The following is a 57,671-nucleotide window of genomic DNA, read 5'->3' on the forward strand; positions in this document are numbered from 1 at the left end:
AACGTCAGGCTATTCTTTATTCCCGGCGGGTATACCGTTTGGTAAGGTGGTAAGCCTGCACACCAAAAGCGGTGGCTTTTTCCTGAACATGGAGGTTGCCCTTTCGGTTGATTTTAGTAAGCTGCAATATGTTAACGTAGTCATAAATAAATTCGCACAAGAACAAGCGGGACTGGAGGCGCAGAAAAAGAAAGATGAGTAGAACGATCCTGATCAATTTTGCCCGCTTTGTGGTACTGATATTTGTACAGGTTTTCCTGCTCAAAAATATCACGCTGTACAACCTGTCTATCCCCTACCTGTACATCCTGTTTATCCTGTTGCTACCTTTCGAAATTCCGAATATACTGCTGTTCCTGCTGGCTTTTTTAACCGGGCTGATCATCGATGCGTTTTACGATACACCAGGCCTGCATGCAGCGGCATGTGTACTGCTGGCATTTGTACGTGTACTATTCATCAGTATAACCGTACAAAAAGATGGCTTTGATAACGACCCTGAACCAACCCTCAGCATTATGGGCTTCAGGTGGTTTTTAACTTATGCTACTATCTTAACTTTATTCCATCATTTCTTCCTCTTCAACCTGGAAGTTTTTAACCTGTCCGAAATACAATATACCTTATCGCGTTTCTTATTAAGTTCAATTTTTACAGTATTTTTAATGCTGGTTACAGGTTTATTATTTTTCAGGAGAAAAGAACGTAAATGAACAGTTTTTTTGCGCGGCGCTACGTTATTACAGGTATTTTTATTACGATTGCCCTGGTACTGCTGGCAAGGCTTTTCTATATCCAGATTATTGACGACCGCTATTACCTGTTTGCCAAAAACAACGTATTAAGGCGCGAGATCCAGTACCCCGCCCGCGGACCAATTTTAGACCGCAATGGCAAGGTAATGGTTGAGAACCAGCCTGTTTATGATGTAATGATTACCCCTAAAGAGGTAAAACCATTTGACACGGTAGAATTTTGTAAACTGATAGGCATCGATAAACCCACTTTTGATAAACACTACCAAAAGGCTGTAAGCTATTCGCGCTACCGCCAATCTTTATTTGAAGGGCAGTTACCCACCACGGTAGCCGCTACTTTGCAGGAAAGGTTGTTCGAGTTCCCCGGCTTCGAGATCGTATTACGTACCATCCGCCGTTACCCGGATTCTATTGCCGCTCACTTTTTAGGATATATCGGCGCGGTGAACGATGCAAAAATCAAAAAATCAGGCGGTTATTATCAACAGGGCGACTACATCGGCATCAGCGGTGTGGAAAGCGCCTACGAAACCGAATTGCGCGGCATCCGTGGCGTACAAAACCTGATGGTAGATTCACGTAATGTACAAAAAGGTCACTTTGCCAACGGGGCATACGATACCGCCGCGGTAGCCGGCGAACGGTTAACCTCATCGCTGGATAGCCGCATCCAAAAGCTGGGTGAACGGTTAATGGCCAATAAGGTGGGCAGTATAGTAGCTATTGAGCCATCAACCGGCGAGATATTATGCTTTGTGAGCAGCCCTACTTATAACCCCAACCAATTGGTAGGCCGCCAACGGTCTGAAAACTATTCGAAGTTAAACCAGGACCCTTATAAGCCTTTCCTTATCCGCCCTATACAGGCCCGTTATCAGCCGGGGTCATCCTTTAAACCGCTGGATGCACTTATCGCCATTCAGGAGGGGGTTATTACGCCACAAACCACCTACAATTGCCCCGGATACTATATTGCGGGTAACCGCCGAATACAATGTTTCCATGGAGAAGTGCACGGTACAGTTAACCTGGCCAGTGCCGTGGCCCACTCATGCAACGGTTACTTTTTTATGGTGTTTGAAAAACTGATCAATCAAAAAGGCCCTAAGTATACCGATACTTCATTTACAATATGGCGGGATAAGGTACTTAAGTTTGGTATAGCCACTAAACTTAAAATTGATTTGCCCGGCGAAAACAGCGGCTTTTTAGCTACAGCGGCTTTTTATAATAAATGGTATAAGCGTGGCGGCTGGCGCTCCAGCACAATTATATCTTTAGGCATTGGCCAAAGTGAAATATTGGCCACCCCTTTGCAACTGGCCAATATTGAAGCCACCATTGCCAATCGCGGTTTTTTTTATAAACCTCACTTAATAAAAAGCATAGGGGATAAGCAGATCATCAAAAAAGAATATACCGAAAGAAATTATGTGGGAATAGATTCGGGCTACTTTGCCCCGGTTATTGATGGTATGCAAGCGGTTGTTGAGCGCGGCACCGCGGTAGGATCGCGGATACCGGGTATCATCATGTGCGGCAAAACCGGTACAGCGCAAACCGGCCATGGCGAGGATAACTCGGTATTTGTAGCATTTGCCCCGCGCGATAACCCTAAAATAGCCATAGCGGTGGTGGTAGAAAACGGCGGACAAGGCGCCACATGGGCCGCGCCAATTGCCAGTTTTATTGTGGAGAAATATTTGCGCGATAGTATCAGCAGCCGCCCATCCGGAATAGCGCCCGATTATTATATGAATAAAAACTTGTTGCCCGCAATTGTTGCCAAAACCCCGCCGGGTAAAAAGCCATCGGCCGATAGCTTAAAGAAGGCAGCGGCGTTAGACTCACTGAAGCGATTAAAACAAAAGTCGGCAGCAAATGCTAATAAAAAGGCCGCACTTTTAAAGCAGGCGGCCATGCTATATAAACATAAGGGAAATGAATAACCAGCGCAGCTTTTTCTTTAATGTAGATTGGATAACCGTGTTTATCTACCTGGCGCTATGCGTAATTGGCTGGTTTAATATCCGTGCCGCCGTGTTCGATCCGGAGCATGCCAGTTTTATAGATACCCACACCCGCTATGGCAGCCAGTTTATATTTATGATGATAGCCTTTGTGGTAGCCATTGTGATATTACTGCTGGAAAGCCGTTTTTTAAGCGCGCTTGCCCCGGCATTTTATGTAATAACGGTGTTGTTGCTGATAGTAGTGCTATTACCAGGAATTGGTCGAAACGTAGGTGGTAACCAGGCCTGGATTGATCTGGGCTTTATGCGCCTGCAACCATCCGAGTTTGCTAAATATACCACCTGCCTTTTATTAGCCAGGTACCTGAGCGGCACCAATATTAAGGTGACGGAAATTAAATCATTCCTGGTAGCGGGCGGTATTATTTTGCTGCCTATGCTATTAATAAAAATGCAGCCTGATGATGGCTCTACCCTGGTATTTTGTTCGCTGATATTTGTGCTATACCGCGAGGGCTTATCGCCCTGGTTCCTCATTGTAACAGGCCTGGTTATCGCACTTTTTGTGCTGTCGCTCATCATCCCTAATCAATGGTATTTGATCAGCGCGCTCATCGCTTTAAGTATATTGCTGATCTACATTTACAGGCGTAACCGGCAAATGATGCTGGGCTTACTAATAGGCACCATACTTTGCATCGGCTTTGTTTATGCCATCAGGCCTATTTATCAGCATAGCTTAAAATCGCATCAGCGCGAGCGGATTGATGTGGTGCTGGGTATTACCAACGATACCAAGCATGTGGGCTATAACCAAAATCAATCAAAAATAGCTATTGGCTCGGGCCGGATGTGGGGCAAGGGTTATTTGCAGGGTACGCAAACCAAATACTCGTTTGTGCCCGAGCAAAGCACCGATTTCATCTTTTGCACCGTTGGCGAAGAATGGGGTTTTGCCGGCTCGGTAGTGGTAGTTGGCCTGTACGTTTTCCTGCTGATCCGCATTGTTGCGATAGCCGAACGGCAGCGGTCGCCTTTTTCGCGCATCTATGGTTATGGTGTGGCCTCGGTTATCTTCTTCCACTTCTTCATCAACATCAGCATGACCATTGGTTTTATGCCGGTAATAGGTATCCCGCTTCCGCTGATCAGTTACGGCGGTTCATCTTTATTAAGCTTTACCATTTTGATCTTTACCCTCATCAAGCTGGATTCGAATAGGATGGGGATAGTGTAGCCCCCCGACCCCCTAAAGGGGGAGGATTCCTTTACTGTTCCCCCTTTAGGGGGTTAGGGGGTATACCTCCGCTGCAGCAAGGCGTAAAACTTATCTACAGTGGGCTGCTTATCTGCCCAGTTATTTTTGGTAGCGTAGCTGCCTTTTAAAAAGGTCTCGGCTTCTTCAAAGCTTTTTGCACGGTTCAGAATATCTATCGCTTCGCTGTAGGCCAGGCTATAACCGTTAAACAATTCTTTAACATAAAGCATTTTATCGTTGAGAGTAATAGCGCTTTTCAAATCGCTGATCGGTTGGCCATGTAACTGATCGGACATGCGGCTGGCCGCCATTTGCGCCGACATGCGCTGGTTAAGCGTTATTACCTGATCTTCCTCAACCATTATCTTAGTATGCGTTGTCGGCGGGGCTACAGGTGCAGGCACCGGCTCGGCTTTAACTTCGGGTTTTGCTGCCACGGTTTCAGGCTCTGGTTCGGGCTCAATAATGCCGGGGATAACTTCCGCTTTAACCGGTTCGGGTTCCAGATCAATATCTTCCACTTCGTCATCCTCATCCCAGTCTTCGCCAATATCTTCCAGCGTCAATTCGTGGCGAATGGTTGGTTCAGGTTCGGCAGCAACCGGCTCTTCTCCAGGCTCGGGCAATTCTGCTTGAGGTTCTGCCCTGTTGCCAATCTCAAATTCAACGGTATGGGTATCTTCCTTAGCCGGGCCTGTTTCAGTCGCAGGTTCCTCTTCCTCTGCTTCCTGCTCCATTTCAGGCACAAAGTAGCGGGGCTCGGCGGGTTTATCTTCGGCAACAGGCGGGGCTGCAACAGGCTGTGGTGTAACTGGTTTATCTTCGGCTATAACCTGGGGCTTAGCTGCCGTCTGTGCTTTTTCGGCATGCGAGGTAATCTTTCTTAAAATCTCTATATGGTCGGATAAAAAGTGGGCGTTAGCCGCCAACAACTCCAGTTCAAGCTCGTTAAATACCTCATCTGCCGATTGCAGGTATTCATATTGTTCATTTATTTCCCTGATGATACCACCTATCTTTTTAAATACTTCCTGTTGCTTCATGGATATAAATTGGTAAAAATGACACTCAAAAATAACATTAAATTCTGATATTAGCCGCCGTAAGATAATTGTAGATGCTGTTTAACGAAGAGGTTTTTAAAAGGCGAAGCGAGCTTGGCGGTAGTATTGAAGTGATATGCGGATCGATGTTTTCGGGGAAGACCGAAGAACTGATCCGCCGTATGCGGCGCGCGCAGATAGCCCGGTTAAACGTAGAAATATTTAAGCCCAGAACCGATACCCGCTACCACGAAACCGACGTAGTATCGCACAACCACAATACCATACCATCAACCCCGGTAGATAGTTCGTCGGCTATATTGCTGTTGGGCAGCCATGTGCAGGTGGTGGGGATTGACGAGGCCCAGTTTTTTGACGACGAGTTGCCTTATGTTTGCAATAGCCTGGCTAACAGAGGTGTAAGGGTAATTATTGCCGGACTGGATATGGATTTCCAGGGGCGCCCCTTCGGGCCTATGCCCGCGCTGATGGCTATTGCCGAATCGGTTACCAAGGTACATGCGGTATGTGTTAAATGCGGTAATGAGGCACTATTCTCGTACCGGTTGGTACCTAACGATGCCAAAATATTGTTAGGCGAAATGGAAAGCTATGAACCGAGATGCAGGAATTGCTTTGGGATTGTAGATTAAAATTATTCTAATATTCGTTTTCACGGATTTCAAAATAAATTCTGTACCCCGTAGGGCAATGTCATTACTTAGGGATTTTGGAACCTCGGAGAGGTTCAAGCTTTGTAGAAAAACAGCAAAAAACGAGCAACGCCGTCAGGTGTTGAACCCCATTTGTTGAATACCTACGGCATATTGACGGTTAGTCTCAAGTCGAAAGTCTTAAGTTCTAAGTAAAAAAGAGCGAAATCCGACTTAGGACTTACGACTAAAGACTGTTGACTTGACAGCAGCCGCACATTCTAAACCTGATTGCAATGAAAACCCCGGAGCGCACGCAGACTGTTAGCAGGGCCTGGCGAGGAGTTGTAATGAAAAGCAGGACTATCTGAACCGAAGCATCACTACCGTTCATTTTCAAAACATCCTGTACACAAAAAACAAAGTATTGCGCCCGCGTCTGAATAGCTTCAAATCACAGCATTTTCATCTCTTTTTCATAAAAAACGCTGTTTACTAAAACAAAAGGCCTATATGCTGTTGTTTATAGTGTACCGGGATTGTTGGGTGACGGCCCTGTACACCCGGTAGTATGCATCTTTTATTTATTTCGTTTGTATAAGGCCATGGCTAAAAAAATACTGGTAATTGAGGATGATAAAGACATAAGGGAGACGATAACCTACGCCCTGGAAGATAGCCAGTTTGAGGTAGTTGCATCGGAAGATGCCAAGATATTAAAGCAGCTTGATACCATTAAGCCTGATTTGATATTGCTGGATAACTGGCTAACCGACTGGAAAAGCGATGCAAACGGACAACAGATAAGCAAAGAACTAAAAAACGACCCCAAAACCAGGCATATCCCCGTTATTATCGTATCGGCGGTAAGCAATATCAAAGAAATTGCCGAGGCCGGCCAGGCCGACGGCTACCTCAAAAAACCTTTCGACCTAAGCGAACTGGTGGCGACGGTGGAGCGCTTTGTATTATAGCTTAGTGTATCGGGATTTGCTATTCTTTGTAAAAAACATATGTACATTAGGCCCTTTTAGCGTTTTGATACTTTATTTTTAATTAATTTTATCAAAACATTTAAAAGGCATTAATGAAGGCGCAATTACTTAAGGTTTTTAACGGGCTTTCGCATTCCTTTACCATACGCGAGGATATTGGGCTGCAGGCAAATAAAAACTGGCACTATCACCCCGAGATAGAGTTTATTGAGATAAAGCAGGGCGAGGGTACGCATTTTATTGGCGATAGCATTAAACGTTTTAAAGCCGGCGATATCTTTTTAATTGGTAGTAACCTGCCGCACTTTTTCAGGTTTGATGATGTTTACTTTCACGAGGAAAACAACCTGCTGGCCAATGTTTACGTAGCCCAGTTTAGCGAAAACTTTTGGGGCGACCGCTTTTTATTACTGCCCGAAAATACTATCCTGCGTACTTTATTAGACAAAGCCAAACGGGGCATCGCCATTTCTAAAGAAGTGCGCGAAGCGATATCGCCCAAATTAAATAAGCTTTTACATACCGAAGGGCCCGAACGCATTATCATGCTGCTGGAGATATTAACCACCGCCGCCGGATCACGGGAGATCCAGCAGTTATCGTCCATCGGTTTTAAAAATGAATACGCCGGGCAGGAGAATGACCGCATTAATGTAGTATACGATTACTCGTTCACCAATTTTAAACGGAAGATTGAACTGGATGAGATAGCCGCCATAGCCGGTATCAGCCCCAACTCGTTTTGCCGTTATTTTAAGGCCCGCACACAAAAAACATACTCGCAGTTTATTATTGAAATTAAGGTAGGTTACGCCTGTAAGCTATTGATAGATAATAAATACAGCGTAAAACAGATCTGTTACGAAAGCGGCTTTAACAATTTTGCCAGCTTCCATAAATACTTCAAGCTCATTACCAATAAAAGTCCGCTGGATTATAAGAAAGAGTTTATTACGGCGTAGGGCTTGCGGTTGGTCATTGAGTCATTACGCTGCGCTGTCATTGAGTCATTAGGTCATTATTTTTCAATCTTGCGCTCGTCTGTGACGAGTGCTTCATACTGTATAGCGATTGTATCGCAAAAAGGCGTCACAGACGCCAGACCACTTTAAGCACTCGTCACAGACGAGCGCAAGATAGTGCGAAGCATAATGACCAAATCCATTCCCTACTAAATTCATATACATTTTACCCTTATTTTTGCTAATTTTGCGCTTTATTTCGCGCGACAATTACTATGGACTATCAATTTAAGGATATAGAACAAAAATGGCAACAGTTTTGGGCAGCCAATCAAACTTTTAAAGCTGATAACCAATCGGCTAAGCCCAAATACTACGTATTGGATATGTTCCCCTACCCATCAGGCGCAGGGCTGCACGTGGGCCATCCGCTGGGCTATATCGCTTCCGATATCTTCGCGCGTTATAAAAGGCTGAAAGGTTTTAACGTTTTGCACCCCATGGGCTACGATTCGTTTGGCTTACCGGCCGAGCAGTATGCTATACAAACCGGTCAGCACCCGGCCGTAACTACCGAAGCTAATATCGCCACCTACCGCCGTCAGTTAGACCAGATCGGTTTCTCGTTCGATTGGAGCCGCGAGGTGCGCACCAGTTCGCCCGATTATTATAAATGGACGCAGTGGATCTTTATGCAGCTATTCAACAGCTGGTATAATAAGGATGCCGACAAGGCCGAATCGATCAGCAAACTGGCCGACCATTTCGCGCAGAATGGATCGGCAGGCGTGAATGCCGTGTGCGATGAAGAAGTAAGCAGCTTTACCGCCGGTGAGTGGAAAGCCAAAACCACCGAAGAACAACAGGAAGAATTATTAAAATACCGCCTCACCTACCTGCGCGAAAGCACCGTAAACTGGTGCCCGGCCTTAGGTACCGTATTGGCTAACGACGAAGTTAAAGACGGCTTTAGCGAGCGCGGCGGCTACCCGGTTGAGCAAAAGAAAATGCGCCAGTGGAGCATGCGCATCACGGCCTACGCCGAGCGTTTATTGCAAGGCCTGGATACCATAGACTGGCCCGAGCCGCTAAAAGAAATGCAGCGCAACTGGATTGGCAAAAGTACCGGTGCATCGGTACGCTTTCCTATTCAGACTTCAGACTCCAAACTTCAGACTCAAGACTATATAGAAGTTTTTACTACCCGTGTGGATACCATCTTCGGGGTAACCTTTGTAGTGCTTGCCCCTGAGCATGAGTTAGTATCCGGGTTAACCACCGCCGACCAAAAATTGAGCGTGGAAACCTATATTGCCCAAACCAAAAAGAAAAGCGAGCTGGACCGCATGGCCGATACCAAAACTGTATCGGGCGCGTTTACCGGCAGCTATGTGACTAACCCGCTGAACGGGCAACCCATTCCTATCTGGATTGCAGATTACGTATTGGCAGGCTATGGCACCGGCGCGGTAATGGCCGTCCCATCGGGCGATCAGCGCGACTATTTGTTCGCTAAACATTTCAATTTGCCGATAGTGCCTATTATCGATATCCAAAACATCGAAACCGAAGCCGACCCGACCAAGGAAGGAAAATATATCAACTCGGATTTTATTAACGGGCTGGATTATAAAAATGCCACCGCATTAGTTGTGGCCGAGCTGGAAAAAATTGGCGCAGGCAAAGCAAAAATCAACTACCGCATGCGCGATGCCATCTTCGGTCGCCAGCGTTATTGGGGCGAACCGGTGCCGGTATATTTTAAAGGCGACTTGCCCTACTTGATCAGCGAAAAAGAGTTGCCTTTAATATTGCCCGAAATTGATAAATACCTGCCGACTGAAACCGGCGAACCGCCTTTAGCACGTGCGGCAGATTATAAACATCCCGAAGGTGAATACGAATTAAGCACCATGCCTGGCTGGGCCGGCAGTAGCTGGTACTGGTACCGTTATATGGATGCGCAAAATGATCAGGAGTTTGCATCTAAAGAAGCTATCGCTTACTGGAAAGATGTGGACTTATACATTGGCGGCAGCGAGCATGCTACCGGTCACTTACTATACAGCCGTTTTTGGAATAAGTTTATGAAAGACCTTGACCTGGTGATTGAGGAAGAGCCTTTCAAAAAGCTGATTAACCAGGGGATGATACAGGGGCGCAGTAATTTTGTTTATCGGGTGATAATTGAATACAAAGACGATACTAAGTCAATATATTATTTATCAAAAGGAATATTCGACGAATTTAATTCAAGAACAATAGGAAAAAATTTGAGTTTACCGGCGATTGCTGATGTTATAAGAACGTTAGCCCCCGCTATTAATATCAAGGGGTCTTTATCGTCTGTATCAGTTCATGGTTTCCATGTTGATGTAAACATAGTTGATAATGATATTCTGAATATCGCTAAGTTTAAAGAATGGCGTCCAGAATATGCCGATGCCGAATTCATCTTAGATAACGGCAAATACGTTTGCGGTGTTGAAGTTGAAAAAATGTCCAAATCAAAATTCAACGTGGTTAACCCCGATGATTTGATGGGGCGTTACGGTGCCGATACCCTGCGCATGTACGAGATGTTCCTTGGTCCGCTGGAGCAAAGCAAGCCGTGGAATACTAACGGTATTGAAGGTGTGTTTAAATTCCTGCGTAAGTTTTGGCGTTTGTTCCACACGGCCGACTGGACCTTTAACGTATCGGATGCCGAACCAAGCAAAGCCGAATTAAAATCGTTGCATAAAATCATCCGCAAGGTTGAGGAAGATGTGGAACGTTTCTCGTTCAACACTTCGGTATCCAGCTTTATGATAGCCGTTAACGAGTTAACCGATCTGAAGTGCAACAAACGTGCCATCCTGCAGGATTTGGTGGTGGTATTATCGCCCTACGCCCCGCACATTTGCGAAGAATTGTGGACACTGTTAGGCAATCCCGCAGGTACTTTATCCTACACCGCCTATCCAAAATACAATTCGGCTTATATGGTTGAGGATGAGTTTTCGTACCCGATATCTATCAACGGGAAAACCAAAACTAATATCAACATCTCCTTAAGCATGGACCAGGCCGCTGTTGAGGCCTACATCCGCGAACATGAAGATGTGAAGAAATACCTGGCCGGCGCCACTATTAAAAAAGTAATTGTAGTAAAAGGCCGGATTGTAAATATTGTGGTATAAGGCTTGCTGCCCGTAATACGTCATTACAGAATACTGTTTAAACTATTTAAACAGCTCGTTCGGGAAAGTATTTAGGAGATCAATATGAAAGCAATAGTTCTTGAATCGAAAGAAAACCCGGTGGTATACAAAGATGTACCCAAACCCACCTTGCAGGCGGGCGAAGTATTGGTACAAATAAAAGCCGCCGCGCTAAACCGCCGCGATTACTGGATCACCATTAACAAATATGCCGGCATTAAGTACCCAACTATATTAGGTGCGGATGGATCGGGCGTGGTAACCGAAGTGGGCAGCGATACCGACAAGCACTGGATCGGCAAGGAAGTGATCATTAATCCATCCAACAACTGGGGCGATTCGCCGGATTTCCAGGGCAAGGATTTTAAAATATTAGGCCTGCCCGATGATGGCACCTTTGCCGAGTACGTAAAAACCGAAACACAATACCTGCGCGCCAAACCGGCCCACTTAAACTGGGAGCAGGCCGCGGCATTGCCATTAGCGGGTTTAACGGCTTTCCGCGCATTGTTTGTCAAGGGAAGGGCTAAAAAGGGCGACAAGGTATTGATAGTTGGCGTAGGCAGCGGTACGGGCACCTCTGTGCTGCAATATGCCGTAGCGGCGGGCTGCCAGGTTTTTGTAACATCGGGCACGGGCGAAAAGATAGAGCAAGCCCGTTTATTAGGCGCCAGCGCGGGTGTAAACTATAAAGCGCAGGACTGGGCCGAACAACTGCATCAGTTAGCTGGTGGCTTTGACGTGGTGATTGACAGCGTATTGGGCGAAAGCTTTGGCAAGATCCCCGATCTGTGTAACCCCGGCGCGCGGATTGTTACTTTTGGCGCTACCATGGGCGATACCCCGCCTTTAAATGGCCGCAAAATATTTTGGAAGCAGTTGCAGCTGATAGGCACCACTATGGGTACCCAGGAAGATTTTACCGCCATGCTGGCTTTTATAGCCGAACATCAGATCGTCCCGGTAATTGACGAAGTTTTTGCCCTGGCAGATGCTAAGCAGGCTATCGACAAAATGGGCAGTTCATCGCAGTTTGGTAAACTGGTGTTGCGGGCGTAACTAATTTGGTGATTTACCGGGATGCCGGCAAGGTACTATCAGTAAAGCAAGGCAAACCTCGGAGAGGTTAAAGCTTTGTAGAAAACAAGCAAGAAACGGACCTGCTCCGTAGGTGCAGCACATGAAGTTGCGCACCTGCGGAGCGCGAAAAGATGAATTAGACATTTCCTACAAAGCTTATACTCCTATCGGAGTAAACAAATTTGTCGAATGGCTCATTACAACAAAAAGGCTTCCCGGTATCCCGCGAAGCCTTTTCTATATATAATTGGTCGGATTTATGATTTAAACGCCTTTATCCAGTATTTCTTTTTTCTCTATACGGTAAGAAAGTACCAGGCCAGCGCCGCCAAATATGGCAATTAATGAGAAGTAGATAGCCGGGTTGTCTTCGCCAACATTGTTAAACAGCGTCCGGTCCAGCAGAAAGGCTAAAAATAAGCCCAGGCCCGCGCCAATGAGTAATAAACCCCATTTTAAATTCTTGTAGGGAGCGGGTTGTATCTTATAAGCCCGTGGGTCCATACCGCGCTCAATCATAGCCATTCTTTCCCTGTTGTGTAAATAAACGATGCCAAAAATCATGGCAAACAATCCCAGTGATACGAAAATAGGGATTAACATTTCTGCGTGTTCCATTGTATTAATTTTTTAATTGGTTAATTTTTATATTCAATTGTTATGTTATATCAGCTATGACCACATGATTTTTAATCAGGTTACACCCCGTTGCACTTTTTTGTAAATAATATTTAATGGAGGTCGGACAGATACCAGAATGTCGTTTCGAACAAACCGGGGAGGGCCTGTATGATAGCGTGAGGAGAAAACTTATATGTGCGATAAGCATCGCGTAAGACTTTTGCTCCCTGCATACCAAAGACCGCACGTATAACAAAAAAAGCCCCCGCAAATGCGGGGGCCCCTGGTAATATAATTTTTAAACCTTAACGGCCGCCGCCGCTATTGCCACCATTATTTTGGTCGCCTTGTTTTAAGTCGTCGTTCAGGCCGTTCTTTTTAGGGGCCAGTGGGTTATCCTGTTTAAAGGTAACCTTACCAAAGTTGTAGCTAAACGTTAAACCAACCGAGCGGAATGGGAACGCGGTATGGCTGGTTTGTACAAAATGCCTGCTGGTGATCTGCTGGTCAAAGTCGATAGCGTTTTTAAACGGCGATAAGGTATTAAGACCGATAGACGCTTTCTTTTTCATGATCTCTTTACGCACACCAAAGCCGATAAAGCCAAACGAGGGATTTTTACCTTGTATGGTACGTGTAGGCGAATTCAGGATAGCAAAAGTTTCGGCAGTAAAACCACCGCTTAAAGTTAATGCGCCACTGCCAAAAACATTGTATTGTAAATAGCTGCCACTGCTTGATTGTACCGATGCAAAAGCCGAGTTGGCACTACCGTTATAGGTATAAACGTTTGCACTGGCGCGGAAAGTTAATGGCTTAATAGGTGTTACCGACCCAAAGAAGCTGGCGCCTACCGAGTTATTAGTCCCGATATTAGCGTAGGTAGTGGTATTAACCTGTCCGGATGATACAATACTTTCAATAATATTATTGGTGCGTTTGTAGTATACAGAAGCATTAATAACCGATGAGCCAATATAAGTTGAATAATTCAGTTCGACAGTTTGTGCAGTTTCAGGCGATAAGTTAGGGTTACCCTTTGTTATGTTTTGCGGGTTGCTTTGATTAACAAACGGGTTTAAAAACTGCAGGCTTGGGCGTTGGATCCTTTTGCTGTAGCTTAATTTAAAGGTTTGTGTACCGCCAAACTGTTTTGATAAAGCAAAGCTGGGTACAAAAGTAGTATAGCTGTTATCAAACGGCTGCAAGCCCAGGTTGGTATTGGCTGATTTACCATCTATCTGCGTATTCTCTACACGTACACCTGTTTGCATACTCCAGCTTTTAGGCAGGGTAAAGCTAAATACGCTATAGCCGGCATAAACGTGTTGGTTATAATCGTATACGTTTGATATAGCCGGGTTATATACATACTCCGTCTGCGAGGCGGTTTTGGTAGAGAAATCAGAATTACTGCTGATGATCCTGGATATGGTTTTAGCACCCGACTCCATTTTTACTTTTTTGCTGATAGGCAGGGTATAATCAATCTGGGCGGTGTACTCGTTATTTAAGCCACCGTTTTTAGCTAACTGGCTGGCGTTTACAGCCGAAAAAACGTTGTTATAATCTACATCTGTTTTGCTGTGGCTCCATTCGCCGCTAAAAACCAGCTCATGGCCTTCCTGCTTAAATTTGTGGGTATAATCAGCAATCCAGTCAAAACCGCCAAATACTGTTTTGGTATTGTTAATGGCGCTGTAGGCTAAGTTTTGTGTTGGGGTAATTGTGCTGTAATTGGTTGTACCATCTGTTTTAAAACCACCCTGGTTAAACCTGATGGATGAATGGATGGCGTTATAATTATTAAAATCATAGTTAACCTCGCCCGAGCCGGTATAAGCATAACGCTTGATCCTGCGCGACGAAGTTTGATCATTAGTGATCAGTAACGAATCGTTATAGCTATGGAAGATGGTTGGTGTTACCTGTGGCCAGGTAAAATTGCCGCCAAAATTGCCGGTAACGCTTAAACGGTTTTGCTTGATATTTAAGTTGGCGTTACCATTGTTTTGACGGGTACCGATACCGCCGCTGATAGCGCCGCTAACACCCGAAATGTTTTTGCTTTTGGTAATAATGTTTATGATACCGGCAGTACCTTCCGCATCGTATTTAGCCGATGGCGAAGTAATTACCTCGATGCTTTTGATCTGATCGGCAGGGAACGAACGCAGCACATCGGCCAGGTTGTTTGACATGGCTCCCGATGGTTTACCATTGATCAGCACTTTCACATTCTGATCGCCGCGCAGGGATACGCCGCCGTTAATATCAACAGCAACCAGCGGTACTTTACGCAATACGTCGGTAGCGTTGCCGCCTTGCGCGGTCAGGTCTTTTTCGGCATTATAAACGATCTTGTCAATTTTGGTTTCGATGATCGCTTTCTCGCCCACTACATTAACCTGGCTTAACGATTTTGCACTGGGTGCCAGGATAATGGTACCCATGTTGTTATCGGGTTTTGATAAGGTAGTTTCAACTGGGTCGAAGGTTTTTGACGGGTAGCCAATAAAGGTTACCGTAATTTTGTACTTACCGGGAGGCATGTTATTTAATTTAAAACTGCCTTTTTCGTCGGTCAATACACCGTTAATAGGGGCTTTGCCGCCACTGCGGAAAATGCTTACTGTGGCATAATCAAGCGGTTTTTTTGAAATGGAATCTACCACCGTACCCGATATTTTACCGGTAATGGTTGAGCCGCCGCCGCCGAATTGCGCCTTGGCTGATAGTACAGAGCAGAATATTGCTAAAAGTAAAATTATACGTTTCATTTGTGATTAATTTGGTAATAAGAGTATGTTTTTGCTGAAATGTTACAGGCCTTTTAAGTTTTTTACCTTAAATATGATGTAAAAATAGGGCGCACTAAGTGATGCAACAACAGATTTTAGCTGAATGGTATGATATGTAAGATGAATGGTTAAAATGGCCATAAATATTGTGGCGGCCCTAACATGACGGGTGTTATGATCTAACCACGAAACGCCTGGCTATGCCAGGCGTTTCGTATGATAAATCGATGAAATCACCATTTAACCGGTGAAATCCTGGCAATATTAAATATGTATAGGCCTTTTATCCGTAGCCGCTAAACAAGCTTCCCTCATCGCTTCTGTATACGTAGGGTGGGCATGGCTGGCACGGGTTACATCCTCGGCACTGGCACGGAATTCCATCGCTATAACCGCCTCGGCAATCATATCGGCCGCGCGCGGACCGATCATGTGTACGCCTAAAATTTCATCGGTGGTGGTATCAGCTAAAACTTTTACAAAGCCATCCAAATCGCCGCTGGCACGGGCACGGCCGCTGGCTTTAAACGGGAATTGGCCCGCTTTGTAGCTAATGCCCGCTGCTTTCAGTTGTTCTTCGGTTTGGCCTACGCTGGCAACTTCGGGCCAGGTATAAACTACGCCCGGTATCAGGTTATAGTTAATATGTGGTTTTTGCCCGGCAATTTGCTCGGCCACTAAAGTACCTTCGTCTTCGGCTTTGTGGGCCAGCATGGCACCTTTAATTACATCGCCGATGGCATAAACGCCTTTAACGCTGGTTTCCAGGTGATCATTAACAGTAATTTTGCGGCCGCGTTCTTCAACGGTTAGGCCAATGTTCTCTAAACCTAAACCATCGGTATAAGCAATCCGGCCAACAGCTACCAGGCAGTAATCGCCTTTCAGTTCGCCTTTTTCACCTTTAGGGGTATCAAAAGTAACGGTCACTTCTTTACCTTTTACGGTAGCGCCGGTTACTTTGTGGCCCAGGTAAAAGTCCATGCCCAACTTGGTCAGTACCTTTTGCAGCTCCTTGCCCAAACCTTTATCCATAGTAGGGATAATACCGTCCATATATTCAATAACCGATACCTTAGCACCTAAACGCGCGTAAACCGAGCCTAATTCAAGGCCGATAACGCCACCGCCAATCAGTACCAAATGCTTAGGTACTTCGGTTAAGGTTAAAGCTTCGGTTGAAGTAATGATGCGTTTTTTGTCGATTTTCAGGAACGGCAGGCTCGATGGCTTTGAGCCGGTAGCAATGATCACGTTGGTAGCCGTAATCTCGGCCGATGTGCCATCCGCTTTTCTAACTACAATGGTATTTTTATCTGTAAACGAACCCACGCCTGTGTGTACGTCAATTTTGTTTTTCTTCATCAGGTAGGTAATGCCGCTGGTATTGGCATCAACCACTTCCTGCTTGCGTTTGATCATCCGGCCGAAATCAAATTTCAGGTCTTTCAGTTTAATGCCATGGTCTTCAAAGGCATGGGCGGCGTTATGGTAATGTTCGGACGAATCTAACAAAGCCTTGCTTGGGATACAGCCCACATTTAAGCAGGTACCACCCAGGGTATTGTATTTTTCAACAATGGCAGTTTTTAAACCCAACTGGGCGCAACGTATAGCGGCTACATATCCACCCGGACCAGAACCTATAACGATAACATCATATTGCATAGCAGAAGTATTTTTTAATTTGCCAAAGTTAACATTCTAATAAATAAAGCGGGACACAATATCATCTGTTATGGGTAAAATTTTAATGAGTTTATTTTACTGATGATCAGGGATTAACAAATTAATCTTATTTTAGAGCATCACAATAAACCAACACTGCCCGTGACTGCAACCAACACCCTGACCCAACCCTGGTCGCCGGCCCAAAAATGGGGCTTCCGTTTTTCGCTGTTATTTTTTGTATTCTTTATACTTTGCAACCCCAACGGCGCGGTGCCGCTGCTCAGCAATTATGAATCCGTTTATCTTATACCGGTACAAAAGCTGGTGGTATGGGGCGGGGCGCATATCCTGCACCTGGCGCAACCCATCACCGCGTTTACCAATGGCAGCGGCGATACTACTTATAACTGGGTAGTGATATTGCTGATAACTGTCATATCCCTCGTTGGTGCCACTATATGGTCGTTAGTAAACACCAAACCCATGAGTTACGATAGGTTGTACTATTGGCTGCTGGTAGTATTGCGCTTTTATGTAGGCTTTACAATGATTGGTTATGGTGCATACAAGGTAATCAAGCTGCAATTCCCGTTGCCCGGGCCTGGGCGGTTGTTGGAAGCTTATGGTGATTCATCGCCCATGGGTTTGGCCTGGACGTTTATGGGATACTCCAAAGCCTATAATTACTTTACCGGCATTGCCGAACTGGCTTGTGGTGTATTGTTGTTATTCCGCAAAACTACACTCATCGGCGCTGTGATAGGATTTACCGTGATAGCTAATATTGTAGCCATAAACTATTGTTTTGACGTGCCGGTGAAGATTGTATCAAGCAGTTTGTTGCTGATGGTGATCTTTATTTTACTGAAAGACCTAAACCGGATCATCAAATTCTTTTTCCTGAATCAAACTGCCGAACCAGCTATTCTTACCCCGCGGCGTTTTCAAAAACGATGGAAAAACATTACGCTGATCGCCACCAAATACCTGCTGATTGCCTATGTGGTATTGAGTACAGGCAGTAGCGTAATGGCAAGCATGCAATATGGCGACGATGCCAAACGCCCAGTATTGTATGGCTTATTTAACACCAAAACTTTTGTGCAAGGCAAGGACACTTTACCACTGCTGTTGACCGATACTACCCGCTGGCGCAGGATCATTATTAATGGCTTTGGCTCGGTAAAAATAACCACCATGAACGACAGTACCCGCAGCTACAGCTTTAAAACCGATACGGTTAAAAAGCAGATTACCATCGGTTCGTTTAAGGATACTACCCGCAAATATGTTTTTAACTACAACCTATCTAAGGATAGTATATTGCAAATGACCGGCAAAGGCCCTAATGGCGATATGAGCGCCACACTAAAACGTTATAACGAAAAGAAATTTTTGCTCATGCGCCGCGGTTTCCATTGGGTAAATGAGTTTCCGTTTAACCGGTAAATAACCATTTAACAGCCCGGACCGGCACCAAAAACACGCCGGCCCGGGTACTGAAAATGTTTTACTTAATCGTATAGCTGGTCAGTTCGGATATAGAAAGATCGCCTGCGGGGGTAGTGCTGTAAATGGCTATCATACCAATACCTTTAGCTACGTAAAATTTAAAGGTAAAGCCGGTTTGAAATACATTATTAACCTTATACTGCACCTCAACCTGGCTGCGTGCCACATTATTATAGGTTTTACCTTGTATAGTTTTGCTGATGCCTACCTCCAGTATAGTGGTTTTTAATTGGATTTGCATAGAGCTGCCGGTAGTATTCACCGGGGTTATCCAATTAGTGCCGGCTGCAGCTCCATCTTTTAAATATGGGATATCCAGGTCAATGCCGGTTTCTTCGTCGGTTTGGCGGATGCTGTAAATTTTATCGTTCAGGCCGTAAAATACGTTGATTTGCTCGGTGCCGGTAACAGATTTTGCCTGGTGATAAGTTTTATTATCCATTTGGTAAAGCATCTGCGTCATGGTAATCACACTGTTTTCCACTTCGGTTTGGTTGGTGCCGGGTATTTCTACTTCGGTACGGTATTCCCATTTCGAGTCGCGGGTGAAAGGTTGATAAGTTGCATTGTTTTTGCCGCCGTCAATCGGGATAATAGAAACATCGTTTTTACACGCGGCTAATGATAAAGTACTAATTGCGATTAAGGTTAAAAATTTGTTTTTCATTGTGTTAAAGAATTAAGACGGCATCCCGCCGTTTTTTTTGAATAAAATAGTGTATCAATTGCCGATAACGGGCGGGGGTACCACCGCCGTTTTCAGCAAATTAAAATCATAGACGAAAAATGTAATGGAAACGTTACAAGCAGGGTGCTTTTTTGTGAAGATAGGGCTGCTTTGGTGATTATCGCTTATTTATCCGTATCAAAACGCAGGCGATAAGCCATGCCTAATTTAAAGTAATAATTATTTTGCATACCCAGGTTTATGGCATTGCCACCGATTTGCCCGACCCGTATTTTGCGGGAAACGGTGTGGCCTATCTCGGCATTAAATATCAGGCTTTTTGCGATGTAAAAGTCGCCGAAAAGGCCCGGCTCATATTCATTTATCCTAAGATAGGAATTACCGGGTTGGCGATACGAACTGGTAAACGAAGCGAAAACCAAACCATAATAAAATTTAGGGTTAACTTTATGCTCGTAGGTCAGGTTTCCGGGCAATACGCCAAATAACTTATTACGCGGACTGATGCGCCAGTCGATCCCAACCAGCGGCACAAAAAAGTTGCCGAAAAACTCTTTATTATAATACAAGCCCAGTTTATAGGCTAATAATGGCTTAGCCTGGTAGGTGGCTAAAGCCGCGCCACCTAACTGCGCAATGCCCCCCGAGTTGATATTTTGATAATTTACCCGCGGTATAAACGAATAAAGCATTTTAAATTTTGGAGTATAAGCATGAACAAAGCTTAAGGGCAAAGCCATAGACGAGTAATGTGTATCCGGCACACCGCTTTGGTCGTAACTGAAGCTCCATTGTTCAAAAAATGGGCTGGCAATAAATACGTTCTTTAAATTGGCCGAGCGGACGGGCAGGTTAACGCCCGCTGTAAAATAGGTCATGGAATAGTTAGGCGCACCGGGCGTATTGATCTTGCCGCCCGGGCTGCTATAGTATTTTACATTGGCCAAATCAAGATAGGGTTGTGCTTTTACTACTAATATAGAAACTGCGAATAAAGAAACAAGCACCAGTTTTTTCATTTCGTAAAATACTGATAATTAATCAATTATTCGCGTTGCCACTTATCGCATCCCAGTGGTATAAACCGGCAGGAAAATTAGCCGTTAAAGTGGTACAGAAACACTACTTCGCCGGTATAGGCGGGTTTTTTCTCGCCGTCAATTTCCATAGTTACGCCAATGGTTGCTTTGGTAATGCCCCGTAAATTAACAATGGCATTTAGTTTAGCAATAAGCCTCACCTGGCTGTTAACCGGCACGGCCTGCGCAAAACGGATGTTTTCGATACTGTAATTGATCTGCATTTTTAAATTCTGCACATCGGCTATCTGGTGCCAAAAATAAGGCAGCAGCGAAACCGTTAAATAACCATGCGCAATGGTTGCCTTAAAAGGGCTTTCGATTGCGCATCTTTCAGGGTCGGTGTGGATCCATTGATGGTCGATAGTAGCCTCGGCAAACTGATCAATCTGCTGCTGGGTAATGGTATGCCAGCCGGATGTGCCGATCTCCTTACCCAGGTAAGCCTCAAATTCGGTGTGGTTTTTAACGGTTATCATAAATGTATAACAGGTAGGGTTTATATTTGTGAGGTAAAAATAATAAACCTTAGCACATTTCATAGCGCCGGCAATCATTAGCGGATATGATTATTAATAATGGGGCGCTTTACCATTAAATTACCGGCTGCCCGGCCTGTTAACCCGGCGCTTTGTACCCGGCAATCACATATTGGTTAAACAAACTCGCCAAAATTCCCTATTTTTGCACCTTTTAATAATATACCCACAACAACAATGAGTATTGCCCTATCCGAACAGGAAATTATCCGTCGCGAATCGTTACAGGCTTTGCGTGCCTTAGGCATCAACCCCTACCCGGCCGAAGAATTTAAGGTAACTAACCTAACCCAGGACATTAAGGATAACTTCGAAAGCAAACCCGACGAATATAAAGAGGTAGTAATTGCCGGCCGTATTATGGGCCGCCGGATTATGGGCAGCGCCTCATTTTTTGAATTGCAGGATAGCAGCGGCCGTTTACAGGTTTACCTGAAACGCGACGACGTTTGCCCGGATGAGGATAAAACCTTATACAATACGGTATTTAAAAAACTGCTGGATATCGGCGATTATGTGGGCGTTAAAGGCTTCGCGTTTTTAACCCAAACCGGCGAACTGTCGGTACATACACAGGAACTGACCATCTTGTCAAAATCCTTGAAACCTTTGCCGGTGGTGAAGCGTGATGATGATGGCAATACCTTCGACGGGTTTACCGACCCCGAAATGCGTTACCGCCAGCGCTATGTGGATTTAACGGTTAACCCCGGGTTTAAGCAGATCTTCATCAACCGATCAAAAGTGATTAGCGCTATGCGCGGTTATTTTAACGATCAGGGCTGGATGGAGGTGGAAACACCGATACTACAAGCCGTACATGGCGGCGCCGCGGCGCGTCCGTTTATTACGCACCACAATACTTTGGATATGCAGCTTTACCTGCGTATTGCCAACGAGTTGTACCTGAAAAGATTAATAGTTGCCGGTTTCGACGGCGTTTATGAGTTTGGCAAAATGTTTCGTAACGAGGGCATGGACCGCACACATAACCCCGAGTTTACCGCTATGGAAATATATGTGGCCTATAAAGATTATATCTGGATGATGGCCATGGTAGAGGAATGTTTGGAAAAGGTGGCCCGTGCCGTTCACGGCGTACCGGTGGTACAGGTGGGCGCCAACGAGATCAACTTTGCCGGTCCGTATACTAAATTGTCGATGTATGATTCTATCCTGAAATATACCGGGATAGATGTATCGGCCATGGACGAAGCCGCTTTGCGCCAAACCTGCCGCGATCTGGCTATTGAGGTAGATACCACGATGGGTAAAGGCAAACTGATCGACGAGATCTTCAGCGTTAAGGTAGAGGCTAATTTAATCCAGCCTACTTATATTACCGATTACCCTATTGAAATGACCCCGCTGGCCAAAAAACACCGTACTAAGGATGGCCTGGTTGAGCGTTTCGAACTGTTTGTGAACGGTAAGGAAATAGCCAACGCCTACTCGGAGTTGAACGACCCGATTGATCAGCGCGAGCGTTTGGAAGATCAGTTATTATTAGCTGGCAGAGGTGATGAGGAAGCCATGGCTATGGACGAAGACTTTCTGCGTGCCCTGGAATACGGGATGCCGCCAACATCGGGCCTGGGTATCGGGATAGACCGTTTGGTGATGCTGATGACCAATCAGAGCACTATCCAGGAAGTATTGTTCTTCCCGCAAATGCGTGCCGAAAAGAAAGCTAAAGTAGCCACAGCCGATGATTTTATTGCCGTCGGTGTATCTGCCGAATGGGTGCCGGTATTAAATAAAATGGGCTTCAACACCGTTGAAGAACTAAAAGCCGCCAACCCCAACAAAGTATTTAACGACCTTGGCGGCATGCGTAAAAAATTGAAACTGGATATCACCATGCCAACTAAGGAAGAGGTGATGAGGTGGTTTGAGTAAAACCCTCCCAACCCTCCCCGACCGCGTGGCGCTTTAGCCGTGGCGCAAGGCGAGGGTTTTAGAATAATATTGTAGAGGCACATACTTGTGCCTCTTTTTTGTTTGTGCTATTTGTTGGTTTGGTATTTCATTAGGCTTAGTAAATCAGTTAATGCAAGTCAGTGGATGTTACTTTCTTTTTTCGCAAAAAAGAAAGTAACCAAAGAAAAAAACCGCGGCTTGGTTATCTTCTACGAACAGTTTGTGCTTTGGCAAGGACAGTGGTACCCGAAGATTCCCGATGCCGCATTTAGGACGGTTATTAAGGGCTTGGTGCGGCAGTAGCAACAACTCCAATCGGCCTTCGGCCGATTGGAGTTGTTGTCCTTTTTATTCCCGACAGCGGTACGGCTTCCGGAAAGATCAGGCAAAACGATGCTGGCATGTGGGTGGAAAAGGGAAGCGGATTTGCCTGAAGCGTAGGAAATGTGCGGTCAGCGGCAAATTCTTGCGTACCGTGGTTTTGCATGATGCGGGCAACGGCAATGTGCGGCAAAGGAAGCATTTCCGCTGTCTTGATTTATTCACATATTATTATTTTAATAGGCGTTCATGAGGTCGCTATCGCTTAGTTTTTGGTTACTTTTTTATCAAGAAAAAAGTAACAGCCCTCCGCGACAATTGAGCGGACTGACGTTCATATACTCCAAACGGTTAATCTACCATCAACACCTTCAAAGCATCCTCTACCCTATCCTCTCCCAACAAACTCTTAGCCTTTAAATGCAACTGCAATTCGCGTGTATGGCTATCGCCGATGGTAGCATCCAGAATTTCTTTTACTTCATCTGTTTGGGCAAATTGCTCTACTTCATCATCCGAAGGCAGCACGGTGAGGTTACCTAATCTACCTAAATCATTCCCGCTTAATACGGTTGAATTCCGTACGTGATAAGGCAGCGCATCTACACCAATACCAATGTGCCGGTTAGGCTTTTCAACCATAAACAGGTTATCGGTAGTTACACGGCAATACCAATCGCCGCCAAGGCGGGCCACCTGGTCCATTTTGGTTTGGTCTATTTTACCGTCGGCGCCTAAAACAGCCTCGTTAATGTGCATCAGCTTGATCTCGGCAATGATGAGGTTCCCCGCGCCCGGGCCATCCCCCAGGCTGATGATATCGTTCACCACACACTCAAACTGCACCGGCGATTCGGCCACGCGTGGCGGCTTCACCATTTCGGATGGCAATTCGGTAAAACCGGCTTTTATAAACTCATTTACCCCCTGTGCATATTCTACGCTGCTCAGCGATGTTTGCTGTACCATATTATAGGTAACGACATTGATCACCAGTTCGCGCACTTCCAGCAGATTTTCCAGGCTGTGTTTAGTGGTATTATCCCGCACCCTCCGCGATGGTGAAATAATACATATCGGCGGATTAGTGCTAAACATATTAAAAAAGCTGAAGGGGCTCAGGTTCACATTACCGTTTTTATCTATGGTACTGGCCAAAGCAATTGGGCGCGGCGCTATGGCATATTGCAGGTAATTCTGCAGTTCCATGGGCGATAGGTCGGCTACTTTAAGGGTTAACATACAGTGATAAAGGTATAAATTTTAGTGTGAATGGAATTGTGACACTAAACAGAACATAGTTAAAACTATTTTGTCAACCTTAGCGTAAAAATAAACTTAACATAAACTTAACATTAGTAGTTTAGCTTTGTTGGGACAAATTCAACCGCATGCAATCAAGCCTGTTTAAATCAGCATTCCCCAATTACAACGAGATTTTTTTCTCGCACTTTAACCAGGCGACCGAAAATGTTAGTACCATGGCCAAGCTACTGTTAGAGGCCATTACTACAGACGACGAGCAAAAACCACAATACAATACCATTAACCGACTGAGGGCCAAGAGCCAGGAAATTACCCACCAGGTTTTTACCGATTCGGGCAAGGCCTTTATTTCGCCGTTTGAGCGCAGTGATATGTGCGATTTGGTAAAAGCCATTGATACCGTTGCCGGTTATATCAATATTTCATCGCGCAGGATTAACCTGTATCAGCCAACCAGTATTACGCCGCCTATTAAAGAATTAGCCGGTCTGATTGTAAAAACCTGCGCCGAATTAGAAAAATGCGTGAAGCTGTTAGGCAACATTAAAGGCACCCAGGCTATTACCGACTCTGTTAACAATATAAAAGCGCTGGAACATTATGCCGATAAGGTGTACAACAAAGCTGTTGCCGCCCTGCTGGTTGATGAACCTAACGCTATTGAACTGATTAAGTTTAACGAAATTCTGCTGGCCCTTGAAACCACCACCGATAAATGCGAACACGTAACCAACGTGGTAGAAAGCATTGTGGTGAAGAATAGTTAATTTTTGAATGTGCATATATGCAAATGTGCGTATGTGTACATTTGATTTTGAACGCAGTAAATTTCATCATTTGCACATCTGCATATATGCACATTTGCACATTATCCCTATCTTCACATACGCACATCTACCCATTTGCTTATGTATTTCAAAAAAATATTTCTGCTTGCGCTGATTTTTGGCGCCATTTTCCAACTACAAGCCGAGGCTCAGCAAGTCAACCGTTTTTATAAATTAAAGGGTAATAATTTTGTACAATCAAAAAACTACTACCTGCTTACCTTGCTGCAAACCAATATTGCGGTAAAAAAGCTATTGGAAGCCGACCCCGACCTGGCCAAACTCGCAGCCACAAAAGTGGATGCGTTAAAGGCTTCGCTTAATTGTAAGGATGCTTTATGTTATACCGTTCAGTTGAAATTCAGCCCAGATGAGATAAAATCAGTAAGCGATAAACTGGCAAAGCTATACCAGCCCGGTAATGCCTTAGGCTTACTGGTAAAAACCGACCTGATCCCCTCCGGATCATACATTTTAAATAAAGAATTATCGCCCCAACAGCAATTGGTAAAAGCCTGGGAGCAGGATGCCGAAGGGGTAAACTATGCCATCAGCGTTTATGCCGATGGTAAAAAGCCGCGCTATGCGGATATAGATTCTATCAGCTTTAATGTCAAAGCTAAATCTTACACCAGCGTATTATTTGATGCCGCGTCGGTTATGATAGATGAATGTAAAACCAGCAAACTTTTTTTTGAACCGGTGCTGACTTACGCCCTGCAAGCCATGGAAATAAATGGCCGGCACGATGCCGCCAACTTTGAGCCATTGACTGCCGGCATTAACAAAGCCGCCCTGCAAAACATCAAACAAACCAATTGGAGCAAATACAAATACCCCGCTATCCTGATCTTGGGTGCAGGCCCCGGCGATTTAAATACTTCCATCAGTGCTACCGGTATGCTGCGCTGCCGTATGGGTGCCAGCAGGTATTTTGCAGGCTTAGCGCCATTCATTATCGTATCGGGCGGGATGGCGCATCCTTATAAAACCAAATACTGCGAAGCTTTGGAAATGAAGAAATTCCTGGTGAATAACCTGCATGTACCCGCCAACGCCGTTATATGCGAGCCCCAGGCCCGCCACACCACTACTAATGTACGCAACGGGGTACGCCTCATCTATCATTACGGCATGCCGGCTGAAAAACCTTTTTTAACCGTAAGCAGCAAAAGCCATATCGAATCGACAGCAACGGCTATGGCCGAACGCTGTATCCGGGAGTTGAAATATGTACCCTACAAAGTAGGTAAACGAGTTGATGACAACACGCTGGAGCTGTATCCCGTTTTGGATGCCCTGCAAATTAACCCGCTGGAACCTTTGGACCCGCGGTGACTCACCGGTCTACGCTTCGCTGGACCACACTCTCTTCGCCTTTGGCGGAAAGAGGGTACGTGCTTATTGGATACACCTCCTGCCCTCTTTCCGCGCAGCGAAGAGAGGGCCGACGAGCGGAGCAACGTCGGGGTGAGTCAAACTATCCCCGTTCACAATTGTTAACCTAACAAATAACCCAATTATGGCAACGTTCGCTGATCTGATAAAATCCGACAAACCCGTACTGATCGACTTCTCGGCCGAGTGGTGCGGCCCATGTAAAATGATGGCCCTTATCCTAAAGCAATTGAAGGATATGGTAGGCAATGGCGTGAAGATCATTAAAGTTGATGTAGACAAAAACCCCGCGGCAGCCAGCGCTTATAACGTGCAGGGTGTGCCAACGCTGATACTGTTTAAAGATGAGCAGATTAAATGGCGTCAAAGCGGGGTAGTGCAGGCGGCGCAATTAAAACAGGTGGTGGAGCAGTATAAATAGTACGAAAGGTATTACCATTTTGTCATTCGATAGAGCTGGGGAGAGAATGTGAAGTGGGGCGAAAGAGAAATCTTCTACGTGCAGCCTTATCGCTTTTATAAGATTTCTCACTATCGTTCGAAATGACATGCTCCTTGCAGTCACTCGGCTCCAGCCGAGTGACCGCTATTGTCCGGCCTCTGGCCGGTGTAAATAACCTGATTTCATAGTTCACAGCGGCCGGAGGCCGGGAAATAATCATCACTCGGCTGGAGCCGAGCGATTGCATTAGATTTCGTATCGGCTAATACACCAAAGCCAGCGGCCCATCCTTCACCACCAAAACCGACCAGCCTGGTTTTGATCCTGATGTAATACTGGCAATAAATTTACCGCGGATGGAGATACCCACCTCTATCAGGCTATCATTAGGCGATTCTGTCCATTCGCATCTGATCTCACTTTCGTTTTTAATAGGAGATATTCTGGCATCAGCATTTAGGTATTCTATCGGGTTAAGATAGGGCGTTGACTGCATGGCCCAGTTGCTATTGCGGGGCGCTTCGTCTTGATTATAGAGCCATACATCGCCAATAACATCACCATATTCCAGCAGATAGGCGTAGGCTACACGGCCGTCATCTTCAATCAGCACCGAGTAGGTGTCGTCAAATTCGCAGGATATCTGTAAAAGGAACTCCGACATCTTATACTAAGCCGTTTTCTACCCGATACTCTTTTTGTATTTCCAGCAGACACGATGCGCACAGGCAGCCATCATACAATTCACTCACATACTGCACCTCGTTCAGGGTTAACTGCACAGTACTGCACTGGCACTTGGTGAATGAATTGGCTTTACATTCAAAAGTAGCGCGGCAGCGTTCGCAATGGATGATCTCGTGTTTGTGCATATTAGTCCGAAAGTCGGGAAGACCGAAAGTCCGAAAGTTTATTGTGATATGGAAAATAATATCAAAATATGACATATAACCACCACGTCATCGCGAGTTATCAAACCCTGGTGGGGATGACAGAGGGGATGTCACCCTGAGCCTGTCGAAGGGTACGCGCGGTGGCCTGCCCGCCATGGTTCGACAAGCTCACCATGACACCCTACGCTCAATCTGTCATGGGTAGGAACGAAGCAATCCCCGGCAAGCTGTGCTACTCTGCTTGCCGGGGATTGCCACGTCGCTGATAGAAGCTCCTCGCAATGACGGGGGGGATAAAACGAACGGGCGGGATGCATTTGCAACCCGCCCGTTCGTTATTTTAACTTTAGACTTCAGACTAAAGACTTTCGACTTAAGCGCTGCAAGTCACGCAACCTTCTTCCATTGAGCAGCTTGGCCCGGCTGGTATTTCGTCGGCAATCTGGTCAACTAATTCTGGTATAACCGGATCCATGTTTTTACCGCCCTGGTTTTCTACGGTAAATTTAACCGCTTGCGATGCTGCTTGTGTGCGCAGGTAGTACATACCTGTTTTCAGGCCTTTCTTCCAGGCATAGAAGTGCATCGAAGTTAGTTTAGATGCGTTTGGCGAGTTGATGAACAGGTTAAGCGATTGCGACTGGCAGATATACGCGCCACGGTCGGCAGCCATATCAATGATGTTACGCATCTTAATTTCCCATACGGTTTTGTACAGGTCTTTCATATCCTGTGGTATCTCGGCAATATCCTGGATTGAACCGTTAGCGCTGATGATCTTATCTTTCATGGCGCCATCCCAAATACCGCGGTTCACTAAATCGCGCAGTAAGTGTTTGTTAACGATTACAAACTCGCCGCTTAATACACGGCGGGTGTATATATTAGAGGTATAAGGCTCAAAGCACTCGTTATTACCTAATATTTGTGATGTTGAAGCGGTTGGCATTGGCGCTACTAACAGCGAGTTACGCACACCATGGTTCATTACATCTAAACGCAGGTTTTCCCAATCCCAACGGCCGCTATCAGGCGATACATTCCACAGATCGAACTGGAATTTGCCTTTAGATAATGGGGAACCTTTAAAGGTTTTGTAAGCGCCATCCTTAATAGCCAGATCTTTAGAAGCCGTCATCGACGCGAAGTAGATCGTTTCAAAGATCTCCTTGTTCAGTTTACGGGCTTCGTCGCTTTCAAACGGCATACGCAGCAGGATGAAAGCATCGGCCAAACCTTGCACACCTAAGCCTATCGGGCGGTGGCGCAGGTTGGAGTAACGGGCCTCTTCAATCGGGTAGTAATTATTGTCGATGATCTTGTTCAGGTTCAAAGTAGCCTGGTAGGTTACTTCGTACAGTTTTTGATGATCGAACGCCCCATTGATCACATAACGCGGCAAGGCTAACGATGCCAGGTTACAAACGGCAACTTCTTTATCAGATGTGTACTCGATGATCTCGGTACATAAGTTTGAGCTTTTAATGGTACCCAGGTTTTGCTGGTTTGATTTACCGTTAGCAGCATCCTTGTATAACAGGTAAGGCGTACCGGTTTCAACCTGACTATCTAACACGGCAAACCACAATTCCTGCGCCTTAATAGTTTTACGGGCGCGGCCCTCTTTCTCGTATTTAGTATACAGGTCTTCAAACTCCTTACCCCAGCAATCGGCTAATCCCGGTGCTTCGTGCGGACAGAACAGGCTCCAATCCTCGTTGGCTTCCACACGCTGCATAAACAGGTCGGATACCCAAAGGGCGTAGAACAGATCGCGGGCACGCATTTCTTCTTTACCGTGGTTTTTACGCAGGTCAAGGAATTCAAAAATATCGGCATGCCATGGCTCTAAGTAAATAGCAAAGGCGCCTTTACGCTTGCCACCACCCTGATCTACATAACGGGCGGTATCGTTAAACACGCGCAGCATGGGGATAATACCGTTGCTGGTGCCATTTGTGCCGCTAATGTATGACCCTGTTGCACGCACATTGTGGATACTTAGGCCTATACCGCCGGCGCTTTGCGAGATCTTGGCAGTTTGTTTCAGTGTATCGTAGATGCCGTCAATGCTGTCATCTTTCATGGTTAATAAAAAGCATGATGACATTTGCGGCTTGGGGGTACCTGCATTAAACAGGGTTGGCGTAGCGTGGGTGAACCAGCGTTCGCTCATCAGGTGGTAAGTTTTGATGGCGCTTTCGATATCTTCTTTATGGATACCAACCGATACGCGCATAAACAGGTGCTGCGGGCGCTCGGCAATTTTACCGTCCAGCTTTAACAGGTATGATTTTTCGAGGGTTTTAAAACCAAAGTAATCAAAGCCAAAATCGCGGTCGTATATAATACTACTGTCCAGTTCCTCAGCATTATCGCGGATGATCTGGTAAACATCATCGGCCAGTAACGATGCCGGTTTGCCATTTTTAGGGTCTATATATTCATATAGGTTCTTCATGGTTTCCGAAAACGACTTGATGGTGTTTTTGTGCAGATTAGATACTGCAATGCGCGACGCCAGCAAAGCATAATCAGGGTGTTTGGTGGTTAACGAGGCTGCTGTTTCTGCCGCCAGGTTATCCAGTTCAGACGTGGTTACGCCGTCAAACAAACCTTCAATAACTTTTTTGGCCACGTCGATCGGGTCAACCAACGGTGGAAAACCATAGCACAGTTTCTCGATGCGTGCGGTGATCTTGTCAAATTTTACGGATTCTTTTTTACCGTCTCTTTTAATTACGTACATGTTGTGTCCCCCTCTTTTTGTTCCCTTACCGGAACGTGATTGTTTCTGTTAATTTAATTTCGATATGTGTGTATGGTTTGGTTTCAGGTTGTTGGGTAGCCGGGTATTAAAAGTCCTCGTCTAATGAGAACGATTTGCTGTCGGTACCAGTATTCAGTACGCCGCTTTTTTGATAGTCGCCAACACGTTTTTCAAAGAAGTTGGTTTTGCCCTGCAGCGATATCATCTCCATAAAATCAAACGGATTTGATGCGCCATAAAATTTAGGATAACCCAGTTCGCCCAGCCAGCGGTCGGCCACAAACTCAATGTACTGGCTCATTAGCTTAGCGTTCATGCCTATCAATGCCACCGGCAGCGCGTCGGTAATAAATTCTTTTTCCATTTCTACCGCGTCGGTGATGATCTTGGTAGCAACTTCAGTGCTTAGCTTGTTTTCCAGCATGCTGTATAATAAGCAGGCAAATTCACAATGCGAGCCTTCATCTCTTGAGATCAACTCGTTGCTAAAGGTTAAGCCCGGCATTAAGCCGCGTTTTTTCAACCAGAAGATAGAGCAAAAGCTACCCGAAAAGAAAATCCCTTCTACCGCGGCAAAAGCCACCAAACGTTCGGCAAATGTTCCGTTGTTAATCCACCGCAAAGCCCATTCCGCTTTTTTCTGTACACATGGGATAGTATCCACGGCGTGGAACAGGCGGTCTTTTTCGGTCGGATCTTTAATATAAGTGTCTATTAATAAAGCATAGGTTTCGGAGTGGATATTCTCCATCATGATCTGGAAACCGTAGAAACAGCGGGCTTCGGGCAATTGCACCTCGCTCATGAAGTTTACAGCCAGGTTTTCGTTCACAATACCATCGCTGGCAGCAAAAAACGCCAGGATATGCGATACAAAATGCCTTTCGCCATCATTCATGTTATCCCAATGCTTCTGATCGTCCGAAAGATCGATCTCTTCGGCTGTCCAAAAACTGGCTTCGGCCTTTTTATACATCTCCCAAATAGCTGGGTACTTAATAGGCAGAATTACAAAGCGGTCTTTGTTCTCTCTTAAAAGCAATTCGTTTTCCTGGCTCATTTTCCCTATGTTATTTAATCTCTCGCGTTTCAAATAAAGTCGACAATGCCGCCCTGCTCTTTTTTGGTGTTAAAAGCAGTTAAAGAACCTGTCTTCTAATAAAGTTTTATATGTATTCGGTCTTTCGGCTCCTTAATTTTATGTTAACCTGTGATTTACACCGCGTTAACTTATTATCGGTAGTTATTTGCCGGGGCTGAAAGAATTGTAACAAATGTAACAGACCAATCCATTGGTTTTACATCGAAGTTTTAAACAATTAGCCGACTTATAAACAATTCGACATTTTATTTTTAACAAAAATTGGTGCAAAACTTTTTTACATTTTTTTCGAACAACCTGATGGAATATTCGTAAAGGTTAACCCTGTTTAACCGGAATGGATTGCAGTTTGCGCTATACGATTTCAGCAAGCGAAAAAGGTCTAATTGTTACACCCTCATCATTTTGTCATTGCTGAGTTATCCCGATAACTATCGGGACGAACTATGCAAGACTGCTCTTTGGGTGTGCGGTTGCTTCGTACCTCGCAATGACAAGTAGTAGGTTTTAAGCCAGCGGCACAAACTTCATCGATACCGAATTAACGCAGTGGCGGGTGTTTTTTGGGGTTAAATACTCCCCTTCAAAAACGTGGCCCAGGTGGGCGCCGCAATTGGCGCAAAGTATCTCTACCCGCCGGCCGTCGGCATCTACCTCACGGTGTACCGCGCCGGGTATCTCATCGTCAAAACTCGGCCAGCCGCAAAACGATTCAAACTTATCAGCCGAATTGTACAAGGGCGCATCGCAACGTTTACATACATATACACCTTCGGCTTTGTTGTTCAGCAACTCGCCGGTAAAGGGGCGCTCGGTTCCTTTATAAAGTATTACCCGCTCTTCTTCGGGTGTTAGTTTATTGTATTCCATTATGTAATTATTGAATTATTGATTACGTGAATTATTGAATTTCACTTGATACAATATACGACAATTTTGAGCGATCGAAGTTTTGCTACGCTGATGTTTACAATAGGTTGACCGAGCGCAGGCTTGTCTCAAATCTCCTAACTAACATCTCGGATCTGAACTCACATAGCCAGCACTTTTTGCCAGATCTCTTCATCAACGGGGATACCCTCTTTCAGGTTGCGTTCGCGGGTTTTCAGTGTCCCTTCGCCGGGGTATTGAATTTGTTTACCTGCTTCAACACGGCTTGTTTTGGTGTAATCAATGATCTGCTCAATGAGTTGAGCTGTTAACTCATCTCCATCAGGCCTGATACAGATAAATACCTGAGATACGCCCGATTCTTTTGCTTTTTGGGTGATCTTTTCGGTAGAATTGCCCTGGCTTAAAACCGTGGCCAGCAGATCCAGCACCAGCGATAATCCCGACCCTTTCCAAAACCCAACCGGCAGCGGCCGCTGCGATTCGATAATAGCCCCCGGGTCAGTAGTTATACTGCCATCTTTATCATAACCTCCCGGTAAGGGTAGCTGCTCGCCGGCTGCCTTGTATTGATATAGTTTCCCGAAAGAGTATTGCGTTATCGCCATATCCAGTATAATATGTCCATCCTTACGCGGCACCGCAATTACCAGCGGGTTATTCCCTAACCGCGGATCTATCCCGCCCCATGGCGGCAGGTTGGCAATGGTATTAGTAAACGATATGCTGATATACCCGGCTTCTGCAGCTTGCCAGCCATAGGTACCGCCCCGCATCCAGTGATTGGTATTACGGATAGCCACGCAGCCAATTCCGTTTTCCTTAGCCAATGCAATGGCCCTGTTCATACAACACTCCGCGTTTAATATGCCCGGACCAAGGTTGCCGTCCCAGCGCTCAATAGCGCCCATTTGATCAACCAACGCCGGTACGGCATCAGGGTTAATCAAACCTTCCTGCACGTATTGTACAAAAACCGGGAAGCGGTTTAAACCATGAGTATAAACCCCATCGCGGCTGTTCTCTGCAAAAATGCGGGCGCAGGCACCGGCCTTAGCTTCGTTAAAGTTGAGTTTAAGCAGTACGCGTTTAAATTCGGCTTTGAGTTGATGGAAGGGTATAAGCATAAGGGTAGAGATTTTTTTTAACCACAGAGCGCACAGAGGGAGAACCACGGAGTACACGGAGGCAAAGTTGATAAAATCTTTGTGATCTCTGTGAAAAATCTCTGTGATCCGTGTGGTTAAATCGCCACTATGCCCCTTCTGTATTTAAATATACTTTCCCACCCGCATTGCACGTTAATAGGTTTTACTATTTTTGCAGTGTTCATGAAAAATAAATACCCTTTACTTTTTCTGTTAGGATTAATCGGTGTTGCCGTATTCAGCAATTCCTGCAAAAAAGACACATCGGGCACTGTAGAAAACCTGCTGGCCCGCGGTACCTGGCAACTGGCGTCGGTACAGGTGTTTAATTACGTAGGCAGCAGCAATACCAGTACCAATGTTTTTAATACCACCTGCACGCTTAACCAAACTTTTACTTTTAACAGCGATGGTACTTGTACCTACAAAGATTTTTCGTGCATTAACCAAACCAATACCGGGAAATGGGAGTTAACCGAGGATAAGCTCACCCTAAAATCAACCCTTAGCTGCCAGGATACTTTAGCAGGGGCTACCATTAACAACGCTACGCCTTTTAAAACCGCGCGGATAATTAACCTGGGGCAATATTCAATGGTATTGGAAACCGGCGATTTAAGCTCGTACTACCTCTCTACCGATAAGCGGCACATTAAGCGTTACGGCTTTATCCGGTACTAATCATCGCCCCGGATCCGGTACCCTTACCGGCAATGATCAAATATCATTACAACAGATCAAACCCGATATCTTTCCTGAACACCATGCCATCATAATAGATCCGGCTGGCATCGGCGGTGGCTTGTTGCAGGGCTTCAAACATGTTATCCTGCAAGCTGGTTACCATCAGTACACGGCCACCGGTGGCTATTACTTCATCGCCTTGCAGGGCAGTCCCCGCCTGGAACACCTGCGACCCGCGCATATTGTCCAGCCCGGTAATTACCTGGCCTTTCATATACTCGCCGGGATAACCGCCGGCCACACATACTACGGTTGCGGCGGTTTTTGGAGAAATGGTTAACGTCTTTTCGTGCAGGTTGCCTTCGGCTACGCCTTGCAACAGATCTACAAAATCGCTTTCAATGCGCATCATTACACTTTCCGTTTCCGGGTCGCCCATGCGGGCATTGTATTCAATGGTAAAAGGTTCGCCGTCGCAATTCATCAGGCCAATAAAGATAAAGCCCTTATAAGGGATGCCTTCTTTTTTCAAACCTTCTACAGTGGGGATCACAATACGGTCTTCCACCTTTTTCATAAACTCCGCACCGGCAAACGGAACCGGTGAAACCGAACCCATACCGCCGGTATTTAAACCGGTATCGCCTTCACCTATGCGCTTATAATCTTTAGCTTCGGGGAGTATTTTATAATTACTGCCATCGGTCATTACAAAAACGGAGAGCTCAATCCCCTGCAAAAACTGTTCTATCACTACCTTGCTGCTGGCATCGCCAAACTTAGCTTCGGTCAGCATTTCCATCAGCTCTTGCCGGGCTTCTTCTAATGTCAGGCATATCAATACGCCTTTTCCGGCAGCTAATCCGTCGGCTTTTAATACGATGGGTAGGCCCGCGGTGGCCAAATATTCAAACCCTTCCTGCAGGGTATCGCGGGTAAACGTACGCGATGCCGCGGTTGGGATGCCATGCCTATCCATAAACTGCTTGCTGAAATCTTTGCTCCCCTCCAACTGCGCACCCTCGGCCTGCGGACCAATTACAGGCACATGCTTAATGGCATCGTCATTCAGAAAAAAATCGTGTACTCCTTTTACCAGCGGTTCTTCGGGGCCAACCAATACTAAATCGATAGCCTCGTCTAATACCAATTGCTTAATGCCTTCAAAGTCGGTAGCCTTAATATTAACGGTGGTACCAAACTGAGAGGTGCCGGCATTACCGGGAGCGATAAACAATTTATCGCATTTGGGGCTTTGGGCAATTTTCCAGGCGAAGGCGCTTTCCCTTCCGCCCGAACCAAGGATCAGGATATTCATAGTGAGGGCAAAGATAGCTTTTTTGTGGGAGTCGGAAAGTCCGGAAGACCGAAAGTCGGAAAGATAGAAAACAGGCTGCGGGATACCGTTTTTAGTATTTCCAAAACTTTCGGACTTCCCGACTTTCGGTCTTCCGGACTTTTTCCTAACTTCACTCCATGTCCCGTAGGTTACGTAAATACGAATTGTTGCCCGTTTATCAAAAGTCGCAGGAGTTGTTCGACCTGGTGGATGTGATATCCGATGCCCTGAAGGAAGACGATATGAAGGAGTCGTTATCGGTACAAATGGTGAGCAACGCGGCGCTCATCCAGGCCAAAATCGCCGGGGCCGAGGGTGGTGGACTGTACTCGTTACGGATGCAGAACGCGGTACTGATCAAACTGGCTGTGCAGGATATGTTTAACGCCGTATCCTTTGCCAGCATGGTAAAAATAAACGAAGAAGACTACGTGCAACTGATGCGCGATAAGGTAGAGGAATTTCGCATTGTATTTGTAGAATGGATCCGTGGTTTTGATAAAAGCTACGATATCCCCGATAACTGGGCCATCCGCTTTGATACCAGCACCCCCGAACAGGAAAAAATGGAAGAACTGATGTTTGACGAGGACAAGTTTTTTGAAGGCTTTGATGAAGATGATTTTGAGGGAGATGATGAAGGGGCCGATGATTTGGACGATAAGTAGGGTTGTTGTTAGAATTTAACTACAACTTCATCATCAAACATCACCACAACTCTCGCCCGGTCAAGCGTCCCCGCTTGACTGTAATCCTGATTAAGCGTCCACGCTTAATTATTTCGCAAGCGTGGACGCTTGCCTTCGGATAAGTTTCAAGCGTGGACGCTTGAAACGGCAGCGGGCAGCGGGAAATTAGTTGAATAAGAAAACCTCCGTGTCCTTTGTGGGTTCTCTCTTTATGCCCTCTGTGGTTAAATCACCACAACATCATCATCAAACATCACCACAACCCACTCTTTCGGACTTTCCGTCTTTCCTTCTTTCGCACTTTCCCTACAAAACCGTAACTTCGCCTGCCATTATGACTTTACGCAGACCAATGGAACAATTGTTGAAGTCGTATTGGCAATATATCACTGAGAGAGAATAAATCATGCTGAATTTTATAAGCAAGCTTTTTGGAAGCAAATCGGACAGAGACGTCAAGAGCATACAACCTATAGTTGAAAAAGTAAAGGCCGCCTATGCCAAGCTGGAAACGCTGAGCAATGATGAATTGCGCCAGCAAACCCTCACCTTTAAGGAGACCATCAGCAGCGGACTGGCCGCTATAGACGGCGAATTACAGGCCATAAAGGAGCGCATTAACACCGAACTGGATATGCCGGTTGATGAAAAGGTAGCCCTGTATACCGAGCAGGACAAACTGGAAAAAGACCGTAACAAAGCCCTGGAAGTGATATTGATGGATATTTTACCGCAGGCTTTTGCCGTGGTGAAGGAAACTGCCAAGCGCTTTAAAAACAACGCCACTATTGAGGTAACCGCCAGCGACTTTGACCGCACTTTAGCCGCTAAAAAAGCTAACGTAGTAATTAAAGGCGATAAAGCCATCCACCATAATACCTGGCTGGCTGCCGGCAACGAGGTTACCTGGGATATGGTACACTACGATGTACAGCTGATAGGCGGTATTGTATTGCACCAGGGTAAAATTGCCGAAATGGCCACAGGCGAGGGTAAAACGCTGGTAGCCACGCTGCCTGCTTACCTTAACGCGCTTGCCGGACAGGGTGTACACATTGTAACCGTGAATGATTATCTGGCCCGTCGTGACTCGGAGTGGATGGGGCCGTTGTACGAGTTCCACGGTCTTTCGGTTGATTGTATTGATAAGCACGAGCCAAACTCGCAGGAACGCCGCGATGCTTACCTGGCCGATATTACCTTTGGCACCAATAACGAATTTGGTTTTGACTACCTGCGTGACAATATGACACGTAGCCCCGAAGAACTGGTTCAGCGTAAATCGCACTATGCCATGGTGGATGAGGTTGACTCGGTGCTGATTGACGATGCCCGTACCCCTTTAATTATATCAGGCCCTATCCCGCGTGGTGACGAGCACGAGTTTTATGATTTGAAACCACGTATCGAACGCCTGGTAAATGCACAGAAAAACTATATTAACGGCGTACTGAACGAAGCCAAGAAATTGGTGAACGATGGCAAAACCGATGCCGATACCGGCGGTTTAGCCTTATTGCGAGCCCACCGTGGTTTGCCTAAAAATAAAGCGCTGATCAAATTCCTGAGCGAGGGCGGCAACCGTACCGTGCTGCAAAAATCAGAGAACCACTATATGCAGGACCAGGGCAAGGAAATGCCTAAGGTAGATAGCGACCTGTTTTTTGTGATAGACGAAAAAAATAACCAGGTTGAGCTGACCGAAAAAGGGATCGAACTGATCACTACTTCGGGCGAGGATCCAAGTTTCTTTGTGATGCCTGACGTAGGTACCGAAATTGCCGAGATTGAAAAATCAAACTTAAGCGCCGAAGAAAAAGTAGCTAAGAAAGATGAGTTGATGCGCGATTTCTCGATCAAATCAGAACGGATCCACTCGGTTAACCAGTTGCTGAAAGCTTATACCCTGTTTGAAAAAGATACCGAATACATCCTGGATGATGGCAAGGTAAAAATTGTGGACGAGCAAACCGGCCGTGTGCTGGATGGCCGCCGCTACAGCGATGGCTTGCACCAGGCCATCGAGGCTAAAGAGAATGTAAAGGTAGAGGATGCATCGCAAACCTTTGCTACCATTACCCTGCAAAACTATTTCCGTATGTACCACAAACTTTGCGGTATGACGGGTACTGCCGTTACCGAAGCCGGCGAGTTTTGGGAGATCTACAAACTGGATGTGGTAGAGATACCAACCAACACCAATATCAGCCGCGATGACCGCCAGGATTTGGTTTACCGTACCGTGCGCGAGAAATTTAACGCCGTTGCCGACGAGATCACCGCTTTAACCCAGGCAGGCAGGCCGGTGCTGGTAGGTACCACCTCGGTTGATATATCCGAATTATTGAGCCGTATGCTAAAACTGCGCGGTATCAAGCATAACGTACTGAACGCCAAACTGCACCAAAAGGAGGCCGATATTGTGGCCGAAGCCGGTAAGGCAGGCACTGTTACTATTGCCACCAACATGGCCGGCCGTGGTACGGATATTAAATTAGGCCCCGGCGTTAAGGAAGCCGGCGGTTTAGCCATTGTAGGTACCGAGCGTCACGAATCGCGCCGTGTCGATCGCCAGTTGCGTGGCCGTGCAGGCAGGCAGGGCGACCCGGGTTCGTCACAGTTCTTCGTATCGTTAGAGGATAACCTGATGCGTTTATTCGGATCAGAGCGTATCGCCAGCCTGATGGTACGTATGGGTATCGAAGAGGGCGAAGTAATTCAGCACTCGATGATCTCAAAATCTATCGAACGTGCGCAGAAAAAGGTAGAAGAGAACAACTTCGGCGTACGTAAGCGTTTGCTGGAGTATGACGACGTCATGAACTCGCAGCGTACCGTTATTTACGCCAAACGTAAAAACGCCCTGTTTGGCGATCGTTTGGATGTAGATATCAGCAATACCATTTATGATGTGGTGGAAGATATCGCTACCGAATACAAAGAACAAAACAACTACGAAGGTTTCCATATCGAAATGATCCGGGTGTTCTCGGTAGATGTGAACAGCTCGCAGGAAGAATTTGCCGCTACCAGCATTAACCAATTGGTTGATGATACTTTTGCCCTGGTAAGCGATTTTTACAAACGCAAAGCCGAAGGCATAGCCAATCAGGCTTACCCGGTATTAAAAGATGTATTTGCTAACCGCGGCGGCGTGGTTGAAGATATTATTGTTCCGTTTACCGACGGTATCCATGGTTTACAGGTTGTTGTTCCGTTGAAAAAGGCGGTAGAGAACCACGGCGTAGAGGTATTTAAATCATTCGAAAAGAATGTGACCCTGTACCTGATAGACGATGCCTGGAAAGAGCACCTGCGCGAAATGGACGAGTTAAAGCAATCGGTACAAAACGCCGTTTACGAACAAAAAGACCCATTATTGGTTTATAAATTCGAAGCTTTTGAACTGTTCCGCCAGATGCTGGCCAATGTGAATAAAGAACTGGTAAGCTTCCTGTTCCGTGGTATTATCCCGGTTCAGCAAGATCCGGACGAAGTGCGCGAAGCCCGCCCGCAACCACCAAGTATCGATATGCGCAAAATGCGTACCTCGAAACCTGAAATGGTAAGTGAAAGCGGTATGCCAATGGACGATTTTGATACCCGCGAGCCACAAAAGCAAATGCCCGTAAAAGCCGAACAAAAAATTGGCCGTAACGATCCTTGCCCATGCGGAAGCGGTAAAAAATATAAAAACTGCCACGGCGCGTAACAAATGTGCAAATGCGTGGATATGGAGATGTGCAAATGATATAAAACTATTTGTCATTGCGAGCAAATGCTGGCGCAAGTTTAAGGGCAGGACTGTACCGTTGGATTAACTTGTGCCTGGGATGCCTGAAGTCTGTGACTTCAGTAGCGATACTGACCTAACATGGCTTACGAAGTTTTGAAAACTTCGTAAGTCTGATGAAAAATAAAAAGAGATGGAGAAAACAGCATCATATTATCCAGCATTATGCAGATTAATAGGATGCTGTTTGTTTTTTTTAGCGGCATCAACTGCCCATGCCCAAACCCGTGGTACGGTAGAGGTAATTAAAGACCCACGTATTGACACCTTGCTTGCCCGCCGTTTAGAACATGGCCGGGGTAATGTTAATGCCACAGGAGGCAATACGGCAACCCCATCGGCCGGCAGCAGCTATATTTCTACGAGCGGTTATCGTGTCCAAATCTTTAGTGGATCAAGCCGTGCAGCTGCTTATAATACCCAGGAAAGATTAAGGCAAAAATTTCCCGACGTGCGTACCTACATCACCTATCGCGAACCCGATTTCAGGGTGCGTGCCGGCGATTTCCGTACCCGGCTGGAAGCCACCAAATTTATGCAGGATGTCAGGAACATGTTTTCCGGCCTGTTTGTAATATCAGAAAAGATCAACCCGCCCGTTCAATGATAAAGGAAAAAATACAAGCTATAGCTAAGGATATTTTTAACGATGTAGTGGCCAACCGCCGCCATTTGCACAGTCACCCCGAATTAAGTTTCCACGAGGTAGCAACATCGGCTTATGTGGCTGCCAAACTTGATGCCCTGGGTATTCCTTATCAGCGCATGGCCGATAACGGCTTGGTGGGCTTAATACAAGGCACAAAGCCCGGCACCGGCGTAGTAGCCCTGCGCGGCGATATGGACGCGCTGCCGATAACCGAGGCTAATGATGTGCCCTACAAATCACAAAACGTGGGCGTAATGCATGCCTGTGGGCACGATGTGCATACCTCGTCGTTATTAGGTACTGCTACTATATTGAGCCAATTGAAAGATGAATTTGGCGGGACCGTAAAACTGATCTTTCAGCCGGCAGAAGAAAAACTGCCCGGCGGCGCCAGCCTGATGATTAAAGAAGGTGTGCTGGAAAACCCTAAACCACAGGCCGTGATTGGTCAGCACGTTATGCCGCTGATAGATGCCGGTAAGGTAGGTTTCCGTTCGGGCAAATACATGGCATCAACCGATGAGTTATATGTCACCATTAAAGGCAAAGGCGGCCACGGCGCGCAACCGCAACAAAACGTAGACCCGGTAATTATCATGGCGCATATCCTTACTGCCCTGCAGCAGGTAGTAAGCCGCTTTGCCGATCCTAAGAGTCCTTCAGTACTGTCATTCGGTAAAGTAATTGCCAATGGCGCTACCAATGTTATCCCTAACGAGGTCTATCTGGAAGGCACCTTCCGCACTATGGACGAGGCCTGGCGCAAGGAAGCCCATATTAAAATGAAAAAAATGGCCGAAGGCATAGCCGAAAGCATGGGAGGCAGCTGCGATTTTAATATTATGCATGGCTACCCCTTCCTCATCAACGAGCCTGTACTAACGGCATCAGCCCGCTCACATGCCGAAGATTATTTGGGTAAGGAGAACGTGGTCGACCTGGATATCTGGATGGCTGCCGAAGATTTTGCTTACTACTCGCAAGTGGCCGATAGTTGTTTTTACCGCTTAGGTACCCGTAACGAAGCTTGCGGCATCACTTCATCAGTACATACCCCCACCTTTGATGTGGATGAATCGGCATTGGAGTTAAGCACGGGTTTGATGGCCTATATCGCGGTGAAGCAGTTGGAAGGGTAATCTTTACCAAATTGTCATTGCGAGGAGCAGCAGGGGATTGTGAGAGGGGGCGACGCGGCAATCTCATAGGCAGACCACTGCTGGCGCAAGTTTAAGGGTGGGTTTATGCGATGGATAACTTGTGCCTGGGAATGCCGGAAGTCTGAGACTTCCGCAAACATAGCCACAGGTTACGCTACGCTAAACCTGCGGCAGCACATAGTTATTTACTTATCGATGGATTGAATACTTATAAAATCTCCATCATCATAGCCGACAGTGACAAACAAGGATTCCTTAGACTTGGTAAAAAACAATCCTTTTTTATATTTAAGAAATAGTAATTTGTTAAGCCGCCTTTCAATTATATCAGATACTGTTAGTGCGGTATAAGCTATTGGCAAGATCCAATCAAGAAATGAATAGTTATTGCGATCAACAGCAATGATGTGATCAACTGAATTTAAAACTTCGGAACTGATATAACAGTTTGGCGGAAAGTAAGCCGGATCAGCAGCCCAGTCGGCATCTTCGACATCATAACTATCCGATCCTGCTAAATACATGCTGTAATATTCTTTACTTTCCTTCTCATCCCATAATTTGATTATTCCTATCCATAAAGCAATAATATTTTCAGGCATGGGAGAGTCAGTTACCACTCTCTCTAATTGTTTTAGAATATTATCCTGATCCGCCTGCACATTCAAGGTTCGTAGTTGTGCCCAATAATCGGCCGGTACCAAATCCGATTCAAGATCAATTATCTTATTCCAGGAATCATTTATAGCTAATTTCGAGTTCAGAACCGTTTCTAAATTTCCCCAGGCTTTGTCATGTGATTCCATTACATCATTTGTTTATTATCGAATATAGTTATTAGCGTTTATTAATACATCAAATTAATTTTCCGAAATTCGCCCACATCAACAACGCCTCATGTTACAAATCCAACAAAACGTCTCTCTTAAAAACTTCAACTCTTTTGGTATCGAAGCTTCGGCCAGGTATTTTGCCGAGATCAGTCACGAGGATGAACTGGCGGAGTTGTTTATGGATCCGCTGTGGCTGACTATGCCGCGGCTGGTGATGGGGGGCGGCAGCAATATGCTGTTGCTGAATGATTACGAAGGGTTGGTGATCCGGATGAATATCCGCGGTATCGATCATCGTTTAAGCCATAATGACGTATTTGTAGAAGCAGGCGCTGGTGAGGTGTGGAACGATTTGGTGAACTATTGTGTAGCCCACGAATATGCCGGACTGGAAAACCTGAGCCTTATTCCCGGTTCGGTTGGCGCATCGCCTATTCAAAACATTGGCGCCTACGGTGTGGAACTGAAGGATGTGTTTGAAAGCTGCCGGGCATTTGAAATTGCTACAGGCACCTTTAAAACCTTCAGCAAGGAGGATTGCGGCTTTGGTTACCGCGAGAGTGTTTTTAAAACTACGCTGAAAGAACAATACATTATTGTGTCGGTGAAGTTCCACTTATCGCTGATCCCAAATATCAACCTGCGTTATGGCGCTATTGAACAGGAACTGACTAACCGCGGCATTACCGCCCCTACTATTAAAGATGTATCGCAGGTGGTATCGCATATCCGCGTATCCAAACTACCCGATCCGTCTACCATTGGCAATGCGGGAAGCTTTTTCAAGAACCCGGTTATCCCTGCTATGCAGTTTGCAGGCATTCAGCAAAAATTTCCTGATGTAGTTAACTACCCCGCCGGTGAAGGCTTAATTAAACTGGCCGCCGGCTGGCTGATTGAGCAATGCGGCTGGAAAGGCAAAACCGTTGGCCATACCGGCACATGGAAAAACCAGGCGCTGGTATTGGTAAACCACGGCGGAGCCACCGGTACTGAAATTTATGCACTGTCGTCGCAAATCATAGACAGTGTGTACACTAAATTTGGCGTTTTGCTGGAGCGCGAGGTGAATATTATTAGTTAATATATTTCATTTATAAATAAATAACAAAAGCTTAATCTGCTTGTTTAATATAGCAATCACCTGCCCGGTAATTATACATTTCATCTGCTTTTTATATTCAAATCGCTCTTTTTGAGCGATTTACGCACAAATTACAAATCCCTTACCCTAAATAAGTCAAAAACAAAATCTGTTGTAGCGAAGGCCCGGCATCCGTTCCGGATTACTGAACGGTGACAAAACGGTATCCTATTTGCCTTAATGTTAGCATCAAACATTAACTGGTATGACAAAGATTGAGTTTAACACATTAGTATTACGTCAGGCAAGTTCACTACGTTCTTACGCCTTACATTTCACGCACGACGCGGACGACGCTAACGACCTTGTACAGGATACAATGTTAAAAGCGATAACTTATTATAATAAATTTAAAGAAGGCACTAACCTTAAAGGCTGGCTGTATACCATTATGAAAAATACTTTCATAAATAACTACCGCCGCTTTATTAAGATGAGCACTTTTGTAACCAAATCTGAAGAGATTTCATCGGCTAACCTGGTATTCAGTTCGACTAAAAACCAGGGCGAATCGAAATTTGTGATGGATGATATCAAACGGTCATTAGATAAGCTGCCCGAAGATTATTACGTGCCTTTCACCATGTATTTTGAAGGACATAAATATCATGAGATAGCCGATCATTTGGCTATCCCCATTGGTACCGTAAAAACACGGATTCACGTGGCCCGTAAAATATTAAAAAAGAGTTTAAAGGCTTATGATAACGGTGTTAAAAAGCCGATATACGCCGAAATGGATTGATCATAAACAAAGAATTAAACTCAATATATAGTAAAACGCTCCCGGTACACCGGGGGCGTTTTTAGTTTTTAGAGATGTTTGTGATGATTTAACCACAGAGGGCACGGAGAAAAGGAATCACAGAGGTTTTACTAACACGCATTATTACGCAATAGCTTTGTGATCTCTGTGTAAATCTCTGCGCCCTCTGTGGTTAAATCGCAAACTTGTTATCCCTAATTTCTGTCTTACAATTCCTGTATCGAAATATCTGCAAATTTCAGCGTTTCATCTCTGATGTATTCCGGGCTTTTCAGGCTGCGATAGATGCCCCATTTAGGCCGGCAGAACGAAGTATTATCGCGCCACAGGTCTATGTTAGGATTGCTGTAGTTCAGCAGCTCTTTGCCATCGCTTATCCGTTTAATGCTGATGCTGTATGTACCCTTGGTATCATAGTGCAATTGCTCGGTTACTTCAACCCAGGTGCCTTTAAACGGGGCCAGGTCTACTTCCACCAATTTGCCTTGTGATGACGCTTTTGACGCCCCGGTATGGATCACCTCCATTTTATCGGGTTTGCCAAAACGCGGCGTAAGCGTAATAATTGGCGCCCCTGCATCACCATCGCCAGCCTTTATCTGGTGGATATGGGTAAAGGTGGGTTGTGCCTTAAAATTGCTATCCAGCTTAAACTTCCACTTGTAAACTACCGTCTCGTTCAGTTCGCCTTTTAATTTTGCCGGGGACGGACCATAGGTTTTTATTTCCAGCCGCTGGCGGTCAAAGCTTTTACAGCGGTCGTTATCCTGTTTAGCATGGATATTAAAAACAAACACATTTTCTTTGAGCTGCGGGTCAAACTCCTGGGTAATGTGCTTTACGGGATGGCCGCAATCCGGCACTTCGCAAGCATCGCCGCCAAGCGTTTTTGAGATAAGCGCATAGGCATCGCTTTTACCATCAGCCTTTAATACTACTTGCGCGCTGGCCGCTCCCCCGGCGCAAAGGCACAACAGGGCTATACTTAAAATTCTTTTCATGTTACTTATTCACTAAAAAATACACTATTCTACAAGCCGTCCCCTTCGATTTTTCATGATGCTGATCGCTAAGTTCCAGTTTCAGCACATGATTGCCCGATGTTAATCCATCACCTAAAATCAAATACCAGGGCAAATGCAAGCCCTTGCTCCATTGCGTATACAGTTCCTGTTCAGGCTTAGCCACTCCGTCGATGCTATATTTAATACGCCCGGCATCGGGCCCGGCAATTACGCTGATACCAATGGCACGACCTGTAAAAGGCAACTCCAATGATGCACCCGGTTGTTCAGCAACCAAAACCGGAATGTTAACAAAGCCCGCGCGGGTATGGGTGCTGTCTGCCGGTTTCCAGTTTTCAATCAGCGTAAAGCCTTTTAATTTTGTGGCACTGCTAATATCCAGATAAGCGCCATGGCCATAGTTAAAGTTGTCTGCTGCTTCGGGCAAGTTAGCCGGCACAGGTTTTTCGGGAACTGGTTTGCTTAATTCACCCGCTAACAAAGTCCTGATGCTCCTGAAATAGATCCCCTGTCCAAACGGCGATGGGTGGACATCTTTAAAATCGTCCTTCCAGTTAAACTCAGCGGCATCAATCCTATCGCTTACTTCTTTAGACAGGTTAATGAACGGGAAGTGGTATTTAGCCGCTATATCCTGATGTACCTGTACTTCAACGGGTATCTTCCCGGCTTTGTAATCCTTTATCTTATCCTGATCGGCAAAAGCCATCAATATGATGTTCGTATTGGGATTAGCCGTAAGCGTATGCCTTACTATCCCCTCTAATGCCCGGCGCTGGGTTTGCTCGCTGGTTCCGTTGGTACGATCGTTCACGGCCGATTCCACAAAAAGCAGGTCGATACGGCCCTTGCTCAGCACATCCTTATCTAAACGGAAAGCATGCGGCAAACTACCCAATGACGGAATACCGGCGTTAATAAAAGTAAAGCGCGTGCCGGGATAGGCTGCACTTAAATATTTGCAAACCATATCTCGCCAGCCTGCCATGTTAGTGATAGAGCCGCCGAAGAAAGCTACCGTGATATTCTTCTCCGTCTTTATCTGCAGGTTGGTATTATCCAGGTTGCCGAAATGAGAGATATAGGCTTCGCTTTTCAGGCTATCAATGGCGGGCGGGGTCTGGGCGGAAGCCGCAAAACCAATCAGTATAAAGAATAGCGTAATTCCTTTTCTCATTTTCAAAAACAGCATGTCATTTCGAACGAACCCGGAGAGCCTGTGTGGGGAAGTGAGGAAAAATCTTATACAGCATACACTTCGCATGTAGAAGATTTTTTCGCTCACTAAAGCCTGACACCACCCGCTCAAGAAAGTGTTCTCTTTCGCCCTTTCCCACATCCCACCTCATGCTCTATCGAAATGACAATAGGGGTAATTGCACTACTTCGCTTTTCTTAAACTCACCATCACCACGCCATGCTGGGCCACATCGGTTTTAAACTCGTTATCAAATGTGCCTAAATCCTTTTGACGCCACAGGTCGCGGACAATGTATTTCCCGCTTATGCCCAGGTCTTTCCAGCTCAATACCATATTTTGCGTACCGGTATCGCCGGGATTAAATAAGCCTACTGCTTTTGAACCATCGGACAGATCCTTGGCCATAATGCCCGATTCACCCTGCCTTGCTATCACAGTAGCCTGCTTACCCAGGGGATCCTGGTTTACAGCTATCACTTCATCGTTTGTTAACAGGCTTATGGTAAAGGCATCCAGTTTGGTCAGATCGTTACCCAACAGCAGCGGTACCGACATCAGGCACCAGGCGCTCATGTGGGTGTATTGCTCATCAGGAGTTAAGTGTGTTGGGTACGGGCCTTTGCCCCAGCCTACGTATCCTACCACCATCATATCCGGATCGTTCCAATGGCCGGGCCTTGCATACGGGGCCCATTTATCCTGTGCCAGCACACGGGGTTTCAGGCTTTTCCAGTTATCACGGATATCGCCACCGGTGCGCCAGGTATTAGATACTTTAGACAAATCCGCAATTGAGGCGAACGGCGTGCTGTTGGATAAACTGAAAATAATATCGCGGCTGCCTGCACGCAGGGCATCAAACATCTTTTTGGTTTCGGGCAATTCGTTAGGGCTCCAGTCATACTTCAGGTAATCAAAACCCCATTTATCAAACTGTTTTACATCCTGCTCAACAAAGGTATATTGCCCTATGGCAAACGGCTTCATCTTTTTATTACGCGGGATATTCTCAGTTGCTTTAGTAAATACCCCTTCCGGGTTATCGGCCGAGCCACCCACATGGTGACCGTACGATTCTATCCATGGGGTAGAGTAAATACCGATATGCAGACCCATGGCATGTACCTCGTCGGTTAAGGCCTGCATGTTGGGGAAGGTGGTAGAATCAGGTAAAATGGCATGGAATTCTCCGCCACGCTTGCCCTGCCATACGTCGTCAATATTCATATAGCTCCAGCCGTGGTTAATCAGGCCCGAGCTTACCATAGCTTTAGCATTAGCCAGCACCAGGGCCTGGGTTAATTTAGTAGCGTAAATATTCCAGCTATTCCAGCCCATAGGCGGGGTTAGGGAAATCTCCTCGCCTACTACCAATTTAAAATCCCGGTTGGCTGTTCCTAAAGCGTTTTTAGCCGATAGCGCTATGGCATAAGTGCCTGGTTTATTAACCGTGCCGCTCAGCATGCCTGTTTTACTATCCAGCTTTACACCGGCAGGCAGGCCTTTAGCCGTAAAAGTAATAGGGCGGGTACCTGTAGCTGCAACAGTAAACACAATGGGGTGCCCGGGCCTTACGCCAAAAACTTTTGCCCCGTTAATTTGCGGTGTTGGCTTCTCTTTAGGTGTAAGGATGTATTTTGCCAGGGTATCTTCCTGCGCCATAGCCGTGGTACTTGCGGCTACGCTTATTGCACAGAAAACAAGGCTGGGTATTAATTGCTTAAATTTCATTTTTAAATTATGATGAGATTAGTCTATCGATCCTGTTTTCATTTTACCGTTGGCATCGGTCAGCTGGTTTTCCACCTTGCCCTTTAAAGTCACTTTAATTACCGATGCAATTGCGTCAGGCGCTTTTGACGGAACATTAATAACCAGTCCGTCGGCTGTAGCGGCTGTTTTTAAAGCAGTACCACCGGCTAACATTTTGGCAGATACAACAGCGTTCTTAACACCGGGAATAGTCAACTTACCGTCAGCCGGCCAGTTAAATACCGAAAAATATAGCGTAGTATTTGCTCCAGTTTCCTTACGGGTGCAGCGGCCCCAATCCATCGGTTTCAGCGGACTGGATTTAGTGGCGTAGATAGCTTCGCCGTTCACTTTTGTCCACGCACCTATAGCCTTCAGGCTTTCCACACTTTCTTTAGGGAAATTGCCTAACGCGTCGGGACCAACATTCAGTAAATAGTTGCCGCCTTTAGATGCGATATCACATAGATTGCGGATCAATGTTTCGGGAGTTTTCCATTTATGATCGTAAACTTTATAGCCCCAGGTACCGTTCATGGTCATACAGGTTTCCCAATCCATGCCATCCAATTCGGCCTGTGTGGGGATCTTTTGCTCGGGCGTTTTGGTATCGCCGGGGAAATTAGGGCGTTTCAGCCTGTCGTTAGTGATGATATTAGGTTGCAGTTTTAAAACCTCGTTCAGCTTATTGGCGTATTCGTCGGTCATATTGGTTGGGGTATCCCACCATAACACCGCTACATCGCCATAATTAGTTAGTAATTCCTTTACCTGCGGTACGGCAACCTGGTCAATATATTCGCCCATGGTTTTGCTGGTTTGGGCAGGATCCCAGTGCCCGCTATGTGCTGCGGTATAAGCATCAATCTTAGCCGAATCGGGATTAGCCCAGCCTTCCGAAGTTATCTTACGCGCGGCAGATCCGCCGGGGTTATTCCAATCCTGGGCCTGTGAGTAATAAAAACCCAACTTAACACCGTATTTTTTGCAGGCGGCAGCCAATGGTTTCAGCACGTCTTTACCATAAGGGGTGGCATCAACAATGTTCCATTTGCTGGCATTGGTTTTAAACATGGCAAAACCATCATGGTGCTTGGCGGTAATAACAATGTATTTCATCCCGGCTTCTTTGGCCAGGCGCACCCATTCGTCCGGGTTGTAGTTTACCGGGTTAAATTTTTTTGCTTCGGCCTGGTATTCGGCTACAGGGATTTTCCCGCGGTTCATAATCCATTCGCCGCCGCGGCCAACTTCGTGCCCGTGGTACATGCCCGCCCATTGCGCGTAATCGCCCCAGTGAATAAACATGCCGAAACGGGCTTCGCGCCACCATTTCATCCGTTCGTCGCGGGTCAGTATTTTCTGTGCCGAAACCGTTTGCGCCAAATAAACCAGCGCTAAAAATGCCATTAGTAGCTTTTTCATATCAAAAATTGAGTAAATGTTTTGCAGGCAGAAACATTCCATCTGCCGGTTAATAATTGTGAATGTAATTAAGTAAATATTTAGCTTTCGCGGATACGGCTAATTGACCATTCATTAAGTTATTTTGGCTGCCTGACCAGCTAATTTTTTAATTATTATGCTGATAAAGCTGAATAACCCTGATTTAATTATTTAACTTGAACCTTACTCGTGGCACGATGCCAGACCATAATACGGTATTTTTAAACCAGCCTATGTAATGACCGGGATTCCCGTCTCTTCTTCCTATGCTTTTTAACCGGTTACCTTTGTTCCCGATGCCGTGTATAATATCTTTTTCAAATAGTTTATCCATGCATCCTGTTTGGATAAACAAATGATTACACCTATCTTCGATTAGCCCGCCTAATAGCTGAAAAGAAGGGCTTACCAATTAATTTAGGAAACCAAAAAGAAAGGCGATTAGCGTTGAAACGGGCAAATCATGTTCACCCGTCGCTTACAACTGTAAAACCTTTCTGGAAACCAGCATATTATATACCAAATCTTATTACCTATGTCTGTTACCGACTACTTTGCTAATCATTATGACCGCGTATTTAATAAGGAACAGGAAATCCTCGATCGCACCCGCGTCCGGATCCTGGCTGTCTGCCTGCTAACCTATATTGGCTTAACAAGTTCCCTGCTGACCCTGTACCTGTTCCAGGAGCATAATTTTCTGCAGATCAGGATGGCTATTTTTCTGGCACTTTTAATCACAGGCCTGGCTTTGCTCCTGTTCCGCCGGCCCTGGAGCGTAGCCGGGCACTTTTTTATCATTTGCGTTACGCTGATGATCTGGTCTGGTATATTACTGTTTCGCCAAAGCGTCAATGTAGCAACGGCCGAGACGGTGCTGCTGGTGGTGTGCAGCGGTTACTATGTCCTTGGCAGCAAATGGGGCACTATTTATTCACTGATCAATATCGCCCCGATCATCGGCTATGTTATCCTGGATGATTATATCGGGCTTTCGCTGCCCACCCAACGGCTTCAGATCAATCATCATGGGTATATGCTGGGGCTGGTTTGTAATTTTTTGCTGCTGCTGTATATTCATTACGCTTTTTTCCGGGCCTTTAAAAAGTCGCAGTTTAAGGAGCATGAGTTGCGCGACCAACTGCAAAAAGCCCTGCTGAAGGAGCAGGAACAAGCAGCCGCCAAAACCAACTTCCTGTCTACCATGTCGCATGAACTGCGCACCCCGCTGAACGCTGTGGTAGGCATGACCCATATCCTGCAAATGGAAGGGCCGCGCCCAGACCAGCTTGAACATATGAAGGTACTCCAGTTCTCTGCCGATAACCTGATGGCTACTGTAAATGATATCCTGGATTTCAATAAGATCGAAAGCGGCGCGATTGAACTGGATAGCTATCCCTTTCAACTGGCCGAACTCCTGAATAACGTTTGTGGTTCCTTCCGGGCAAGGGCCGCGGAAAAGGGGATCGGTTTTTCCTGCCATATCGACACCGGGGCCAGCGGCCTTACTATACAAGGCGATGCCAACCGGTTAAGCAATATTCTGTTCAACCTGGTTGGCAACGCGGTTAAGTTTACCGCTGCCGGGCAGGTGCGGGTAGAGGTGCGACTTTTGAACCAAACCGAAACGATGGTTAATCTGCGGCTGCAGGTGGAAGATACCGGTATCGGCATCCCGCTGGACCGCCAATCACTGATCTTTCAGCCCTTTACCCAGGCCGTGTCCCGTACCAACCGCCAGTATCACGGAACTGGATTAGGCTTAACCATCGCTAACCGGCTGCTCCATCTGCACGGAAGCCGCCTGGAACTGCACAGCTCTGAAGGCATAGGCACCACCTTTAGCTTTGAGCTGAGCTACCCGCTGGCCGAACAGGCACCGCCGCCTGCATCAAAGGAACCAGCCGCCATTCCCGTGCTCCGTCTCCGTGTTCTGGTGGCCGAGGATGAGCCGATCAACGTACTGGTCATCACAAAGATCCTTAATAAATGGGGTATCGTACCCGAGGTAGCCGGCAATGGCAGCGAAGCCGTGGAGATGGTCCGCAAGCATGATTTCGATGTTGTGCTGATGGATATCAATATGCCTGTGATGGACGGACTGGAAGCCGCCAGAACTATCAAAGCCCTGCCCGATCCCCGCAAGGCCGCGGTACCAGTGATAGCGGTCACCGCGTCTATTGGCACAGCCATGGAACAAATCAAGAGTTATTCTTATATCGACGACTGCCTGCTCAAACCTTTTAAGCCGGGAGATCTGCTGGAGAAACTCCAAAAGCTGGAGAAGGCCAGTTAACAGAAACAATAATTGCTAAACAAAAGAGAAAGGGATTGCATCTTTAAAATGAGCCCGCTCATTAGAATGGAGCAATACCACTTTATTTCATTTTAACAACAACCTTTCCTTTGGCACGGCCGCTTTCAACATAGCTTATCGCTTCCTTGATCGATTCGAACGGGAAAACTTTGTCTATAACCGGCACTATAGTACCTGAATTTATAAGGGAAGTGATCTCTTTTAACTGATCTCCGTTTGCCTTCATAAAAAGAAATGAAAAACTCACATGAAGCCGTTTGGCTTTCCTCCTTACCCCAAAGCTCAGAAGGCGCATGATTAGTTTCATGAACCAGGGGGACCCGATTTCTTCCGCAAAGTCCGGATCAGGCGGGCCGGAGATCGAGATGAGTTTTCCACCGGGTTTTAACACACGCAGCGATTTTTCGAGCGTCTTTCCGTCCTGACTATTCAAAACCAGGTCGTACCCATGCAGCACTTTCTCAAAGTCATCTTTTTTGTAATCAATAACCACATCTGCGCCGAGGCTTTTTACTAACTCAATATTGGCTGCACTTGTAGTTGTAGCCACAGTAGCGCCCAAATGCTTCGCCAGTTGAATGGCAAATGTGCCTACGCCACCGGAACCTGCCTGGATGAATACTTTCTGCCCTTTCTTCAGGTTTCCCTTTTCGATCAGTGCCTGCCATGCGGTCAAACCTACCAGGGGAATGGATGCGGCTTGTTCCATGCTCAGCTTATTCGGCTTAAGCGCTAAATCAGCTTCCTTAACAGCAATAAAATCGGCAAACGTGCCAATGTGATGATCTGCCGGCCGTGCATAAACCTCGTCTCCCACTTTAAATTGTTGCACACGGGCCCCAATCTTAGTTACAATACCTGCCACGTCATGACCTAAAACAAACGGGGTTTTATAAGGCAAAATGAGTTTGAACTCCCCGCTCTTGATTTTGGAATCCAGTAGGTTGATACCGGCAGCGTGTACTTCCACCAATACTTCATCTGCCTGTGGTTCCGGTACAGGCATTTGCCCGATGCGTCCGCCATCCTTGCTTTTATACTTGTCTATAATGAATGCTTTCATTTTTATACTTGTTAAGAATAATTTCTATGATGCTATTAACTTATAACTTTTCTTAGGATTAGCCAAATTAAACGTCAGTTTTGGGAAAAGCCGGTTCAGTATATACACTACTTTGGTATCGCCTATACGGATAGTAAGCTGATCCTTTTGAAGGGCTGCAATAAAGGCTTTCACCATATCTGCCGTGGTCATTTTTTTGCCGTTCATATCAGTTGTCATTTCTGTGGCAACAAGCGGCGGTAAAAGTTCAAAAACCTTTACGTTGCTGTTCAAAATTTGCAGGTGCTTCCTAAGCGCTTTGGTGTAAAACTGCAACGCTACTTTGGATGCGGCGTAGGTGGCTTCCAGCAATGACGGAACATAACTGAGTAATGAAGTGGTGTTGATGACCGCGCTTTCTTTCCTTGATTTCAGCATATCGATAAACAAATTGTTAAGCCGGATCACCGCCAGGTAATTGATGTTTATTTCGTACGCCGCATCTTCAAAATGCTGATCGTTTGCTGTTCCGAGGTTGACCGGGTCAGTTAACACTCCTGCGTTATTGTATAAAATATCTATACCGCCCAGTTGCTGTACCTGGTTGAAAAGTTTTTGCGCATCATCTGCATCAGACACATCACTTTTAATAACTGTAATCGTTGGATATAGTTTCCTTGCTTCATCTAATTTTCCCTGGTTTCTGCCGGTGATGATCACGCTGGCGCCATTGGCCAAAAATTGTTTTGCTGCTTCCAGCCCGATACCTGATGCACCTCCTGTGATCAATACCGTTTTTCCTTTTAATTCCATGATTTTAATTTTTGATATTAATTCTATTTTGAAGCGTTAATTGATTTCAGAATGGATTTCTCGAAAAACTTATAGGCGAAATGTTGAAGCAGGAGTACAATTGATGATCCTTTCCCGACAGGGTAACCAAACGTTGGATTTTTTTCCTTCACTGCCCGCAATAAAGTAGCGATAACCGGCGCAGGATCGGGTGCCTTATCAAATGCCGTTTTGGTATACGCGGTGACCTTTTGCCGGAACTGATCATAATCTGCGATCGTTCCTTTTGCTACAGTTGCACTTTCGCCTATATTGGTTTTGAAACTGATTGGCTCAATCATAACTACCTTGATGTTAAACTGGTTCAATTCAAACCGAAGTGCCTTAAAATAACCTTCGAGGGCATGTTTGGAAGCCGAATAGTAGGACGTATTTGGAAGGCTCACTAAACCCAGCAGGGAACCAATTGTGATTATTTTTCCATGTTTTTGCCTCCTGAAGTAAGGCAGCAACTCGTTAGTTAATTTGATCGTTCCCCAAAAGTTGGTCTCAAACTGCTGTTTACCTAACGCAATAGGGGTCTCCTCGGCAAGTCCGTTTACCAGGTAACCCGCGTTGTTGATCAGCACATCTAACGTTTTTATCTCACTGAATAGCTGTTTGCCAATAGATGCTATGGAATGGTCATCATTTAAATCCAGTGGCAGTAGCTTAAATGGTAATTTTGCCTGGTGTTTTTCCGGATTCCGGCTTGTGCCGATTACCTGGTAGCCATTTTCGTGTAGCTTGTTGGCGACAAGTAGTCCGATGCCCGATGAGGCACCTGTGACTAATACTGTTTGTTTCATTTTTTTAATAATTAAGTATGCGTAATACCGTCCTTTTTTATTTTATACTTTTTAGTATATTTTGGTATAAATCTGAGCCGCGGAATGTTCTTTCCCGCCAACTTTAATTTTCGGATCTGCTCATTCCCTAAGACCGTTCTTAAATCTTATATTTAAAATATACTAAAAAGTATATTTTAAATGAAAAAAAAATTTAAGGCGTATAGCTTTCCAGCTCCGCTTTCAGGTTTTTAATCAAACCCTGCATTGGCTTAGCCGTATTCATTGTTTTGCACAATACAACTGCGCCCTCTACAGCAGCTATGGCTTTAAAAGCATATCCGGCAGTATCAAGCTTATCTGTAAACTCACCATTCCTTATGCCTTGATTTAGGATACTGACAAACAATTCCTGTCCCTGCCGAAGTACGCCCGCCACCTTTTCTTTAATAGCAGGGTTATTATCGTCAGCTTCTACAGCCATATTGAATACCGGGCATCCGCCTTTAATATACGTTTCCAATGGATTTTTGTAATAATCAAGGTAAGCAAACACCTTTGCTTTAGCTGTTTTGCCCCTGTTGATGTTCATCATCAATTTTTCTGAATTACTACGCAGCATGTAGTCAACAACCTGCAAGGCCAGATCTTCCTTGCTTTCAAAATGTCCGTATAAACACCCTTTGGTTAATTGAGCAGCATCCAGTACATCGTCTATATTAGCGCCGGATATCCCCTTCCGGTTAAAGATAGGGGCTGCTGTTTCCAGGATAAATTGTTTTGTTCTTTCTGCCTTCGTAAGCATTTTATTAATATTTACGGTACAAAAATATACTAAAAAGTTTATTTCAAGAAATAAATCTAAACTTTTCTTTACTTACGATCAACCAGGACGAGGTATTTCTTATCAATAATCGAAAAGAAAAAATATACTATACAGCCATTGCAGATGCCGATATATTTTTAAATATTTGATACTCATTTGTATTGCAAGCTCCACCGAATGATATAAACCGCTGTTTAGTTAAGTAATACGAAGCTATCTTATGAATAAATGCTTCTTCCTGGTATTTCTGTTTTGCGCGTTGACCTTAGGTGCTGTTGCCCAGGCTACCCGAAACATTGAGAAAAGATTACAGAAAGGACAACTGACGGAGGAAGAGATTATCAAATATCAAATGCAGGTTCAGGAAAATAAACTTTCTCTGGACCAGGTTGAAAGCATGCTAAGTGACGGGGGATTTACGCAGGCAGAGATTGACCGGGTGAAAGCCCGCATCGGCACATCAAAGAGTGGCAATACCGTGGTTACCGGCTCCGGGCCCAGAGGAATGACCGGAAGCGAATATAAAACATCGCTGAAGATGTCATCGCCGGGGAATATATATGGTTCCTCTTTTTTCACTTCATCGTCCTTATCATTTGAGCCCAATCTCCGTATCGCCACGCCTGCAAGCTATGTTTTAGGCCCTGATGATGAACTACTTATCAACATATCGGGCTATCAGGAGGCAACGATCAAGGCGCAGGTACAGCCGGAAGGAACCATAACCATCCCTCAGGTAGGCGTAATTAGCGTTTCGGGGCTCACCATAGAGGATGCGACGCGCGCGATCAGGGGCCGCATGATTCAAACGGCTTACCCCAACATCCGAAACGGCCTCACCCGCCTCAACATCACTCTGGGTAAGATCAGGAGCATCCATATTACTATTATCGGCGCCACAAAGCCGGGGAACTATACCGTTTCGTCGTTAACTACGCTGTTTAATTCGTTGTTCATTTGCGGTGGACCGGATTCCATCAATACTTTCAGAGAAATAGAACTGATCAGGAATAATAAGGTAGCGCACAGGATTGACCTGTACCAATTTCTTTCTAAAGGAGATCTTTCGGGGAATGTATTATTAAGTGAAAACGATGTCATTAACTTCCCGGTCTATAAAAAACGGGTAACGCTTTCAGGCGAGGTGAAAAGGAAGGGTATTTTTGAACTGCTGGAAGCCGAAACCATGGATAAGCTTCTGTTTTATGCCGGCGGCTTTACTAATAGCGCCTTCACAGCAAGTATTAAGGTAAAGCAGGTTACTGAAACCGACAGGAGGGTTAGAGATATTCCTAAAAGTGAGTATTTAAGCTATCGCCCTGCAAACGGCGATGAGATCATCGTTGAACAAATCCCCGAGCGAATTGAGAATGCTGTGACCATCTCCGGTTCGGTTTTTATGCCCGGGGCATTCGAATTTTCGGAAGGACTGACCGCTGGCGCACTGATCAAAAAAGCGGGTGGGCTAAGGGAAGATGCCTTTCCCGACCGTGGAATGATCACCAGGACCCGTGACGATAAAACCAGGGAAAACATCCCTTTTAAGGTTAGCGATATGGTGGCCGGCAA

The 57,671-nt window shown here is 45.7% G+C and carries 48 protein-coding genes (2 of these 48 only partly in view); 23 read left to right on the plus strand and 25 right to left on the minus strand.

Going from position 1 to position 57,671, the window contains the following annotated elements:
* The 4 genes in view from mreC to rodA are tightly spaced (each overlapping or abutting the next) and all read left to right on the plus strand, a layout consistent with a single transcriptional unit that may run on beyond the window.
* Positions 1–202 carry the 3' portion of a rod shape-determining protein MreC gene (gene mreC / locus AC07M6_RS21210; protein ID WP_494892929.1) on the plus strand. 632 nt of this gene lie to the left of the window's left edge, so only the last 202 of its 834 coding nucleotides appear in the window; its start codon lies off the left edge, out of view; the stop codon is at positions 200–202.
* On the plus strand, positions 195–713 hold the full coding sequence (locus tag AC07M6_RS21215) for a rod shape-determining protein MreD (RefSeq protein ID WP_494892930.1): 519 nt from the start codon (positions 195–197) through the stop codon (positions 711–713). The genes mreC and AC07M6_RS21215 overlap by 8 nt, the downstream gene beginning before the upstream one ends.
* Positions 710–2,707 (plus strand): penicillin-binding protein 2, encoded by a 1,998-nt coding sequence (mrdA, locus tag AC07M6_RS21220; RefSeq protein ID WP_494892932.1) that lies wholly within the window; start codon positions 710–712, stop codon positions 2,705–2,707. The genes AC07M6_RS21215 and mrdA overlap by 4 nt, the downstream gene beginning before the upstream one ends.
* Positions 2,700–3,968, plus strand: coding sequence for a rod shape-determining protein RodA (gene rodA, locus AC07M6_RS21225; RefSeq protein WP_494892933.1), 1,269 nt, complete (start codon positions 2,700–2,702; stop codon positions 3,966–3,968). Before mrdA ends, rodA begins: the two co-directional genes overlap by 8 nt.
* A gap of 53 nt (positions 3,969–4,021) precedes the next feature.
* On the opposite strand, the gene AC07M6_RS21230 is transcribed toward rodA, so the two are convergent.
* The gene (locus AC07M6_RS21230; RefSeq protein ID WP_494892935.1) at positions 4,022–5,032 is read right to left on the minus strand and encodes a DUF8457 domain-containing protein; all 1,011 of its coding nucleotides are present in this window, start codon (positions 5,030–5,032) and stop codon (positions 4,022–4,024) included.
* Positions 5,033–5,106: 74 nt separating this feature from the next.
* Between AC07M6_RS21230 and AC07M6_RS21235 the strand changes: the two genes are divergently transcribed.
* The 5 genes from AC07M6_RS21235 to AC07M6_RS21255 all read left to right on the plus strand — a co-directional run bounded on the left by AC07M6_RS21235 (position 5,107) and on the right by AC07M6_RS21255 (position 11,904).
* On the plus strand, positions 5,107–5,685 hold the full coding sequence (locus AC07M6_RS21235) for a thymidine kinase (protein ID WP_494892936.1): 579 nt from the start codon (positions 5,107–5,109) through the stop codon (positions 5,683–5,685).
* Between the two features lie 605 nt (positions 5,686–6,290).
* Entirely contained in the window at positions 6,291–6,659 is a 369-nt protein-coding gene (locus AC07M6_RS21240; protein WP_494892938.1) for a response regulator, read from the plus strand.
* Between the two features lie 113 nt (positions 6,660–6,772).
* The gene (locus AC07M6_RS21245; RefSeq protein WP_494892940.1) at positions 6,773–7,642 is read left to right on the plus strand and encodes an AraC family transcriptional regulator; all 870 of its coding nucleotides are present in this window, start codon (positions 6,773–6,775) and stop codon (positions 7,640–7,642) included.
* A gap of 275 nt (positions 7,643–7,917) precedes the next feature.
* Entirely contained in the window at positions 7,918–10,824 is a 2,907-nt protein-coding gene (locus AC07M6_RS21250) for a leucine--tRNA ligase (protein ID WP_494892942.1), read from the plus strand.
* A gap of 84 nt (positions 10,825–10,908) precedes the next feature.
* Entirely contained in the window at positions 10,909–11,904 is a 996-nt protein-coding gene (locus AC07M6_RS21255) for a zinc-binding dehydrogenase (RefSeq protein WP_494892943.1), read from the plus strand.
* Positions 11,905–12,189: 285 nt separating this feature from the next.
* Here AC07M6_RS21255 and AC07M6_RS21260 read toward each other — a convergent pair whose 3' ends face one another.
* The 3 genes from AC07M6_RS21260 to lpdA all read right to left on the minus strand — a co-directional run bounded on the left by AC07M6_RS21260 (position 12,190) and on the right by lpdA (position 17,015).
* Positions 12,190–12,543: a DUF6249 domain-containing protein gene (locus tag AC07M6_RS21260; RefSeq protein WP_494892945.1), complete on the minus strand. Its 354-nt coding sequence runs from the start codon at positions 12,541–12,543 to the stop codon at positions 12,190–12,192.
* Between the two features lie 308 nt (positions 12,544–12,851).
* Positions 12,852–15,326 (minus strand): TonB-dependent receptor, encoded by a 2,475-nt coding sequence (locus AC07M6_RS21265; protein WP_494892946.1) that lies wholly within the window; start codon positions 15,324–15,326, stop codon positions 12,852–12,854.
* A 285-nt stretch (positions 15,327–15,611) separates the two neighbouring features.
* Positions 15,612–17,015 (minus strand): dihydrolipoyl dehydrogenase, encoded by a 1,404-nt coding sequence (lpdA, locus tag AC07M6_RS21270; protein ID WP_494892947.1) that lies wholly within the window; start codon positions 17,013–17,015, stop codon positions 15,612–15,614.
* 162 nt (positions 17,016–17,177) lie between these two features.
* On the opposite strand from lpdA, the gene AC07M6_RS21275 reads away from it, so the two are divergent.
* Positions 17,178–18,467 carry a DoxX family protein gene (locus tag AC07M6_RS21275; RefSeq protein ID WP_494892949.1) on the plus strand — a complete coding sequence of 430 codons (1,290 nt, stop codon included), beginning with the start codon at positions 17,178–17,180 and terminating at the stop codon, positions 18,465–18,467.
* A gap of 61 nt (positions 18,468–18,528) precedes the next feature.
* Here AC07M6_RS21275 and AC07M6_RS21280 read toward each other — a convergent pair whose 3' ends face one another.
* The 3 genes from AC07M6_RS21280 to AC07M6_RS21290 all read right to left on the minus strand — a co-directional run bounded on the left by AC07M6_RS21280 (position 18,529) and on the right by AC07M6_RS21290 (position 20,776).
* Positions 18,529–19,197 carry a hypothetical protein gene (locus tag AC07M6_RS21280; protein WP_494892950.1) on the minus strand — a complete coding sequence of 223 codons (669 nt, stop codon included), beginning with the start codon at positions 19,195–19,197 and terminating at the stop codon, positions 18,529–18,531.
* Positions 19,198–19,382: 185 nt separating this feature from the next.
* Entirely contained in the window at positions 19,383–20,237 is an 855-nt protein-coding gene (locus AC07M6_RS21285; RefSeq protein WP_494892952.1) for a hypothetical protein, read from the minus strand.
* 77 nt (positions 20,238–20,314) lie between these two features.
* Positions 20,315–20,776 carry a MaoC family dehydratase gene (locus AC07M6_RS21290; RefSeq protein ID WP_494892953.1) on the minus strand — a complete coding sequence of 154 codons (462 nt, stop codon included), beginning with the start codon at positions 20,774–20,776 and terminating at the stop codon, positions 20,315–20,317.
* 237 nt (positions 20,777–21,013) lie between these two features.
* Between AC07M6_RS21290 and lysS the strand changes: the two genes are divergently transcribed.
* Positions 21,014–22,735, plus strand: coding sequence for a lysine--tRNA ligase (gene lysS, locus AC07M6_RS21295; protein WP_494892955.1), 1,722 nt, complete (start codon positions 21,014–21,016; stop codon positions 22,733–22,735).
* Between the two features lie 693 nt (positions 22,736–23,428).
* Here lysS and AC07M6_RS21300 read toward each other — a convergent pair.
* Positions 23,429–24,319: a flavin reductase family protein gene (locus AC07M6_RS21300; protein WP_494892957.1), complete on the minus strand. Its 891-nt coding sequence runs from the start codon at positions 24,317–24,319 to the stop codon at positions 23,429–23,431.
* Positions 24,320–24,468: 149 nt separating this feature from the next.
* Here AC07M6_RS21300 and AC07M6_RS21305 point away from each other — a divergent pair, with 149 nt between their 5' ends.
* The 3 genes from AC07M6_RS21305 (at position 24,469) to trxA (ending at position 26,989) form a co-directional block, all read left to right on the plus strand.
* Entirely contained in the window at positions 24,469–25,110 is a 642-nt protein-coding gene (locus tag AC07M6_RS21305; protein ID WP_494892958.1) for a DUF47 domain-containing protein, read from the plus strand.
* 141 nt (positions 25,111–25,251) lie between these two features.
* Positions 25,252–26,508 (plus strand): YdcF family protein, encoded by a 1,257-nt coding sequence (locus AC07M6_RS21310; RefSeq protein WP_494892960.1) that lies wholly within the window; start codon positions 25,252–25,254, stop codon positions 26,506–26,508.
* 184 nt (positions 26,509–26,692) lie between these two features.
* Positions 26,693–26,989, plus strand: coding sequence for a thioredoxin (trxA, locus tag AC07M6_RS21315; protein ID WP_494892962.1), 297 nt, complete (start codon positions 26,693–26,695; stop codon positions 26,987–26,989).
* 283 nt (positions 26,990–27,272) lie between these two features.
* Here trxA and AC07M6_RS21320 read toward each other — a convergent pair whose 3' ends face one another.
* From AC07M6_RS21320 to yiaK, 6 genes are all read right to left on the minus strand, one after another.
* Positions 27,273–27,674: a hypothetical protein gene (locus AC07M6_RS21320; RefSeq protein ID WP_494892964.1), complete on the minus strand. Its 402-nt coding sequence runs from the start codon at positions 27,672–27,674 to the stop codon at positions 27,273–27,275.
* A 1-nt stretch (position 27,675) separates the two neighbouring features.
* Positions 27,676–27,957, minus strand: coding sequence for a cysteine-rich CWC family protein (locus AC07M6_RS21325; protein ID WP_494892966.1), 282 nt, complete (start codon positions 27,955–27,957; stop codon positions 27,676–27,678).
* Between the two features lie 319 nt (positions 27,958–28,276).
* On the minus strand, positions 28,277–30,652 hold the full coding sequence (locus tag AC07M6_RS21330; RefSeq protein WP_494892968.1) for a ribonucleoside-diphosphate reductase subunit alpha: 2,376 nt from the start codon (positions 30,650–30,652) through the stop codon (positions 28,277–28,279).
* Positions 30,653–30,758: 106 nt separating this feature from the next.
* Positions 30,759–31,733 (minus strand): ribonucleoside-diphosphate reductase small subunit, encoded by a 975-nt coding sequence (locus tag AC07M6_RS21335; RefSeq protein WP_494892970.1) that lies wholly within the window; start codon positions 31,731–31,733, stop codon positions 30,759–30,761.
* Between the two features lie 549 nt (positions 31,734–32,282).
* Positions 32,283–32,645, minus strand: coding sequence for a methionine-R-sulfoxide reductase (locus AC07M6_RS21340; protein WP_494892972.1), 363 nt, complete (start codon positions 32,643–32,645; stop codon positions 32,283–32,285).
* 161 nt (positions 32,646–32,806) lie between these two features.
* Entirely contained in the window at positions 32,807–33,793 is a 987-nt protein-coding gene (gene yiaK / locus AC07M6_RS21345; RefSeq protein WP_494892973.1) for a 3-dehydro-L-gulonate 2-dehydrogenase, read from the minus strand.
* Between the two features lie 204 nt (positions 33,794–33,997).
* Between yiaK and AC07M6_RS21350 the strand changes: the two genes are divergently transcribed.
* A complete protein-coding gene (locus tag AC07M6_RS21350) occupies positions 33,998–34,495 on the plus strand; it encodes a DUF5004 domain-containing protein (RefSeq protein ID WP_494892974.1) in 498 nt (165 codons plus the stop codon).
* A gap of 46 nt (positions 34,496–34,541) precedes the next feature.
* Here the strand turns inward: AC07M6_RS21350 and purD are convergent, their stop codons facing one another.
* A complete protein-coding gene (gene purD, locus AC07M6_RS21355) occupies positions 34,542–35,816 on the minus strand; it encodes a phosphoribosylamine--glycine ligase (protein ID WP_494892976.1) in 1,275 nt (424 codons plus the stop codon).
* Between the two features lie 158 nt (positions 35,817–35,974).
* On the opposite strand from purD, the gene AC07M6_RS21360 reads away from it, so the two are divergent.
* From AC07M6_RS21360 to AC07M6_RS21375, 4 genes are all read left to right on the plus strand, one after another.
* The gene (locus tag AC07M6_RS21360) at positions 35,975–36,505 is read left to right on the plus strand and encodes a hypothetical protein (protein ID WP_494892978.1); all 531 of its coding nucleotides are present in this window, start codon (positions 35,975–35,977) and stop codon (positions 36,503–36,505) included.
* A gap of 427 nt (positions 36,506–36,932) precedes the next feature.
* A complete protein-coding gene (gene secA, locus AC07M6_RS21365) occupies positions 36,933–40,238 on the plus strand; it encodes a preprotein translocase subunit SecA (RefSeq protein WP_494892980.1) in 3,306 nt (1,101 codons plus the stop codon).
* A gap of 268 nt (positions 40,239–40,506) precedes the next feature.
* Entirely contained in the window at positions 40,507–40,926 is a 420-nt protein-coding gene (locus AC07M6_RS21370) for an SPOR domain-containing protein (protein ID WP_494892982.1), read from the plus strand.
* Positions 40,923–42,107: a M20 metallopeptidase family protein gene (locus AC07M6_RS21375; RefSeq protein WP_494892983.1), complete on the plus strand. Its 1,185-nt coding sequence runs from the start codon at positions 40,923–40,925 to the stop codon at positions 42,105–42,107. The genes AC07M6_RS21370 and AC07M6_RS21375 overlap by 4 nt, the downstream gene beginning before the upstream one ends.
* A 206-nt stretch (positions 42,108–42,313) precedes the next feature.
* On the opposite strand, the gene AC07M6_RS21380 is transcribed toward AC07M6_RS21375, so the two are convergent.
* A complete protein-coding gene (locus AC07M6_RS21380; protein WP_494892984.1) occupies positions 42,314–42,934 on the minus strand; it encodes a hypothetical protein in 621 nt (206 codons plus the stop codon).
* Positions 42,935–43,025: 91 nt separating this feature from the next.
* Between AC07M6_RS21380 and murB the strand changes: the two genes are divergently transcribed.
* Both murB and AC07M6_RS21390 read left to right on the plus strand, forming a co-directional pair.
* Entirely contained in the window at positions 43,026–44,045 is a 1,020-nt protein-coding gene (gene murB / locus AC07M6_RS21385) for a UDP-N-acetylmuramate dehydrogenase (protein ID WP_494892985.1), read from the plus strand.
* Positions 44,046–44,310: 265 nt separating this feature from the next.
* Complete coding sequence (locus AC07M6_RS21390) at positions 44,311–44,850, plus strand: RNA polymerase sigma factor (protein ID WP_494892986.1); 540 nt, start codon at positions 44,311–44,313, stop codon at positions 44,848–44,850.
* Between the two features lie 227 nt (positions 44,851–45,077).
* Here AC07M6_RS21390 and AC07M6_RS21395 read toward each other — a convergent pair whose 3' ends face one another.
* From AC07M6_RS21395 to AC07M6_RS21415, 5 genes are all read right to left on the minus strand, one after another.
* The gene (locus AC07M6_RS21395) at positions 45,078–45,872 is read right to left on the minus strand and encodes a heparin lyase I family protein (RefSeq protein WP_494892988.1); all 795 of its coding nucleotides are present in this window, start codon (positions 45,870–45,872) and stop codon (positions 45,078–45,080) included.
* A 1-nt stretch (position 45,873) separates the two neighbouring features.
* Positions 45,874–47,073, minus strand: coding sequence for an SGNH/GDSL hydrolase family protein (locus tag AC07M6_RS21400; protein ID WP_494892989.1), 1,200 nt, complete (start codon positions 47,071–47,073; stop codon positions 45,874–45,876).
* A gap of 204 nt (positions 47,074–47,277) precedes the next feature.
* Positions 47,278–48,828 (minus strand): putative Ig domain-containing protein, encoded by a 1,551-nt coding sequence (locus tag AC07M6_RS21405; protein ID WP_494892990.1) that lies wholly within the window; start codon positions 48,826–48,828, stop codon positions 47,278–47,280.
* A gap of 18 nt (positions 48,829–48,846) precedes the next feature.
* Positions 48,847–50,274, minus strand: coding sequence for an alpha-L-fucosidase (locus AC07M6_RS21410; protein ID WP_494892991.1), 1,428 nt, complete (start codon positions 50,272–50,274; stop codon positions 48,847–48,849).
* A 184-nt stretch (positions 50,275–50,458) separates the two neighbouring features.
* A complete protein-coding gene (locus AC07M6_RS21415; protein ID WP_494892993.1) occupies positions 50,459–50,629 on the minus strand; it encodes a hypothetical protein in 171 nt (56 codons plus the stop codon).
* A gap of 201 nt (positions 50,630–50,830) precedes the next feature.
* Here AC07M6_RS21415 and AC07M6_RS21420 point away from each other — a divergent pair, with 201 nt between their 5' ends.
* Positions 50,831–52,594 carry an ATP-binding protein gene (locus AC07M6_RS21420; protein ID WP_494892995.1) on the plus strand — a complete coding sequence of 588 codons (1,764 nt, stop codon included), beginning with the start codon at positions 50,831–50,833 and terminating at the stop codon, positions 52,592–52,594.
* Between the two features lie 82 nt (positions 52,595–52,676).
* Here the strand turns inward: AC07M6_RS21420 and AC07M6_RS21425 are convergent, their stop codons facing one another.
* The 4 genes from AC07M6_RS21425 to AC07M6_RS21440 form a co-directional block, all read right to left on the minus strand.
* A complete protein-coding gene (locus AC07M6_RS21425; RefSeq protein WP_494892997.1) occupies positions 52,677–53,678 on the minus strand; it encodes an NADP-dependent oxidoreductase in 1,002 nt (333 codons plus the stop codon).
* 24 nt (positions 53,679–53,702) lie between these two features.
* Positions 53,703–54,470 (minus strand): SDR family oxidoreductase, encoded by a 768-nt coding sequence (locus AC07M6_RS21430; RefSeq protein WP_494892999.1) that lies wholly within the window; start codon positions 54,468–54,470, stop codon positions 53,703–53,705.
* Between the two features lie 23 nt (positions 54,471–54,493).
* The gene (locus AC07M6_RS21435) at positions 54,494–55,297 is read right to left on the minus strand and encodes an SDR family NAD(P)-dependent oxidoreductase (protein WP_494893001.1); all 804 of its coding nucleotides are present in this window, start codon (positions 55,295–55,297) and stop codon (positions 54,494–54,496) included.
* A 193-nt stretch (positions 55,298–55,490) separates the two neighbouring features.
* Entirely contained in the window at positions 55,491–56,081 is a 591-nt protein-coding gene (locus AC07M6_RS21440; RefSeq protein ID WP_494893002.1) for a TetR/AcrR family transcriptional regulator, read from the minus strand.
* 241 nt (positions 56,082–56,322) lie between these two features.
* Between AC07M6_RS21440 and AC07M6_RS21445 the strand changes: the two genes are divergently transcribed.
* On the plus strand, positions 56,323–57,671 hold the 5' portion of the coding sequence (locus tag AC07M6_RS21445) for an SLBB domain-containing protein (RefSeq protein WP_494893004.1). 1,063 nt of this gene lie beyond the right edge of the window; only the first 1,349 of its 2,412 coding nucleotides appear in the window; it begins with the start codon at positions 56,323–56,325; the stop codon falls past the right edge of the window.

It is taken from the genome of Mucilaginibacter sp. GW821-FHT07H05, assembly GCF_059418485.1.

Excerpts from the sequence above, each read along its gene's own strand:
- AC07M6_RS21215 (WP_494892930.1), top strand. The coding sequence starts at position 195 with ATGAGTAGAACGATCCTGATCAATTTTGCCCGCTTTGTGGTACTGATA.
- mrdA (WP_494892932.1), top strand. The coding sequence starts at position 710 with ATGAACAGTTTTTTTGCGCGGCGCTACGTTATTACAGGTATTTTTATT.
- rodA (WP_494892933.1), top strand. The coding sequence starts at position 2,700 with ATGAATAACCAGCGCAGCTTTTTCTTTAATGTAGATTGGATAACCGTG.
- AC07M6_RS21230 (WP_494892935.1), bottom strand. The coding sequence starts at position 5,032 with ATGAAGCAACAGGAAGTATTTAAAAAGATAGGTGGTATCATCAGGGAA.
- AC07M6_RS21235 (WP_494892936.1), top strand. The coding sequence starts at position 5,107 with ATGCTGTTTAACGAAGAGGTTTTTAAAAGGCGAAGCGAGCTTGGCGGT.
- AC07M6_RS21240 (WP_494892938.1), top strand. The coding sequence starts at position 6,291 with ATGGCTAAAAAAATACTGGTAATTGAGGATGATAAAGACATAAGGGAG.
- AC07M6_RS21245 (WP_494892940.1), top strand. The coding sequence starts at position 6,773 with ATGAAGGCGCAATTACTTAAGGTTTTTAACGGGCTTTCGCATTCCTTT.
- AC07M6_RS21250 (WP_494892942.1), top strand. The coding sequence starts at position 7,918 with ATGGACTATCAATTTAAGGATATAGAACAAAAATGGCAACAGTTTTGG.
- AC07M6_RS21255 (WP_494892943.1), top strand. The coding sequence starts at position 10,909 with ATGAAAGCAATAGTTCTTGAATCGAAAGAAAACCCGGTGGTATACAAA.
- AC07M6_RS21260 (WP_494892945.1), bottom strand. The coding sequence starts at position 12,543 with ATGGAACACGCAGAAATGTTAATCCCTATTTTCGTATCACTGGGATTG.
- AC07M6_RS21265 (WP_494892946.1), bottom strand. The coding sequence starts at position 15,326 with ATGAAACGTATAATTTTACTTTTAGCAATATTCTGCTCTGTACTATCA.
- lpdA (WP_494892947.1), bottom strand. The coding sequence starts at position 17,015 with ATGCAATATGATGTTATCGTTATAGGTTCTGGTCCGGGTGGATATGTA.
- AC07M6_RS21280 (WP_494892950.1), bottom strand. The coding sequence starts at position 19,197 with ATGAAAAACAAATTTTTAACCTTAATCGCAATTAGTACTTTATCATTA.
- AC07M6_RS21285 (WP_494892952.1), bottom strand. The coding sequence starts at position 20,237 with ATGAAAAAACTGGTGCTTGTTTCTTTATTCGCAGTTTCTATATTAGTA.
- AC07M6_RS21290 (WP_494892953.1), bottom strand. The coding sequence starts at position 20,776 with ATGATAACCGTTAAAAACCACACCGAATTTGAGGCTTACCTGGGTAAG.
- lysS (WP_494892955.1), top strand. The coding sequence starts at position 21,014 with ATGAGTATTGCCCTATCCGAACAGGAAATTATCCGTCGCGAATCGTTA.
- AC07M6_RS21300 (WP_494892957.1), bottom strand. The coding sequence starts at position 24,319 with ATGTTAACCCTTAAAGTAGCCGACCTATCGCCCATGGAACTGCAGAAT.
- AC07M6_RS21305 (WP_494892958.1), top strand. The coding sequence starts at position 24,469 with ATGCAATCAAGCCTGTTTAAATCAGCATTCCCCAATTACAACGAGATT.
- AC07M6_RS21310 (WP_494892960.1), top strand. The coding sequence starts at position 25,252 with ATGTATTTCAAAAAAATATTTCTGCTTGCGCTGATTTTTGGCGCCATT.
- trxA (WP_494892962.1), top strand. The coding sequence starts at position 26,693 with ATGGCAACGTTCGCTGATCTGATAAAATCCGACAAACCCGTACTGATC.
- AC07M6_RS21320 (WP_494892964.1), bottom strand. The coding sequence starts at position 27,674 with ATGTCGGAGTTCCTTTTACAGATATCCTGCGAATTTGACGACACCTAC.
- AC07M6_RS21325 (WP_494892966.1), bottom strand. The coding sequence starts at position 27,957 with ATGTCATATTTTGATATTATTTTCCATATCACAATAAACTTTCGGACT.
- AC07M6_RS21330 (WP_494892968.1), bottom strand. The coding sequence starts at position 30,652 with ATGTACGTAATTAAAAGAGACGGTAAAAAAGAATCCGTAAAATTTGAC.
- AC07M6_RS21335 (WP_494892970.1), bottom strand. The coding sequence starts at position 31,733 with ATGAGCCAGGAAAACGAATTGCTTTTAAGAGAGAACAAAGACCGCTTT.
- AC07M6_RS21340 (WP_494892972.1), bottom strand. The coding sequence starts at position 32,645 with ATGGAATACAATAAACTAACACCCGAAGAAGAGCGGGTAATACTTTAT.
- yiaK (WP_494892973.1), bottom strand. The coding sequence starts at position 33,793 with ATGCTTATACCCTTCCATCAACTCAAAGCCGAATTTAAACGCGTACTG.
- AC07M6_RS21350 (WP_494892974.1), top strand. The coding sequence starts at position 33,998 with ATGAAAAATAAATACCCTTTACTTTTTCTGTTAGGATTAATCGGTGTT.
- purD (WP_494892976.1), bottom strand. The coding sequence starts at position 35,816 with ATGAATATCCTGATCCTTGGTTCGGGCGGAAGGGAAAGCGCCTTCGCC.
- AC07M6_RS21360 (WP_494892978.1), top strand. The coding sequence starts at position 35,975 with ATGTCCCGTAGGTTACGTAAATACGAATTGTTGCCCGTTTATCAAAAG.
- secA (WP_494892980.1), top strand. The coding sequence starts at position 36,933 with ATGCTGAATTTTATAAGCAAGCTTTTTGGAAGCAAATCGGACAGAGAC.
- AC07M6_RS21375 (WP_494892983.1), top strand. The coding sequence starts at position 40,923 with ATGATAAAGGAAAAAATACAAGCTATAGCTAAGGATATTTTTAACGAT.
- AC07M6_RS21380 (WP_494892984.1), bottom strand. The coding sequence starts at position 42,934 with ATGGAATCACATGACAAAGCCTGGGGAAATTTAGAAACGGTTCTGAAC.
- murB (WP_494892985.1), top strand. The coding sequence starts at position 43,026 with ATGTTACAAATCCAACAAAACGTCTCTCTTAAAAACTTCAACTCTTTT.
- AC07M6_RS21390 (WP_494892986.1), top strand. The coding sequence starts at position 44,311 with ATGACAAAGATTGAGTTTAACACATTAGTATTACGTCAGGCAAGTTCA.
- AC07M6_RS21395 (WP_494892988.1), bottom strand. The coding sequence starts at position 45,872 with ATGAAAAGAATTTTAAGTATAGCCCTGTTGTGCCTTTGCGCCGGGGGA.
- AC07M6_RS21400 (WP_494892989.1), bottom strand. The coding sequence starts at position 47,073 with ATGAGAAAAGGAATTACGCTATTCTTTATACTGATTGGTTTTGCGGCT.
- AC07M6_RS21405 (WP_494892990.1), bottom strand. The coding sequence starts at position 48,828 with ATGAAATTTAAGCAATTAATACCCAGCCTTGTTTTCTGTGCAATAAGC.
- AC07M6_RS21410 (WP_494892991.1), bottom strand. The coding sequence starts at position 50,274 with ATGAAAAAGCTACTAATGGCATTTTTAGCGCTGGTTTATTTGGCGCAA.
- AC07M6_RS21415 (WP_494892993.1), bottom strand. The coding sequence starts at position 50,629 with ATGGATAAACTATTTGAAAAAGATATTATACACGGCATCGGGAACAAA.
- AC07M6_RS21420 (WP_494892995.1), top strand. The coding sequence starts at position 50,831 with ATGTCTGTTACCGACTACTTTGCTAATCATTATGACCGCGTATTTAAT.
- AC07M6_RS21425 (WP_494892997.1), bottom strand. The coding sequence starts at position 53,678 with ATGAAAGCATTCATTATAGACAAGTATAAAAGCAAGGATGGCGGACGC.
- AC07M6_RS21430 (WP_494892999.1), bottom strand. The coding sequence starts at position 54,470 with ATGGAATTAAAAGGAAAAACGGTATTGATCACAGGAGGTGCATCAGGT.
- AC07M6_RS21435 (WP_494893001.1), bottom strand. The coding sequence starts at position 55,297 with ATGAAACAAACAGTATTAGTCACAGGTGCCTCATCGGGCATCGGACTA.
- AC07M6_RS21440 (WP_494893002.1), bottom strand. The coding sequence starts at position 56,081 with ATGCTTACGAAGGCAGAAAGAACAAAACAATTTATCCTGGAAACAGCA.